Here is a 55,142-nt window from a genome sequence, read left to right on the forward strand (position 1 = left end):
CGCCGAACTCTGTGGATTCCCGCATGTCCCTCCGCATCACCGTCGTCGGCGCCGGCATCATGGGGCTGTGCACCGCCTGGGCGCTGGCCCGGCGCGGGCATGAGGTCGCGGTCTTCGACCAGGGCCACGTCCCCAACCCCTTCGGCAGCTCCGTGGACCAGCACCGGCTGTTCCGCCACGCCTACGGCGCCAGCCAGGGCTACGCCCGCATGGCTGACACCGCGCTGGAGGCGTGGGAGCGGCTGTGGACCGACCTGGGCGAGCGGCTGCTGATCCCCACCGGCACGCTCTGCACCGCCTCGGCGGAGGACGGGCGGCGCTGGCTGGCCGACAGCGCGGCGGTGCAGGAATCGCTGGGGCGCCCCGTGCGGCGCCTGACGCCCGCGCAGCTCGCCGCGGAGTTCCCGCTGGTCGACGCCTCGGCGGTGGCGGAGGCGATCCACCTCGAGTCGGGCGGCGTTCTGCTGGCCGGCCGAATCGTCGAGTTGCTGAGCCACCACCTGAACACGCTGGGCGTGACCGTCCACGCCCGCACGCCGGTCACCGGCATCGACGCGGAGCGCGCGACCGTGACGCTGGCCGACCGCCGCATCATCGGGGCGGACGCCCTGGTCGTCGCGGCCGGGGCCTGGGTGACGAAGCTGCTGCCGGAGACGGCGGCGCGCCTGACCCCCTCGCGGCAGGTCATCGCCTACCTGATGCCGCCGGAGGGCTTGCGCGGCGTCTGGGCCAACGCGCCGATGCTGATCGACGCCGACGGGGAGAGCGGCGTCTACGTCGTCCCGCCCGTCGCCGGCACAACGATGAAGGCGGGCGATCACCGATTCTCCCGGACCGGCGACCCGGACGCCGACCGCGACCCCGATCCGGAGGAGGCGCGCGACGTGCTGGACCGCGCCCGCCGGGTGCTGGCGGACGGGCACCGCTACAGCATCGCCAACGCCGCGACCTGCTTCTACACCGTCACCGCGGACGAACGCTTCGTCGTGGAGCCGCTGGTGACGTCGATGTCCGGCCGCGCCTGGCTGATGAGTCCCTGTTCCGGCCACGGCTTCAAATTCGCCCCCGCGCTGGGGGAGGCGCTGGCCGCCGCCGTGGAGGCCCCCGAACGGGCAGGTGCCCTCTCCCTTTGGGCAGGGGGACGCTGAACCGCCGCACGGAACGGTCCCGTCGCGCTCCTGTTGGAAAGGACAACCCAGCCTCACCAACAGGGAGTAAACCATCCATGGCCGACGATCCTCGGAAAGTGGGCGTGTACGACACGGACGGTTCCCGAACGACCACGGGTGCCGCGGCCGGTCATGCGAATTGGTGGATCATCGCCCTCGTGGTGCTGCTGATCCTCGTCGCCCTGTACTTCATTCTGTAAGCCCCCGGGCGGCGGCCATGACCACGGAACGGCCCCACGCCGACGAGCAGATCATCCCCTTGCACGAAGAGGTTCTGTCCGTCGGGAAGCGCGCGGTCGAGCGTGGCCGCGTCCGCATCACAACCGAAGTCCGCGAGCGCGAGGAAAGCGTCGAGCAGGACCTCGACAGCGAAACGGTCGAGGTCGTCCGCGTGCCGGTCGGCCGCCCGGTCGATTCGCCGCCCGAGCCGCGCCAGGAAGGCGACGTCCTGATCGTCCCCGTCCTGGAGGAGGAGCTGGTCGTCACCAAGCGCCTCGTGCTGCGGGAAGAACTGCACATCCGCAAACAGACCACCCGGCGCACCGAACGCATCACGGAAACGCTGCGTTCCGAAGACGTCGCGGTCACGCGCGCCACCACGAACGACGACGCGCCCACACCACCAACAACGCCTCGACAGGAGTAGGTTCATGAACAGGAAGACCATCGTCGCGCTGTATGATGACCTGTCCAGCGCCGAACGCGTGCTTGGCGAACTGGACTCGGCCGGCCTGCGCCATGATTTCACGATGATGGGCGCCGACACCGCGAAGCTGAGCGCCATGAACAGCACCAGCGCCGTGAGCAGCACGGAAGCCCACAGCGGGACGTGGCGCCACGCCTCCGAATTCGGCTACGACACCGACACCGACTTCCACCACCGCGACAACCGCCTGTCCGTGCTGACCCGCATGGGCGTGCCGCGCGGCGACGCCGAGGTCTTCGCCGAGGGCATCCGGCGCGGCGGCGTGCTGCTCATCGGGCGGGTCGACGACACCCGCTGCGACGAGGCACTGGACATCATCGAACGGCACGGGCCGGTCGACATCGAGCATCGCGGCGCGGCCTATCGCGAGGCCGGCTGGACCGGCTACGACACCGCCGCCACCGATTACGACGCCACCCAGGCGACCGAGGAGCGGACCCGCTACGGCACCGGCTTGGGCGCCGCCGCGGCCTCGCTGCGCGACGTGAACACCACGGGCGTCGACCGCAAGGTCGAAACCGACACGACGCGCTCTGATGTTGGCCGCACCGACGTCGGCCGCACGGGCGTCGTCGGCACCGGCCAGGAAGAGCGCATCCCGGTCGTCGAAGAGCAGATTCACGTCGGCAAGCGCACCGTCGAGCGCGGCGCGGTCCGCGTCCGCAGCTATGTGGTCGAAACCCCGGTCGAGGAGCAGGTGCGCCTGCGCGACGAGAGCGTGGTCGTGGAGCGGCGTCCGGTCGACCGCGAACTCGGTGAAGTTCCGGCCGACGCCTTCCGCGAGCGCACCATTGAGGTGACCGAGACCGACGAGGAAGCGGTCGTCGAGAAGGCCGCCCGCGTCCGTGAGGAAGTGGTCATCCGCAAGGAAGCCGAGGAGCGCGCCCAGACCGTGTCCGACACCGTCCGCCGCACCGAGGTGGAAATCGACGACACCCGCACCGGCGCCGACCGCCCGCTGGACCGTGACCGTCCCCTGACGGATCGGCCGACCACCGACCTGTCGGGCGACCGTCCGCTCGATCGCGACCTCGACCGCGACCCGGCCCGCAAGCCGTAACGACGGCCTGCCCGCATCCCCTCTCCCCATCAGGGGAGAGGGGATGCGTTTTTCCGACGCCGCCGGAAGTCTGGTGATCCCGGCCGTCCCTTGTTAGGCTGCGCCTCCACGACCATCTGCCAGGGTTTGGAGAGACGCCCACCATGACCACGCCGGCCTCGCGCATCTTCTGCGCCGTCGATACGACCGACCTCGACACCGCACGCGACCTCAGCCGGCGGATCGGCGGAGTCGTCGGCGGCATCAAGCTGGGGCTGGAGTTCTTCATCGCGCACGGCCCGTCGGGCATCCGCGCGGTCATCGGTGAGGACGGCCCGCCGCTGTTCCTGGACCTGAAGCTGCACGACATCCCCAACACGGTGGCCGGCGGCGTGCGCGCGGCGCTGCCGCTGAAGCCGGCCTTCCTGACCATCCACACCTCCGGCGGCCCGGCCATGATGCGCGCGGCGGCCGAGGCCGCGGCGACTGCCGGTGCCGACCGTCCCAAAATCCTTGCCGTCACCGTGCTGACCAGCCTGGACGCCGCCGACCTGGAGTCGGTGGGCCAGCGCACCCCCGTGGCCGATCAGGTGAAGCGGCTGGCGCTGCTCGCCAAGCAGTCGGGCGTGGACGGGGTGGTGTGCTCCCCCGCCGAGGTGGCGCTGATCCGCGAGTCCTGCGGCCCCGACTTCATCCTGATGGTGCCGGGCATCCGTCCGGCCTGGGCCGCCGCCAACGACCAGAAGCGCGTCATGACCCCGGCCGAGGCGCTGGCCGCCGGGGCCGACCATCTGGTCATCGGCCGCCCGATCACCGGCGACGCCGACCCGGCGTCCGCCGCCCGCCGCATCCTTTCCGAAATCAAGGACGCGGAGATTCAGGGAGGAGCCGGCGCATGACCGTGCAGGTGAAGATCTGCGGCCTGAGCGAGCCCGAGTCGCTGCACGCCGCCGTGTCCGGCGGGGCGCGCTACGTCGGGTTCGTCTTCTACCCGGCCAGCCCCCGCTACGTCACCCCGTCCATGGCGGCGGAGCTGGCGCGGCTGGTGCCGACCGGCGTGCGGACGGTCGGGCTGTTCGTCGATCCCGACGACGATTTCCTGGAGCATGTGGTCAGCCAGGTCCCCTTCGATCTGATCCAGCTGCACGGAAAGGAAACCCCGCGCCGCATCGCCGAGGTGAAGGCCGCCTTCAGCATCCCCGTGATGAAGGCGATCAAGGTCGGCGGCCCGGAGGATTTGGCCACGGCGCTGGACTATGCGGAGGTTGCCGACCGCCTGCTGTTCGACGCCAAGCCGCCGGCCAAGGTGGCGAGCCTGCCGGGCGGCAACGGCATCGCCTTCGACTGGACCTTGCTGGCCGGGCGAAGCTGGCCGCGCCCCTGGATGCTGTCCGGCGGCCTGAAGGCCGAGAACGCGGCGGAGGCGGTGCGGGTCACCGGCGCCACGGCGCTGGACGTCTCCTCCGGCGTGGAAAGCCGTCCCGGCCACAAGGACCCGGCGCTGATCCGCGATTTCCTGGGCACCGTCGCCGCGCTGTAGGGCTGGAGTCACGGACCTCCGCACCGTTGCCCGCGCGGCGGTGCGGCAATTTTTCATCGCGCGGGTTGCAGAAAATTACCATGCATTTTTGACGGCCCGCCGGTTCTCGCATATCGTGTGCGGAGACGATCTCTCTTCAACGTGTGCGGGGCGGGCATGGCGATCGACGCGACGAAGCTGTTTGCGGCAACGAGCGGGCAAGTCGCCCCCAAGTCCGGATCGCCGTGGAAGACCGCGTCCGCCGATTCGTCGGAACACTTCAAGGCCGTCGCCAAGCCCAAGGCCGCCGCGAAGACCGACCAAGTTGAGGTCAGCGAACTGGGCAAGGCTTTGACCGGCAAGGCCGCCGACCTGTTCGGTCATCTCGACAAGAAGGTCCGGGGGAAGCTGGAGGATCTGGTCAAGACCAAGATGATCTCGGCGGAGGAGGTCAACCTTGGCCTACGGGCCGAAGCGACCTTCGCCTTGTTCGGGCGCTTCATGAGCGAGGCGGCCCCGAACGACGAGCAGAAGGCCTTGAGCGCCCGGGGCCAGGAAGTTCGAAAGGCGGAGGACGCGAAGGACGCGGAGCTTTACGGCGTCTTCGGCGAATACGCCCAGAACCGGAACCGCGGGATCGATACTCCCGAGGCGATGGACGCCCTCATGAAAACGATGGACGGCATCCGGGAAAAGGAGGCGGCGATCCGCGCCAAATACGATCCGGACGACGGAAAAAGCAATTCCGATGAACTCGGCGAACTGGCGCAGGCTCATTTCCGGATCAATTTCGAGCGCTTCAAACAGCTCGATCTTGGGGAGGACGATTACCGTGGCGACAAGCTCGTCTCGGACAAGGAAATGGCCGCGAAGGACAAGCTGAGCAATCTCCTCGACAAGACCGGCGTCGACTGGCCGAAATACATGTACGACTCGCGCCGCTACGCCGCGAGTGTCAACATCCCCGGCCTCGGAAAGGGGGCGGAACTGCCGCCTTGGGAATCCCGCGAGAAGGGACCCGGCACCCGCTGACGGCGGCGCAATCGCCTTTCAATTCCCTCTCCCCTCCGGGGAGAGGGTTAGGGTGAGGGGGGTGCGCTTTTGCCGGACGTACCAACATGGCGGGACCCCCTCACCGGCTCTCGGCGAAGCTCCTCTTCGCCTGACGCCGACAGCGCAAACTTCGTTCGCGCGAGAGGCCCTCCGGGCCACCCTCTCCCCGGAGGGGAGAGGGCTTTACGGCCAAATGCGATCACACCAGCGGTCGTCCCTCACGTTCTTGATTCGTTTTGGCGGCTCCGATACTCTCGTCCCATCATCGACCGAATTCCGCCTTGTGACCGCCGCGCCTGACGATGGTTGGCGCGGTGCGCGTGCCTCCACCCCGATGGTCTTGAGCGCCGTTGTGCAGAAGGCGCACATAGGACGTGTACGCACAAATGGCGCCATGCCATTGAACGGGAACGCAAAAGGGCCGATCCTGTCCATTGTGCAGCGGGTGCTCACTGCACAATCCGCCCAACGATGCACAACGATGCACAACAGTCCCTCCGCCGGGGCGGGAGGGGAGCTTGCGATGGGGGGAACTGTGCGACCGGAAAACTTGCCGGACACCTCATCTTTGCGTCAAATGGTCGGCCTTATCTTCGTCGCATGATATGCTCGCGTGCGTGCGTCTAAGATAGCGGCTGTTCGCCGTGCGCGGCGGCGGCTCACTTTTCCGGGAAGGCCACGGAACGCTTATGACCGACTCGACCGACTCGCTTTCCCCGGCCGAGAGCCTTGGCATCGTGCTCGACGAGCATGTGTGCTGGATCGGCCAGTGGCACCGCGCGGCCTTCTTCCGCGGCGGCGAGGGGGGGATGCGCGTGTCGGCGCCGGCGTCCTTCGCGGCGTGGTGCGTGGCGGCCCGCAAGGACGATCTCGTTCACCAGCCGGCGGTGCGCAAGCTGGTCACCCTGCACGAGCAGATGCACCGCCACGCCAAGCTGGTGCTGCTGAAGGCCGCCGACGGCGACGCGCCGACCGAGTCGGAGTATGAGGCGGTGATGGGCCGCTTCGAGGAGTTCATCCTGCAAATCCGCCGGGTGGAGCGCGCCTTCGGGGCCGCCGCCAGCGGGCTGGACCCGCTGACCGGCCTGCGCACGCGCCGCGGCATGCAGGAGGCGCTGGAGAGCGAGATGAACCGCTTCCGCCGCGCCGGGCAGGCCTTCTGCATCGCGATCTGCGACATCGACAAGTTCAAGGGCATCAACGACACCTACGGGCACGACATCGGCGACCGCGTGCTGGCGGCCACCGCCGCCGCGATCAGCCGGGGCGTCCGCAGCTTCGACGAGGCCTTCCGCATGGGCGGGGAGGAATTCCTGATCTGCCTGAAGGAAGCCAACATCGACGAGGGCTTCCGCGTTATCGACCGGCTGCGCATGGACCTGATGGCGTCGCCGGTCATCCTGCCGGACGGCCGCTCCATCTCGGTCACCGCGTCCTTCGGGCTGGTGGAGGCGGAACTGGACGTGCCGGTGGACGAGATGGTGGTGTGCGCCGACCGCGCGCTCTACCAAGCCAAGAATTCCGGCCGCAACCGCGTGATCCGCTATGGCCTGGACCAGCCGGTGACTGCCCCGGTCAGCCATCGCTGAGTCCACCGCCGAGTTCCCCGATAAGCTGACCCCGCTTATGGGCGGCTTGGCCGGAGGCGGGCCGGCGGGGTAGGATCACCGTGACGTCCAGGTCCGGCACGGAATCCATGCACACCATTCCTGAATTTCCCAATCTGTTCATCCTCGACCACCCGCTGATCCAGCACAAGCTGACGCTGATGCGGGCGAAGGAGCGGTCCACCGGCGGCTTCCGCACGCTGCTGCGCGAGATCTCCCTGCTGATGGGCTACGAGATCACCCGCGACCTGCCGCTGACGACCGAGCGGATCGAGACGCCGCTCCAGCCCATGGACGCGCCGGTGATCGCCGGCAAGAAGCTGGCCATCGTGCCGGTGCTGCGCGCCGGCCTCGGCATGGCGCAGGGCCTGCACGAGCTGGTGCCGTCGGCGCGCGAGGGGCACATCGGCCTCTACCGCGACCACGACACCAAGATGCCGCACGAATATCTGGTGAAGCTGCCGGAGGCGGAAGGGCGCCTGTTCATCGTGGTGGACCCGATGCTGGCGACCGGCAATTCCGCCGTGCACGCCTGCGACGTGCTGAACCGCCACGGCGTGGACGACGAGAACATCCGCTTCATGGCGCTGGTCGCCGCACCCGAGGGCATGCGCGTCTTCGCCGCCGCGCACCCGCGCGTGAAGGTCTTCACCGCCTCGCTCGACAGCCATCTGAACGAGGATGCCTACATCGTCCCCGGCCTCGGCGACGCCGGCGACCGCATGTTCGGCACCAAGTAGGCGTTCCGAAAGCCGCGTTCCCGCCCGGTCCTCACGAGGAGGGCGGGGACCGGCCTATCGCCATTGCGACTTATTCTCATTGTGTGAGACGATGGGGCACCTCCACTCCCACGGACGTGCCTCACCGTGACCACCGACAGCCTCGACCAGATCCGCGCCCCGCGCGCCTTGGCCTTCCGCCTCCGCGTCAGCGGCTGGACGGTCGCGACGCTGCTGATCGCCGCGCTGGTGGCGTTGCCGGTGCTGGCGGTCCTCAGCCGCGTCTTCATCCCCACCGACGGCGTGTGGGAGCACCTCGTGGACACGGTTCTGGCGGAGTATCTGCTGAACACCGTGCGCCTCGTGGTCGGGGTGGGCGTGGGAACGCTGGTGATCGGGGTGGGGACCGCGTGGCTGGTCACCATGTGCCGCTTTCCCGGCAGCCGGGTGCTGGAATGGGCGCTGCTGCTGCCGATGGCGGTGCCGGCGTACGTCATGGCGTACGTCTACACCGACCTGCTCCAGTTCGTCGGCCCGGTGCAGACCGCCCTGCGCGCGGCGTTCCACTGGACGCGGCGGGATTACTGGTTTCCGGACATCCGTACGCTGGAAGGAGCCGCGTCGATGATGACGCTGGTGCTCTACCCGTACGTCTATCTGCTGTCCCGCGCCGCCTTCCTGGAACAGTCCGTGTGCGTGCTGGAGGTCAGCCGTACGCTTGGCCGGGGGCCGTGGCGCAGCTTCTTCACGGTGGCGCTGCCGCTGGCCCGGCCCAGCATCGTCGCCGGGCTGGCGCTGGTGCTGATGGAGGTGCTGGCCGACTTCGGGACGGTCCAGTATTTCGCCGTGAACACCTTCGTCACGGGCATCTACCGCACATGGTTCGCCATGGGCCAGCCGGTGGCGGCCGCGCAGCTCGCCGCCGTGCTGATGGGGTTCGTGCTGGTGCTGCTGCTGATGGAGCGCTGGTCGCGCCGGCAGGCCCGCTACCACCACACCACCACGCGCTACCGCCGCCTGCCGAAGCACCGGCTGACCGGCTGGCGGGCCGCCGCCGCGCTGGTCGCCTGCGGGCTGCCGCTGCTGCTGGGGTTCGTGCTGCCGGCGGGGCTGCTGGTGCGCATGGCGCTGACGGCGGGAGACGCGGCCTTCGGGGCGATGTTCCTGACGCTGGCGCGCAACAGCTTTACGCTGGCCGCGCTGGCGGCGGTGCTAGCCGTGGCGCTGGCCTTGGTGCTCGCCTACGGGCAGAGACTGCGCCCGACGCCGCTGCTGAAGGGGGCGGTGCGCGTGGCGGCCATGGGCTACGCCATTCCGGGCTCGGTCATCGCGGTCGGCGTGCTGATCCCCTTCGCGCGGGTGGACAACGCCATCGACGGCTTCCTGCGGCAGAGTTTCGGCGTCTCGTCGGGGCTGTTGCTCAGCGGCACCATCGCGGCGGTGCTGTTCGCCTATCTGGTGCGTTTCCTGGCCGTGTCCTTCAACACCATCGAGGCGAGCCTGGGGAAAATCCGCCCGACCATGGACTTCGCCGCCCGCGTGCTGGGCCAGACCGCCGGACGGACGCTGATCCGGGTGCACGCGCCGATCATGTGGGGCAGCCTGCTGACCGCCGGCCTGCTGGTCTTCGTGGACGTGATGAAGGAGCTGCCGGCGACGATGATCGTGCGGCCCTTCAACTTCGACACGCTGGCCGTGCGCGTCTACACGCTGGCCTCCGACGAGCGGCTGACCGAGGCGGCGACCGGGGCGCTCGCCATCGTCGCGGTCGGCATCCTGCCGGTGATCCTGCTGAGCCTGTCCATCGGCCGTTCCCGCCCCGGCCAAGCCGACGAGTGATACTGTTGCGCCGCGGACAACGGTGTTGCGCGTCGGCAATCCTTTATCCAAGAGCCCGGGACGATTACCTCTTCCTCAGTCCGAACGCCTGAGGAGGAGTCCATGAGCGCCGCAACCATCCGCCCCGTCCTGGCCGCCGTCGAGGGCGTGGAGGCGTCCGACGGGGCCGGCGTGCGCATGACGCGCATGGTCGGCACGCAGCGCCTGCGCATGCTCGACCCGTTCCTGATGCTGGACTTCTTCGGGTCGGACGAGCCGCAGGACTATCTCGCCGGCTTCCCCGACCACCCGCACCGTGGCTTTGAGACGGTGACCTACATGCTGGCCGGCCGCATGCGCCATTGGGACAACCACGGCCATGAGGGCGTGATCGAGACCGGCGGCGTGCAGTGGATGACCGCCGGGCGCGGCGTGATCCATTCCGAGATGCCGGAGCAGACCGAAGGCCTGATGAAGGGCTTCCAGCTGTGGATCAACCTGCCGGCCCGCCTGAAGATGTCGGAGCCACGCTACCAGGAATTTCCGGCGGCCCACATCCCGGTGGAGACGCGCGCGGACGGCGCGACCGTCACGGTGATCGCCGGCACGACGGGGCAGGGCACCGCCGGCCCGATCCAGGCCGGCCCGACCGAGGCCCGCTATTTCGACGTGCGGCTGCCGGCCGGCGCCACCTTCGCCGAATCGGTCCCCGCCGACCACACCGCCGCGCTGGTGGTGTTCGAGGGCTCCATCGCCGTGCCCGGCTCGCCCGGCCGCCTGGGCGGTCCGCGCGTGGTGGTGCTGGGCGAGGGCGACCGGGTGGAAGCCACCGCCGGCCCGTCCGGCGCGCGCTTCCTGCTGCTGTCCGGCAAGCCCATCGGCGAACCGGTCGCCTGGGGCGGTCCCTTCGTCATGAACAGCCGCGAGGAGGTCATGCAGGCCTACCGCGACTTCGAGGAAGGACGGTTCTGAACCGCCCAAAAGAAAAGGGGCGCATCCCCACCGCTGGGATGCGCCCCTCTTGCAACGCCGGTTGGTGGCTTACTTCCAGCCGGCGCGGTCCATGATCTTCAGGGCCTCGGCGTTGTTCTTGCCGTAGACCGCCGCGTTCAGCGGGTCTTCCTTGAAGCTGCCCCAGCCCGTCAGGACCGGCACGGTCGGCGCGCCGGCGACGATGGGGTATTCGAAGTTCTGCTCGGTGAACATGCGCTGGGCGTCCGGGCTGATCAGATACTCCAGGAACTGCACCGCGGCGGCCTTGTTCGGCGCGTTCCTGGCGACGCCGGCGCCGGAGATGTTGACGTGCGTGCCGCGGTCGCCCTGGTTGGGGAACACCACGCCCAGCTTGTCGGCGATGGCCTTGTCCTCCGGCTTGGTGGAGGCCGCGAAGCGCGCGAAGTAGTAGGTGTTCGACACGGCCACGTCACCCTCGCCCGCGGCGACGGCCTTGATCTGGTCGCTGTCGCCGCCCTGCGGCTTGCGGGCCATGTTGGCGACGATGCCCTTGGCCCAGTCCTCCGTCGCCTTCTCGCCATGGGCGGCGAGCAGCGAGCCGACCAGCGACTGGTTGTAGACGCTGCTGGAGGAGCGGACGAGCAGGCGGCCCTTCCACTTCGGGTCGGCCAGCGATTCGTAGCTTGCCAGTTCCTCCGGCTTCACGGTGGCCTTGTTGTAGACCAGCACGCGGGCGCGCTTGGAGATGCCGAACCAATAGCCTTCCGGCTCGCGCAGGTGGGCGGGGACGGCGGCTTCCAGAGCCTTGGAGCGGGTCGGCTGGAGCAGCCCGGCCTCCTGCGCGCGCCACAGGCGGCCGGCGTCCACGGTGATCAGCACGTCGGCCGGGCTGTTGGCGCCTTCGGTCTTGATGCGCTCGATCAGCTCGTCTTCCTTGCCCTCGATCAGGTTGACCTTGATGCCGGTCTGCTTGGTGAAGGTGTCGTAGAGGGCCTTGTCCACGTCGTAGTGGCGCGAGGAATAGATGTTCACCTCAGCCGCGCCGGCCGTCGCGGTGGCGCCGAAGGCGGCGAGCAGCGTGGCTGCGAAGGTGGCGGCCAGCGCGCCGCGCGATCCGATGTGCATCCTCAGTGACTCCCGATGTCCCGCGTCTCGGCTCCGCAAATGCGAAGCGTTCTCATGCGCACCTTGGCGGCAGGGCGTTGGTGCTGTCAAGCGCGAATGAGAAACGTTCGCAAATTACCCGCGCCGAACCGCCGCGCCCGGCGGGAAACGACGACGCTGCGCGATCCGACGCGGCGGCCTATGATCCCGCTCCGGACCAACGGGAGCATGGGGAGCGGGGCACGGTATGCACAAGGATGGTTGGCGCGGCCGGGGCCGCGGGGTGATCAGGGCCGCTTTGTCCGCAACCCTGCTGGTGGTGGCGCTATGGCCGGCCACGGCGCCCGCGCGGACCCTCAACGAGCGCCTTCAGGGCATGCTCGACCGCTTCCTGCAAGCGGAGGAGCTGGACGGCGGCATCCTCCTCGTCTCCGGGCCGAACGGGCGGCAGGTCGTCGTGTCCGGGATCGCCGACCGGCGGGGGCGCGTGCCGGTGGAGGAGGGCACACGCTTCTACGTCGCCTCGGCCGGCAAGATGGCGACGGCGGTCGCCGTGTTGCAGCAGGTCGAGGAGGGGCGTCTGGCGCTGGACCGGCCGATTCGCGATTCGGTGGGGGCGTTGCCGCTCGGCGGGCTTGCCAACGCCAAGCGGGCTCGGCTGGTCAACCTGCTCGACCACAGTTCGGGCATTCCCGACTACATCACCGACGCCTACGCGGAGGAGGAGCAGGCCCGTCCTGACCAAAGGCGCGACGCGGCGACCCTGCTGGCCTTCGCCAATGGCGAGCCGGCGACCGGACCCGTGGGCGGTCTTTACGACTATTCGAACAGCAACTACGTCCTGCTGGGCCACATCGCGTCGGTGGCGGACAGTGCCCCTTTCGCTCAAGTGCTGGAGCGGCGTGTGCTGGGTCGTGCGGGCATGAGCGCCACGACCGTCGGCGCCGACCCGCGCGATCGCCGGCTCGCCCACGGCTACACCGAGGATGGCGACGTCAGCCGGGCCTGCTGGGCCGCGACGACCGGCGATGGGCCGTTGGTCACCACGGCGGGCGACCTGGAACGCTTCCTCTTCGCCCTGTTCCGCGATGGGAGCCTGCTCGGCCCGGCGATGCTGAAACGCATGCTGGTCCCGTCGGAAAACGAGGAAGGGCAGGGGCTCGGGCTGGCGCTCTCGACGGACCGGTGGGGCCGCTCCGCCGGGCACACGGGCCGCTACGACGGATTCGAAGCGGACGTCCGCTACTACATCGACCGGCAGACGGCGCTGATCTTCCTGACGAACGGCAACCAGCAGTCCGACGACGATTTTCTCGAATCGGTCGCGGCGGCCGTCTTTTCCCGGTAGCCGCCTCTGGTAACTGCCGGCGGGTTCCCCGAAAGGCTTGTTCCACTTTGGGGTATGCCTATAATCCCGGCGGGCGAGTTGCCGCCCGACCGCAACATTCCGCGATGGCAAGGGGCCGAGACGATGCGTTGGACAGTTCTCTTCGCTTTTGGTGCGGCTCTGCTGTCCGCGATCGCCGCCGCGCCGGCCTCCGCCGTCGATTTCTCCAAGTCCGCCGCCGAGTTCGGGCCGGAAGGGGCGTGGTCGAACCATTGCGACATCGACCGCATGACCGACACCAAGGTCTGCCGCCTGATGAACTACCGCCTGTTCGACGACGGGAAGGAGGTCGGCTTCGTCGGTCTCAGCGTCATCCCGACCGGCAACGACTACCACCTGTTCCTGACGACCAGCCAGGGCATGATCGAAAGCTGCGCCATCCGCGTGGACCGTCAGCCGCGCATCGAGACGCAGATCGCCACGCTGAACATGTGCATGTTCCCGAACTTCGTGTCGGGCCGCGTGGTGGACCAGTTCCGCAACGGCTCCACGGTGCTGGTGCGCGTGAACTTCCTGCGCGCCGGCAAGCGCGACATCGACTTCCCGCTGAACGGCTTCTCCCGCAACTTCGAAGAGATGCAGCGGAGTTTGCAGTAAGCGGGCCTTGCTCGGCTTCAAACGAAAATGGCGCGGGGGGTTCCCGCGCCGTTTTCGTTTCGGCTCACCGCCAGGGACCGCGGCCCCCGCCGCGGCGGTCGTCCTCGTCGAACAGTTCGGCCAGCTTGTTCATCATGGTGCCGCCCAGCTGCTCCGCGTCCACGATGGTGACCGCGCGGCGGTAGTAGCGGGTGACGTCGTGGCCGATGCCGATGGCGACCAGTTCGACCGGTGAGCGCGTCTCGATGTACTCGATCACCTGCCGCAGGTGGCGCTCCAGATAGTTGCCGGCGTTGACCGACAGGGTCGAATCGTCCACCGGCGCGCCGTCGGAGATGACCATCAGGATGCGGCGCTGCTCCGACCGGCCGATCAGGCGGTTGTGCGCCCACATCAGCGCTTCGCCGTCGATGTTCTCCTTCAGGATGCCTTCGCGCAGCATCAGGCCCAGGTTCTTGCGCGCGCGCCGCCAGGGCTGGTCGGCCGCCTTGTAGACGATGTGGCGCAGGTCGTTCAGGCGGCCGGGGTTGGCCGGCTTGCCGGACGCGATCCAGCTTTCGCGGGCCTGCCCGCCCTTCCAGGCGCGGGTGGTGAAGCCCAGCACCTCCACCTTCACCGCGCAGCGTTCCAGCGTGCGGGCCAGGATGTCGGCGCTCATGGCGGCGATGGAGATCGGCCGGCCGCGCATGGAGCCGGAATTGTCGATCAGCAGCGACACCACCGTGTCGCGGAAGTCCGTCTCCTTCTCCTTCTTGAAGGAGAGGGGCAGGACTGGGTTGACGACGATGCGGGCGAGGCGTGCCGCGTCCAGGATGCCCTCGTCCAGGTCGAACTCCCAGCTGCGCTGCTGCTTGGCGAGCAGGCGGCGCTGCAGGCGGTTGGCGAGCTTGGAGATCACGCCCTGGAGGTGCTGCAGCTGCTGGTCCAGCATGTGGCGCAGCCGCGCCAGCTCGTCCGGATCGCAGAGGTCGGCGGCGTCCACCACCTCGTCGAACTGGGTGGTGAAGGGCTTGTAGGCGTTGGGATCGGGCTCGTTGCGGCGGTTGAACTCCGGGCGCCAGGGCTGGCCGGGGCCGGCCGGCTCCTCGGCACCTTCGCCCTCGCCCATCTCGGTGTCGCCGTCCTCGCCGGTGCCTTCCTCGGCCTGCTCGCCCTGGTCGGACTCCTGCATGTCCGGAGAGGTCATCGATTCGGACTGGGTCTGGACGTCCTCGGAGCCCTGGGACTGGCCGCTGTTGGGCTCGTTCTCGTCCTCGTCGGACTGGCGCTCGTCCTCCTCGGGCTCCTGCTCGTCCTCCGGTTCGTTGCCGACCTCCATGTCCAGTTCGGCCAGCAGCTTGCGGACGGCGCGGGCGTAGGAGTCCTGGTCGCCCATGTGCTGGGCCAGGCCGTGCAGATCCTTACCCAGCTTCTCCTCGATCCAGTTGCGCCAGAGATCCACGGCGTGGCTGGCCGCCGGGGGCGGGGTGGCGCCGGTCATGGCCTCGCGCGCGACGAGGCGCAGCACCTCGGCCAGCGGAACCTGCTCGCGCTCCTCCAACCGGTCGAAGCCCTGCTTGTGGTAGCGCTCGTCCAGCGCGGCTTCCAGGTTGGCGGCGATGCCCGGCATGTGGCGGGCGCCCAGCGCCTCGCAACGGGCCTGCTCCATGGCATCGAAGGCGGCGCGGGCCGAATCGCCCAGCGGCATCCGCTGGAGATGGATGGCGTTGTCGTGGAAGCGCAGCCGCAGCGACACCGCGTCGGCGGCCCCGCGCAGCGTGGCGACGTCCTGCGGGTTCAGGTCGCGCGCGGGGGTGGGGATGCGCACGCGCAGCCCGGCCACGCCCGGCGGCTCCGTGGAAAAGCCCACCTGCACATCGGCCCGCCGCGATAGGGCGCGCACCGTGGCGGCGGTGGAGCGCTTGAAGGCTTCGACGGGGTTTTCGCGTTCGGTCATGGCGGGCTGTCGGCAGGGGTGGAAACTACAGGGGCTTTACGGATTTCACGGATTTGAGCACGGATTACACGGATTTTTTCCTCAAGGGAGCACACGCCGGACGGTCAGGCTCGGTGTTCCGAAGTTGAGCAAAAGCCCGACCGGCATTTTGCTCGCCCGCAGATAATTCACCACCTGCTTGATGTGCGGTTGGGCAATAGCCTCCGCGACCTTCAATTCGACGATGACCTGATGTTCGACCACGATGTCGGCGAAATAGGTTCCGACGCTCATTCCCTTGTAGGAAACGCCGAACGGCACCTCCATGCCGACATCGAGATTGCGGCTGCGGAGTTCATGGACGAGGGCGTTCTGGTAAACCAGCTCGACGAAGCCTTGCCCAAGCGCGTTGAAAACCTCGAAAGCGGCTCCAATGATGCACTCGGTCAATGCCTCCGTCTGTTGATCCAGCCTAACCCTCATCCGTGAAATCCGTGTCCAAATCCGTGAAATCCGTGAAGATTGAGTGCTTCCGGACCAACGGACCGGCCACTTACACCAGGTTCGCCTGCACCCCCGTCTCCGGAAGCTCCACGCCGAAGCAGCGCTGGTAGTATTCGGCCACCGTCGGGCGTTCCACCTCGTCGCACTTGTTCAGGAAGGTGATCCGGAAGGCGAAGGCGACGTCGTTGAAGATCTTGGCGTTCTCGGCCCAGGTGATGACCGTGCGCGGGCTCATCACGGTGGAGATGTCGCCGTTGATGAAGCCGGCGCGGGTCAGGTCGGCCAGCCGGACCATGGAGGCCACGGTCTTGCGCCCCGCCTCGTCGCCGTATTCCGGCACCTTGGCGGCGATGATCTTCACCTCGGCGTCCAGCGGCAGGTAGTTCAGGGTCGCCACGATGTTCCAGCGGTCCATCTGACCCTGGTTGATCTGCTGCGTGCCGTGATACAGGCCGGTGGTGTCGCCCAGGCCCACGGTGTTCGCGGTGGCGAACAGGCGGAAGGCCGGGTGGGGGCGGATGACGCGGTTCTGGTCCAGCAGGGTCAGCTTGCCCTCGACCTCCAGCACGCGCTGGATGACGAACATCACGTCCGGGCGGCCGGCGTCATACTCGTCGAAGACCAGCGCGCAGGCGTGCTGAAGCGCCCAGGGCAGGATGCCTTCGCGGTATTCCGTCACCTGAACGCCGTCGCGCAGCACGATGGCGTCCTTGCCCATCAGGTCGATTCGGCTGATGTGGCTGTCCAGGTTGATGCGGATGCACGGCCAGTTCAGGCGGGCGGCCACCTGCTCGATGTGGGTGGACTTGCCGGTGCCGTGATAGCCCTGGACCATGACGCGCCGGTTGTGCGCGAAGCCCGCCAGGATGGCGAGCGTCGTGTCCCGGTCGAAGCGGTAGGCTTCGTCGATGTCCGGCACGTGTTCCGTGCGCTGGCTGAAGGCCGGCACCTGCATGTCGCTGTCGATGCCGAAGACTTGACGCACCGACAGGGTGATGTCGGGAACGTGGTCGAACAGGGCCGAGCTGGCCTGCGTGGCTCCTTGAGAAGGCATGGGAGGTTCTTGTCGTTCCAGCGAGTGTCTGTGGTCGGGTGCGGCCCGGCCGAACGGATCCGGCCCAACCGTCAGGGTTCATACACCATAGCAGGCTTTTAGAGTGTTGTAGGCCTGATTGATCTCTTTCAACTTTTCCTCGGCGGACTTGTCGCCGCCGTTGGCGTCGGGATGGTGGATTTTCACCAGCTCGCGGTAGCGGGCCTTGATGCGCGGGAAGTCCACCGGCGGGGCAAGATCCAGCACCACCAGCGCCTCCTCCTCCGCGGTGCGGGCGGCCTGGCGGCGCTGCTTCTGCTCCTCCGACGCGCCCTGGCCGGCCTCGCGCCCGAATTCGAAGCTGAAGCCGTGCATGGCGCGGTCGCGCAGGAACTTCTCCTGCACGCCCCAGAAGCCCAGCGGCCAGCTCGGCCGTTGCCAGGTGGTGTCGCGGCGGACCTCCTCCTCGATCTGTTCGGGCTTCATGCCGGCGTAATAGTCCCAGGCGCGGTTGTACTCGCGCACATGGTCCAGGCAGAACCAGTAGTAGTCGTTGAGCTGGCGCCGGCTCTTCGGAGCCCGGTATTCGCCCTCGCCCGCGCAGCCCGGATGGTCGCACGCGCGCGTCGCGGCGCGGGACCGGTCGAAGCTGCTGAAGTCGTATCGGGGACGCTGCTTGCTCATTGTCGAAGTATGGGAAGAGGCACCCACTCTGGCAAGCGCACGCAAGGGGGCGGGTCCCATGACATCGCCCGCCTTGACACAGCCTTGACACAGCCTTGACAGGGGCCGATTCGCGGCCCCACCTCAACGGCGCACACCGACAGGAGAAACCCCCATGGAATACGCCACCCGCATCCGCCAGAAGCTGACCGAGGCGCTGGCGCCGGAGCGCCTGGACGTCGTCGATGAGTCCGGCCGCCACGCCGGCCATGCCGGCTCCCGCCCGGAAGGCGAAACGCATTTCCACGTCACCGTCGTCTCGTCCGCCTTCGCCGGCCGGTCGCGGGTGGAGCGCCAGCGCATGGTCTACGGCCTGCTCGCCCAAGAAATGGCGGAGCGCATCCACGCGCTCGGGCTGACCACGCTGACCCCGGACGAGGCGCGTCAATAAGAAAGGCCGACTAGAAAGCCGGGCCGCCGCCCGCTCGACTGCGAAAAGGGCCAACGGAAAATGCATACATAGGCATGCAACTACTGGGCGTCCTTTTCTGCCAAAGAGCATAGTTCGGATGCGGGCATGGTTGCAATTCTCGCGGTATTTAGTACAGTGCGACACATGCAACCATTTATCGCGCCGTGGCCGACGCACCCCTCGCGCGTCGTCCGGCGGCTTCGTGGAGAGGGCGGCGGATGGCGAAGCGTGGGCCTAAGAAGCGTGTGAACTCCGTGCCCAACATGGGTGTGGAACCGCTGAAGAGCATGAACATCATGGTGGCCGGCCACCGCACCAGCATGCGGCTGGAACCGTCCATGTGGGACGCGCTGGAGGACATCGCGCGGCGCGAGGGGCTCACCGTCAACAAGCTCTGCACCCAGATCAAGGAGCGCATCGACGAGCAGGCGCGCCGCAAGGGCGTGCCCGCCGACGGTGTGGAGGTGACCCTCACCTCCGCCGTGCGGGTGTTCATCGCCGCCTACTTCCGGCGGGCCTGCACGGAGGACGGCCACTCCCGCGCCGGCCACGGCGGTGGCGATCCGTTCGTCGGCACGCCGTTCGAGCTGCCGCAGGACGAACTGGACCAGGGTGCGGGCGAAAGCACCGCTGCCGCAGGCACCCCTCCGGGCTTCCCGACAGGCAAGGTCACGGGGTTCGACGCCGCGCCCCGCGCCGTTTACGAGTCGTAAGACCCATTTCTTCGCCCCTCCCGAACGTCCCGTCCGCTGCGCGGGGGAGTTGGGGAGGGGTCGCGGCCCTCAGTCGGCCGCGTCCGCCGTCTTGTCGGCGTCGCCGGTGTAATGGTCCGGCCAGTGCTTGCGCACCACCTCGCCGTTGCTGTCGAAGATGTGGCAGGTGTTCAGCAGCACCGGGCGCTTGGTGCGCAGCATGTCTTCCTTGCCGCCGATCTTGGCCTTTTCCGCCTGCTCGCGGGCCAGGATCGGGTAGATGGTCTGGAAGGCCGTCGTGGCGATCGGCCCCAGCAGTTCCACCAGATGCGTGCAGCCCTGCACGCCGCCCAGCCGTTCCTTCACCGCGCGGGTCCAGCCGGGGCCGATCTTCAGCCCGATCAGCCGCTGGAAGTTGGGAATGACCGCGCCGCAGGTGCGGTAGGGGCTCTTCTCCGTGACCGCTTCCACGGCGTGAACGGTCAGGTCGTTGTCCACCGTCAGACGCAGCCACATGCCGTGCACGGGGTCGCCGGGCAGGATCTGGCCGCGCTGCTCCGTGTGGAACTCATAGGCCTTCACATCGGTCAGGTGGCCCTCGACGTCCCACAGTCCGTCGGTTCGCCGATAGCCCCGGCAGGTGATTTCCCGGGTGTGGATCGGCTCGCGCTCGGCAGGCTTGGACAGGGGCATGGGGCTCTCTGACGTTTGACGTAACTCGAATGGCTGTGTTGCCACGGCCTACAGGAATATGGGCAGAGGGAATATCGGTGGGGCCAGCGTTCAGGTCAAGCCGGCCCCACCGCATTGCAGCATTACGGAGCCGCGCTGGCGGAGTAGTTCGATCCGAAGATGAAGGCTTCGCGGTCGCGAATCTCGTCCTCCAGATGCGCGCGCACCACGGCGAACAGGTCGCGAATCGAGACGATGCCCAGCACCTCGCCGCCGGCCTCACCGCCCGCGGTGACCGGCAGGTGGCGGTAGTGGTGGCGCTCCATCAGCTCCAGCGCGTCGATGGCGCGGGCGTCCGGCCCCAGCGTGTCGGGGTTGGGGGTCATCACGTCGGAGAGGCGCGTCGTGGCCGCGTCGCGCCCCGCCGCCACGACGCGGGACGCAAGATCGCGTTCGGTGAAGATGCCCTTCAGCGCCCGGCCCTCGGTGACCAGAACGGCGGCGACCCGGCGCTCCGCCATCATCACGGCGGCGTCGCAGGCGTTGGCGTCCGGCGGCAGGGTGACCAGCCGCTGGTCCTTGATGACATCCGGCATCAGCTTGCGGTTCGGCATGTCCTTCCTCCCTCTTTCGGTCGGCGACCCGGGGTCGATTATGCCCGAATCGAGACGATGTGGAATTCTGACAGTTTGCCTCCCGAACGGTCAAGGCCGGAGGTTGTGGATCTTTAGCAGGATACAGCGTCCTCCAGCAGGGCGCGCACCTCCGCCGGATCGACGTCGCGCAGCGTGAAGGCGTTGCCCAGCCCGCGCACCAGGACGAAGGTGATTCGACCGTCCTTCACCTTCTTGTCCTTGGCCATGGACAGGATCAGCTCGTCCACGTCCCACTCCATGCCCGCCACGTCGGTCGGTCGGACCGGCAGGCCGACCCCGGCCAGATGCCGGCGCGCCCGCTCCGCGTCCGCCGCCGGGCAGAGCCCCAGCCGCACCGACAGGTCGAAGGCCAGCACCATGCCGATGGACACCGCCTCGCCATGCAGAAGGCGCGACCCGAAGCCGGTCGCCGCCTCCAGCGCGTGGCCGAAGGTGTGGCCCAGGTTCAGCAGCGCGCGGTCGCCGCTCTCCCGCTCGTCCACGCCGACGATGTCGGCCTTGGCGCGGCAGCTGGTGGTGACCGCGTGGCGGCGGGCGTCGCTGTCACCCTCGACCACGCGTGCGCCGTTCTGCTCCAGCCATGTGAAGAAGTCGGGCAGGCGAATCAGGCCGTACTTCACCACCTCGGCGTAGCCGGCCAGCACCTCGCGCTTGGGCAGGGTGTCGAGCGTGGCGGTGTCGGCGACGACCAGCCGGGGCTGGTGGAAGGCGCCGATCAGATTCTTTCCATGGCGGCTGTTGATGCCGGTCTTGCCGCCGACGGAGCTGTCCACCTGGGACAGCAGCGTGGTCGGCACCTGGATGAAGTCGATGCCGCGCAGCGCCGACGCCGCGGCGAAGCCGGTGATGTCGCCGATCACCCCGCCGCCCAGCGCCAGCAGCACGGCCGACCGCTCGATCCCGCGTTCCAGGACGGCGTCCATCAGCCGCTCGAAATGGGCGAAGTCCTTGGTCTTCTCGCCGGCGGGCAGGACGATGGCCTGGGTCGGCTCGATCCCGGCGCCGCGCAGGGCCGCTTCCAGCGTGGACAGGTGCAGCGGGGCGACGTTCTCGTCGGTGACGACGATGGGCGCCTTGCCCTTGGTGACGGCGGCGATCCGCGCGCCCGAGTCGGCCAGCACGCCGTCGCCGACCAGGATGTCGTAGCTGCGGGGACCGAGGTCGAGGCGGACGGTGTCGGTGACGGTGGCGGTCATGGCGGACTCTCGATCAGGCGTAAAGGGCGGGGCGTGGATGGACGAAAGCGCGGGTCAGCGGTGGTGGGCGGCGTGGGGCAGGGCGATGCCGAAATGCGCCTCCAGCGCCTCGATCACCAGCTCCACGGTCGTTTCCGGCGGGCGCTCGTCGCTGATGACGGTCAGGTCGGCCTCGGCGTAGACGGGGTAGCGGGCGGTCATCAGCCGCTGCAGGATTTCCTTCGGGTCGCCCGAGTTCAACAGCGGGCGGTGGGTGCGCCGCGCCGTGCGGGCCAGCAGCACGTCCAACTCCGCGCGCAGCCACACCGACAGGCCGTGCGCGCGGATCATCGCGCGCGTCTCCGGGTCCATGAAGGCGCCGCCGCCCGTCGCCAGGATGTGCACCGGCTGTTCCGTCAACAGGCGGGCGATGATCCTGCGCTCCACCGACCGGAACACCGCCTCGCCGTCGCGGGCGAAGATTTCCGCGATGGTGCAGCCGGCGGCGGCTTCGATCTCCGTGTCGGCATCGACGAAGGGCAGGTGCAGCCGCGAGGCCAGCCGCCGCCCGATGGCGCTCTTGCCGGCGCCCATCAGCCCGACCAGCACGACGGTCTTCGGCAGGGTGTGCTGGGGCGGCTGGGTGGAAGGGCGGGCGGTCATGACGGTGCTAAATCCCCTGGTGACAAATGCGATGACGAATGCGATTCGAGCGACGCCCGAGGCCGGCCGGCGTCCGAATCCGGATGTTCCGCAAGACCGCGTGTTGCGCGGCACGCTGCCCTGCGGCTAAAGTGGTACACCCTGCGGTCATCGGCCATCGGGCCGGCGGCGCGGACGCGTGTGCGATGCTTTAGCATGAAGCGCATCCTTGTCCCAAGCCGCACGGACGCAGACCGTGATACAGCGCCGCCGTTCCTTCCACAGAAACACGTCTCCGATCACCATGAGCCGGGTCATTTCCGTTCTTGTCGTCCTGCTTCTGCTCGTCATCGGCGGTGGCATGGCGTTCCTCGCGTCCTGGGACATGCCGGCACCGTCGAAGACGGTGGAAAAGGTCATACCGGATGAGCGGTTCCCCCGCTGACGCCGGGATAGCTTCCGTGCGCCTGCGCCGGCTCGCCGCCCGAACCTTCGTCGCGGCCGCCGGCGCATTCGCCGTTTCCACTGTCTTCTCCGCCGTGGCGCAGGATTACCGCGTCGGCCCGCCGATCCGGCTGGTGCCGTCCCCTGCGCCTGCGCCCGCTCCTCCCGCCCCCGCTCCTCCCACCTCCGCTCTGGGCGGCAAGGCGCCGGAGCCGGTGCCCGCGCCGCCCGTCGCTCCGCCGCCCTCCTTCGAGGTGGTGCCGCGGGTGGCGCCACCGTCCCCCGTGCAAGTGGAGACGCTGGGGCCGCTCGACCCCGATGGGGCCGGCCCGCTGACGGGGACCGCCGGGCTGGGCGCCGACCCTTGGAAAGGGTTGCCGCGCGCGGCCCTGCTGCGCCTGCTGCCGGAACTGCCGGTCGCCACCCCGTCGCCCGCCGCCAAGGCGTTGCAGCGCCGCCTGCTGCTCAGCCGGGGCTCGCCCCAGGCCGCCCCCGACGAGCCGCCTCCGCCGCGCCGCTTCGGCGCCCTGCGGGTGGAGAAGCTGGCCGCCATGGGCGACTCGCGCGGGGCCGCCGAGCTGGCCTCTCTTCTGCCCGACGGCTTGACCGACGAGGCCGCCGCCCGCGCCCTGACCGACGCGCAGCTCCTCGCCGGCCCGCCCGATTGCGCGGCCCTGATGGACCGTTCCAAGCGATTCGGCGGCGCCTACTGGCAGCGGGTGGAGCTGTTCTGCCGCCTGCGCGCCCGCGACGGCGGCGCCGTGGACCTCGCGCTTGACATGCTGCGGGAGCAGCCGGGCGAAGACCGCGCCTTTCCGGCCCTGGCCGAGGCGATGGCCGGCGGCCCGGCGCCTCGCTTGCTCAGCCTGAAGGACCCCGGCGCCCTGACGCTGGCCGCGTTGCGCGCGCTCCAGACCGGCGCGCCGCCCGATTCGCTGAGCCTCACCGACCCGGCGCGGCTGGCCGCCATCGCCGCCAACCCGGCGACCGACCCCGCGACCCGCGTGACCGCCGCCGAGCGCGCGGCGGCCGCCCTGTTCCTCGACGCCCGCCAGCTGGCCGAGGCTTACCGCGCCGTGCCCGCCAAGGGGGACGAGCTGCTGCGGCTGAAGGACGTGGCCGGGCGCGATCGCTCCGCCCGCAGCCGCGCCCTGGTGCAGCAGGCCTTCCTCGCCACCATGGCCGGCGACCGGCGGGTGGAGCTGGCCCGTCTCGCCGTCGATCTGGTCGATGCGCCGCTTCTGGCCGGCCCGGTGGGGGCAGCCGCCGCCGGTCTGCTCGACACCGTGTCGCCGACCCCGGACGCCGCCGCGCTGGCCCCCGCCGCCGCGCGCCTCTGTTTCGCGCTGGGCCGCATCGACGCGGCGAGGCGCTGGCACGACCTCGCCCTGCGCGGCCGTCCGACCGCCGAGGTGGCGCGGCTGTGGCCGCTGTCGGTGATCGCCGGGGGCTCGCCGCCGGGCGGTGGCGCGCTCGCCCTCACCGGCTGGCTGGACGAGGCGCTGCGCGGGGCCGACTCGACGGCCAAGGCGCGTGTGGCCGGGCAGCTCGCCCTGCTCCAGGCGGTCGGAGTCGCCGTGCCGGAGGAGGCGTGGCTGCGTGCCGCCGATGGTGCCGAATCGTCCTCCGGCCCCATGCCCCCGAATATGCCCGCCAACCCCGCGCTTTGGGAGCGGCTGGGCGCGGCCTCCGCCGCCGGCCGGGTGGGCGAGACGGTTCTGACCGCGCTGCTGCTGATGGGGGAAGGCGGTCCGGCCGCCACCTCGCCCGTCGTGGTCGCCCGTGTCGTGGCGAGCCTGCGCGCCGTCGGGCTGGACGACGATGCCCGCGCCATCGCCCGCGAAGCCGCCGCGGCCCTGGCAGGATGACCCGAATGCCCAAAAATAAGACGGCCAACACGCCGGTCAGGAGCGGGCCGGCCAAGGCCCAGACGAAGCGGCGCGGGCGCCCCTGCAAGCCGCGCCCGGTCAACGCCTCCCCGCACCTGGACGCCTTCCTCGACATGCTGACGGCGGAGCGCGGGGCCGCGCTGAACACCCGCATGGCCTACGAGCGCGACCTCACCGACCTTGGCCTCTGGCTAGCCCAGCGCGGCGTGTCGCTGGAAACGGCCAACACCGAGGATCTGCGCGGCTATCTGGAATACCAGCATGTCGCGGGCGGGAATGGCGACGGCCAGAAGCCGGCCCCCCGCACGCTGGCGCGCCGCCTGTCGGCCATGCGCCAGTTCTACCGCTTCCTGGTGTCGGAGGGGCGGCGCAAGGACGACCCGGCCTCCGCCCTCGACAGTCCCAAGCAGGGGCGCCCGCTGCCCAAGATCCTGACCGAGACCGAAGTCTCCGCGATGATCACCACCGCCCAGACACGCGGCGGGCCGGAGGGGCTACGGCTGGTGGCGCTGCTGGAGGTGCTCTACGCCACCGGCCTGCGCGTGTCGGAGCTGGTCGGCCTGCCCATGGGCGCCATGCTGCGCGACGGGCGCGGCCTGATCGTGCGCGGCAAAGGCGGGAAGGAGCGCATGGTCCCCCTGTCGGAACCGGCCTCCGCCGCGCTGGCCGCCTATCTGCCCTGGCGCACCCACTTCATCCTGGCCGGGCGCGAGAACGGGCCGGTCGCCTTCATGTTCCCCTCGCGCAGCTCCACCAACGGGCACCTGACCCGCCAGCGCTTCGCCCAGCTGTTGAAGGAGCTGGCCATCGAATCGGGCATCGACCCGGAGAAGGTCAGCCCCCACGTCCTGCGCCACGCCTTCGCCACGCATCTGCTGGACCACGGCGCCGACCTGCGCAGCGTCCAGAAGATGCTGGGCCACGCCGACATTGCCACCACGCAGATCTACACGCATGTGGTGACGGAACGGCTGAAACAGGTCGTCCACGAGCATCACCCTCTGGCCCGGCGGAAAACCGTTCGTTCACAATAGATTTGCGGTCCCCCCTGCGGCGACCCGTCCCGCCGATGCGGCTTTGGCCCCAACCCGGCCTGTGATATAGCCGTGATCCAAGGAGAGTTGCGCACGCAGCGCGCGAAAGCAGGGGAAACCGCATGGGCACGACCATTTCCGGGCTTGAGATCCTGGGTCCGATCAAGCCGGGCTTCGACGAGATCCTGACGCCGGACGCTCTGGCCTTCGTGGCGGAGCTGGAAGGCCGCTTCGGGTCGGAGCGCCTGCGGCTGCTGGACGTGCGCGCCAAGCGCCAGGCCCTGCTGGACGGCGGGCACAAGCCCGACTTCCTGCCGGAGACCAAGGCGGTCCGCGCGGCCGACTGGACCATCGCGCCCCTGCCGCACGACCTGCTCGACCGCCGGGTGGAGATCACCGGGCCGGTCGACCGCAAGATGATCATCAACGCGCTGAACTCCGGCGCGAAGCTGTTCATGGCGGATTTCGAGGATTCCAACTGCCCGACCTGGGCCAATGTGATCGACGGGCAGATCAACCTGCGCGACGCCGTGCGCCGCACGATCTCCTTCGACGACCCGGCGTCGGGGAAGAAGTACCGGCTGAACGACAAGACCGCCGTGCTGAAGGTGCGCCCGCGCGGCTGGCACCTGGAGGAAAAGCACGTCCTGCTGGACGGGGAGCCGATCTCCGGCGCGCTGTTCGACTTCGCCCTCTACGCCTTCCACAACGCGAAGGAGCTGCTGGCGCGCGGCTCCGGCCCCTATTTCTACCTGCCGAAGCTGGAAAGCCATTTCGAGGCGCGGCTGTGGAACGAGGTGTTCACGCTGGCCGAGGACTATCTGAAGATCCCGCACGGCTCCATCAAGGCGACCGTGCTGATCGAGACGATTCTCGCCGCCTTCGAGATGGACGAGATCCTCTACGAGCTGCGGGACCATTCCGCCGGCCTGAACTGCGGGCGCTGGGACTACATCTTCAGCTTCATCAAGAAGTTCCGCAACGACCCCGCCGCCGTCCTGCCGGACCGGGCGGAGGTCACCATGGCGACCCATTTCCTCCAGTCCTACAGCCTGCTCGCCATCAAGACCTGCCACCGGCGCGGCGCCCCGGCCATCGGCGGCATGGCGGCCTACATCCCCGTGAAGGACGACCCGTCGGCCAACGAGACCGCCTTTTCCAAGGTCCGCGCCGACAAGGAGCGGGAGGTGTCCAACGGCCATGACGGCACCTGGGTGGCCCATCCCGGCCTCGTCCCCGTGGCGCAGGAGGTGTTCGACACCTACATGCCCACCCCCAACCAGATCGACCGCAAGCGCGCCGACGTGACCGTCGCCGCCGCCGACCTGCTCCAGGTGCCCGAAGGGCCGAAGACGGAGAAAGGGCTGCGCAACAACGTCGCGGTGGGCATCGGCTACATCGAGGCGTGGCTGCGCGGCATCGGCTGCGTGCCGCTGTTCAACCTGATGGAGGACGCCGCCACGGCGGAGATCAGCCGCACCCAGGTCTGGCAGTGGGTCCACCACGGTGCCGCGCTCGACGACGGCCGCGCCGTCACCATGGAACTGGTGGACGACATCATCGCGGAGGAGCTGGCCGCCTGGAAGACCCGCGTGGGGGCGGCCAAGTTCGAGGTGGGCCTCTACGAGGAAGCCGCCGTGATGTTCCGCGACCTCGTGGAGCGCAAGGACTTCGTCGATTTCCTGACCCTGCCGGCCTACGACCACATCGTGGCCCAGGGGGTGTGACCGGGGCTTCCTTGGGCGGCCGTTACGCCGTAACCATATCCTGCTGAGACCAGGAGGCTGGACATGGGACGCAACGCCGCCGCCTACGAGGAAGACTTCTTCGGCTGGACGCAGGAGCAGGCCGGGCTTCTGCGCGCCGGCAAGCTGTCGGAAGTCGACGTGGAAAACCTCGCCGAGGAGATCGAGAGCATGGGCCGCAGCGAGGCGGACCGGCTGCGGAGCTGCCTGCGCCTGATCCTGCTGCATCTGCTGAAATGGCGGGAGCAGCCGGAGCGCCGGTCCAAGAGCTGGCGCAACACCATCCAGCGCGAACGCGACAACGCGGCCCTTGTTCTGGAGGACAACCCCAGCCTGGCGCCGAAGCTGCCGGCCCTGTTCGACAAGGCCTACCAGCTTGCCCGCCGCGAGGCCGCCCGCGAAACTGACCTGCCGCTGGACCGGTTTCCCGAAGAATGCCCCTTTCCCCTCGACCAGACCCTCGATCCAGACTTCCCGGACGGGTTGGAGGACGGCTGGCGTCGCGACCGGCGGCCGGGCTGAGGCGGTCGCTCACGACCGTCTCGGGATTTTGTTCGCGATAACCTGTGGCGTTGCCGCGCCGGGCCGTGCTACCAAGGCCGGTCCGCGGCCTCCGCGCCCTTTCTTTTCCGGTCCCGTGATCCTTCCGGCATGCAAACCTTCCTGGAATTCGAAAAGCCGATCGCCGAGCTTGAAGGCAAGATCGAGGAACTGCGCCACCTGACCAACGCCGGCGATATCAACATCGCCGACGAGGTCTCGAAACTGCAGACCAAGGTCGACAAGCTCCTGCGGCAGACCTACGCCAAGCTCACCCCCGCGCAGAAGGTGCAGGTGGCGCGCCATCCGAACCGGCCGCACTGCCTGGACTATGTGAACGGGCTGATCGAGGACTTCACGCCGCTGGCCGGCGACCGCGCCTTCGCCGAGGACCGTGCGGTCATCGGCGGCCTGGGCCGGTTCCGCGGCCGGTCGGTCGTGGTCATCGGCCAGGAGAAGGGGCACGACACCGAAACGCGCGTGCGCCACAACTTCGGCATGGCCAAGCCCGAGGGCTACCGCAAGGCGCAACGCCTGATGGACCTCGCCGACCGCTTCAAGCTGCCGGTCGTCTCGCTGGTCGACACCGCCGGCGCCTTCCCCGGCGTCCAGGCGGAAGAGCGTGGGCAGGCCGAGGCCATCGCCAAGAGCATCGAGCGCTGCCTGCGCCTGACCGTGCCCATGGTGGCCGCGGTGATCGGCGAGGGCGGCTCGGGCGGCGCCATCGCCATCGCGACCGCCGACCGGGTGCTGATGCTGGAGCACGCCATCTACTCCGTCATCTCGCCGGAAGGCTGCGCCTCGATCCTGTGGCGCAACCCCGACATGGCGGGGGAGGCGGCCATCGCGCTGCGCCTCATCAGCCAGGACCTCAAGGAACTCGGCGTCATCGACCGGGTGGTGAGCGAGCCCATCGGCGGCGCCCACCGCGATCCGGCCGAGATCGTCAAGGCGCTGGGCGACGCCATCGAGGAGTCGCTGGGCGAGCTGGACGGGCTGGACGGCGCCGCGCTGCGCGCCCAGCGCCGCCAGAAGTTCCTCGACATGGGCCAGAAGGGCCTGGGCTAAGACGCCATGGCCGCCGCCGGAACGAAGCCCCGTCTTCTGCGTCTGGCGGCAGCCATCAACCTGTCGGCGGCGGTGGTCACGCTGCTTCTGCTGTGGCTGCTGTCGTCCCTGGTCGCGCCGCCGGAGGGCATCTCCAACCCCGGCGCGCGCATGGCCTTCTGGGCGCGTCTGGCGGTGTGGCCGGCGCTCCTGCTGTTCGCGACGGTGGGCGGGGTGCTGGTCGCCCGTGCCCGGTCCGCCGCCCTTAACCCCATCGACGATCCCGAGTCGCGCCTCTACCGCATCAGCCAGCGCGTGCTGAGCAACACGGTGGAACAGACGCTGGTCTTCCTGCCGGCGCTCGCCGCCCTCGTGGCCCAGATCCCGCTGCCCAACCTCGGCGTTCCGGTGCTGGCGACGGTGCTGTTCGTCGCGGGGCGCCTGCTGTTCTGGGCCGGCTATCTCGTCCATCCCTATGCCCGCTCGCCGGGCATGGCGATGACCCTCACGGTCAATCTGGTGGTGCTGGGCTGGGCGGTCCTGCTCGCCCTGCTGTGAACGAGGCGGTTGTCACAGCGGGCCGGTTGTGGAACATTACCGAAAAGCGTACGATTGCGCGTCGTATTTGACACGCATTCGATTCTTCGGTGTCCGGAGCTCCCGCGATGTTCCTGTCCAACTGGCCCTCCCTCGCCCAAATCGCGATTTCCGCCTTCCTGCTGCTGACGGCGGTGTTGGAACTGTTCGACACCATGCTGGAGGACATGATCGGGATGGAGATCACGACCGCCCACGGCCTGTTCGTCTTCGCGATCGCCAAGATCCTGAAGGAATGGCTGGAGGTGCGGGAAAAGCTCTCCCAAACGCGGGAGAAGCTGCACATCGTCCGCGAGCGCGCCGAGACGGCGGCCGAGTCCCACGCCGGCTGAGCCCCCCTCCCCGTCGCTACCCTGTTCGGAGCGCCGTGACGGGCTACAGCCAGCGGCGGGTCCGGAAGTAGAGCATCGGCACCACCGCCGACAGCACCATCAGCAGAATCGCCATCGGGTAGCCCCACTCCCAGGCCTTTTCCGGCATGTCGGTGAAATTCATGCCGTAGACGGTGGCGACCAGCGTCGGCGGGAATAGCGCGACCGTCAGCATCGAGACGATCTTCACGATTTCGTTCTGCTCGACGTTGATCTGGCCCAGCGTGGTGTCCAGCAGCAGCCCGACCTTGCCCGACAGGAAGCGGGAATATTCGTCCAGCCCGGTGACGTCCTGCAGGGCGGCGCGCGCCCAGCGCCGCGTAGGCTTGGCCGGCGTCCAGCCCTCGCCCCGCGCCAGGAAGGTCAGCATGCGGTCCAGGCTCGACAGGCTGACATGGGCTTTGGCGACCAGATGGCCGGTGTGGCCGATGCGCTTCAGCGTGCGCGTGTCGTCCCGGTTCTCGCCGCGTGACCGCAGGGTGCGGCCGCGGAAGGCGCGGCTGCTCATGGTGTCCAGCTCCAGTCCGACGCGGCGCAGAACGCCGGCCGTGCGCTCCACCATCGCGTCCACCAGCGCCGACAGCACCGCCTCGCCCGTCGCGGCGGTGTGACCGCTGTGCGTCACGCGGCGGCGGAAGGCCAGGAAGGGCTGAGGGTCGGCGGGATGGATGGTGGCGAGGCGCCCGCGGGCCAGCACGAAGCTGACCGGAACGATCTTGGGCTGGTCGGTGTCCGCCCACACCAGCGCCATGACGGTCATGTGCACAGCGCCGGGGGTGATGCGCAGGCGGCTCGATTCCTCGATCTCCGCCATCTGCTCGCGCGTCGGCAGGGGCACGCCCATCAGCGCCTCGGCGCGGGCCAGCTCCTCCGGCGTGGGGTTCAGCAGGTCGAGCCAGACGGTCTCCACCGGCAGGGGCGTGCGGCCGCCCTCCGCGTCCTTGACCCAGTGCAGGGTTCCGCCGTCGACGGCGAAGGCGTGCAGCATGATGGGGTCAGACGATGCGGCCGATGCGGCGCGGCTTCGGAGGGGGCGCCGGTTCCGCCTGCGCCTTGGCATCCTCACCCAGGTCGAGGGCGGCGCCTTCCTTGCGCAGCTCGTCTTCGAGCTTGCGGCGGAAGGCGCCGCCGTCCTTCTTCGCGTCCAGGAAATGGCCGACGGCCTCCTTGGCGGAGTCGCGGTCGTAGGGGACCTTGCCGAAGACCGACAGCTTGGCGCGCTCCAGCAGCTTCGGGTCCATCCGTTCGCGGATGGCCTGCATCTGGCGGAGGATGTCCTTGCGGACGTCGGACATGGGCCGGTCCCCTTTCTGAACGTTACTCGCGGCCGATCAGCGTGCCGGCCCCGCCTTCGGTGAAGATCTCCAGCAGCAGCGCGTGGGGCACCCGGCCGTCCAGGATGACGGCGGCGTCCACGCCCTGCTCGACGGCGTCGATGCAGGTCTCGATCTTCGGGATCATGCCGCCGGTCGCGGTTCCGTCGGCGATGGCCTCGCGCGCCTGGTCCAGCGACATGCGCGGCACCAGCTGCTTGTTCTTGTCCAGCACGCCGGCCACGTCGGTCAGCAGGAAGAAGCGCGTGGCGCCCAGCGCGGAGGCGACGGCGCCGGCCGCGGTGTCGGCGTTGATGTTGTAGGTGTCGCCCTGGCGGTCGAAGCCGATGGGGGCGATGACCGGGATGATGTCCGACTGGGTCAGCGAATTGATGATCGCCGGGTTCACCTGATACGGCTCGCCCACGAAGCCCAGGTCCAGCACCTTCTCGATGTTGCTGTCCGGGTCGCGCTGGGTGCGGCGCAGCTTGCGCGCGGTGATCAGGCTGCCGTCCTTGCCCGACAGGCCGACGGCGCGGCCGCCGGCGTTGTTGATGGCGGCGACGATCTGCTTGTTGATGGAGCCGGCCAGCACCATCTCCACCACCTCGACCGTCTCCTTGTCGGTGACGCGCAGGCCGTCGATGAAGCTGGACTTGATCGCCAGCCGCTGCAGCATCTGCCCGATCTGCGGGCCGCCGCCGTGCACCACCACGGGGTTGATGCCGACCTGCTTCAGCAGGACGATGTCGCGCGCGAACATCTCCGCCAGGCTGTCGTCACCCATGGCGTGGCCGCCGTACTTGATGACGAAGGTGCGCCCGGCGTAGCGGCGCATGTAGGGCAGGGCTTCGGACAGGGTGCGGGCCTTGGCGAGCCACTCGTCGCGGGTCGTGTTCTGCACGGGAATGCCGTTCGTCGGGGTGGACAGTTCAGCGGACTCTTTAACGGAAAGCACAGGGGGTGCCTAGTGGGCTTTTTCAGGCCGGGAACCCTCCGTGCGCCGCTCGGTTCCCAGGATTTTGCAGGAAGATTTTGCGGGAACAGGACAAAGCCATGAACGATCGCATCATGCCGACGCCGCGCAGCCCCTTCACCGAGGCCCACAAGGCCGAGCTGGAAGAGAATGCGCGGAAGATCGAGGAAGGGAAGGGAACGGTCAATCCGCGCCGGGACAAGGGCGGGGATGAGGCGGAGGAGGGAGGCGGGACGAAGTAAAGGGCCGCTCCCTCAGGCTACTCCCTCAGGCAACCCGCAGCTGCGCGACCCGCCCAACCAGCAGCGTCATCGGCTGGGTCAGCGCCGTGGCGGTCACCGCCATCAGCACCATCGCGGAGAAGCAGGCGCCCGACAGCACGCCGGCTTCCAGCAGGATGGTCAGCACGATGACCTCCATCAGCCCCTTGCAGGGCATCAGCGTGCCGAGCCGCCACGCGTCGGCCCAGCTTTCGCCGGACATCCGGGCGGGCAGGGCGGTGCCCAGCATCTTGCCCGCCAGCGTCGTGGCCGTCGCCAGCGCGAAGACCCACCATTGCGCGGCGGCCGTCAGGTCCAGGGTCACCTTCAGCCCGGTCAGGGTGAAGAAGAAGGGCAGCAGGATCAGCGTGGCGAAATGCTCCAGCCGGTCCAGGATGGCCGCGGCCAGCCGCCGGGGCATGACCGTGCCGGCGACGAAGGCGCCCAGGATGTAGTGCAGCCCGATCAGCTCCGTCACCGCGGCGGAGCCCAGCAGCGCCGCGCAGGTGACCACCACGGCGGTGTCGCCGATGCGGCCATCCGGGGCGATGCGCTCCAGCAGGCGGGTCAGCAGGGGGCGGGCGAACAGCTCCGTGGCGCCGAGATAGGCGAAGCCCAGGATGGCGACCTGCGCCACGCCGTCGAGGCTGCCGTCGTTGCCCCCCGCCGCCCAGGCCAGCACGCCGGTGATCAGCACCCACAGCAGCGCGTCGTTCACAGCCGCGTAGCCCAGCGCCAGTCGGCCCACCCGCTGCTCCAGCAGGCCCATCTCGCGCAGGATGGCGCCCAGCACGGGCAGGGCGGTCACGCCGACGCAGATGCCGAAGCCGGCGGCGAACAGCGCGGGGTCGGCCTTCGGTCCGGCCATGGCCGGGAAGGCCCCGACGATCCACAGGCCGAGCGCGCCGCCCATCAGGGTCGGCACGATCATGCTCGACAGGCTGACGCCGACGAAGGCCGCCCCGCGCCCGCGCAGCTCCGCCACGTCGAGGTGCAGCCCGGTCAGGAAAGCGAAGAACACCACCGCCAGCAGCGCCAGCCCCGACAGGGGCGCCAGCGAGGCCGGGGCGAACAGCGCCCCCCACAGCTCCGGCGCCACGCGCCCCAGCAGCGAGGGGCCGAGCGCGATCCCGAACAGGATCTGGATGACCACCATCGGGGCGACGTGCTTCAGCCCGGTCAGCCGCCACAGCAGGAACGGCCCGGCGATCAGCAGGATCGCCTGGATCAGGAAAAGAAGGACCGGGCTCACCTCACCGCCCTACTCGGCGGCGAGCGCGGCGAGGCTGGCGCGCAGCTCCGCGATGCCCAGGCCCTTTTCGGAGCTGGTGACGTGCACCTCCGGGAAGGCGGCGGGGTGCTTCTTCAGGCCGAGCGCGGTGCGCTTCAGCACGTCGTCCAACTCCTTGGCCTTGATTTTGTCGGCCTTGGTGAGCACGACGACGTAGGGCACCGCCGCCTTGTCGAGCATGGTCATGATCTCGTCGTCGTTCGGCTTGAGGCCGTGGCGCGAATCGATCAGCACCAGCGCCCGGCGCAGCGTGACGCGGCCCTTCAGGAAGCGCCGGACCATGTCGTTCCAGGCCTCGACCTTCTCCTTCGATTCCTTGGCGTAGCCGTAGCCCGGCATGTCCACCAGCTTCAGCCGGTTGCCCAGGTTGAAGAAGTTGAGCTGCTGCGTGCGCCCCGGCGTGTTGGAGGTGCGGGCCAGCGTCTTGCGCCCGGTCAGCGCGTTGACGAGGCTGGACTTGCCGACGTTGGAGCGCCCGGCAAAAGCGACCTCCGGCAGGTCGGCCTCCGGCAGCTGGTTCAGCTCCTGGGCGCCCCAGACGAAGTCGCATTCCTTGGCGAACAGAAGCCGCCCCGCTTCCAGGGCCTCCTCGTTGAAGCCGGACGTCACGCTGGGGGTGTTGGAAGAGGTCATGGGGGAGCTTTCACTGGCGCTGCATTTTGTTTCCGTCATCCCCGCGAAGGCGGGGATCCAGAAAACGGTGCACAAAGGTGCTCGTACGGCCTGGATCCCCGCCTTCGCGGGGATGACGCAGAAAAGTGGTCGCCGGTTCGCATTTGCATTTCATGTGGAACGCGGACGATTCGACCGGCCCAAAACATAACCGCCGGCCAGCGCCCGTCAAGGGAGGCTCTGGCCGGCGGTCGATGCCACTCAACTCACGGATTTAAGGGTCAGGTCGCCTTGACCCCGTCCTGCCGCATGATGATCGTCTGCTGGATGATCGACAGCGTGTTGTTCCAGGCCCAGTAGATCACCAAGCCGGCCGGGAAGCTGGCGAGCATGAAGGTGAAGACGATGGGCAGGAACTGGAACACCTTCTGCTGGACCGGGTCCGGCGGTGCCGGGTTCAGCTTCTGCTGGAAGTACATGGTGATGCCCATGATGATCGGCCACAGGCCCAGCATCAGCATCTGCGGCGGGTTCCAGGGGATCAGACCGAACAGGTTGAAGATGGTGGTCGGGTCGGGCGCGGACAGGTCGTGGATCCAGCCGAAGAAGGGCGCGTGCCGCATCTCGATGGTCACGAACAGCACCTTGTAGAGCGAGAAGAACACCGGGATCTGGATCAGGATCGGCAGGCAGCCCGACACGGGGGAGACTTTCTCGCGCTTGTACAGCGCCATCATCTCCTGGTTCAGGCGGACCTTGTCGTCGCCGAAGCGCTCCCGCATCTCCTGCATCTTGGGCTGCAGCTTCTTCATCTTGGCCATCGCGTGATACGACTTGTTGGCCAGCGGGAAGAAGGCCGCCTTCACGATCACCGTGAAGACCAGGATGGCGATGCCGAAGTTGCCGAACAGGCGGCCCAGCAGGTCCAGCGCGTAGAAGAACGGCTTGGTCAGGAAGTAGAACCAGCCGAAGTCGATCGCGAGGTCGAAGTTGGTGATGCCCAGCTTGTCGGAATACTCGTCCAGCAGGCGGACCTGCTTGGCGCCGGCGAACAGGCGGTTGGTCTGCTCGACGGTGGCGCCGGGGGCGACCTCGACGGCCTGGCCCAGCGTGTCGACCTGATAGCGGTCGGTGGCGCCGGCCGCGGTGTAGAGGAAGCGGGCGGTCAGCTCCTCCTTCTGGTCCGGAACCAGCGAGACCAGCCAGTACTTGTCGGTGATGCCGATCCAGCCGCCCGTGGTCGGGGCGGAAATGGGGGCGCTCGCCTTCTTCAGCTCGTCGTACTTGTGCTCGTTCAGCTTGCCGTTGAAGACGCCGAGCGGGCCTTCATGCAGGATGTAGTAGCCCGACGTGTGCGGCGTGCCGGCGCGGCTGACGAGGCTGTAGGGCAGCAGGCGGACCGGGGCGGAACCGGTGTTGCGCACCTTCTGCGTGACCGTGAACATGAAGTTCTTGTCCACGGCGATGGTGCGTTCGAACACCAGGCCCTTGCCGTTGTCCCAGGTCAGGGTCAGCGGCTTGTCCGGCGACAGGGTCTGGCCGGCGGCGGTCCACTTGGTGTCGGCGCCCGGCACCGGCTGGGACTTGTCCTCCGGCACCCAGCCGAACTCCGCATAGTAGGCGTCGTGCGTGCCGGCCGGGGCCAGCAGCACGATCTCCGGGCTCTTCGGGTCGGTGGTCTCGTGGTAGTCGGCCAGCGTCAGGTCGTCGATCCGCGCGCCGATCAGGTTGACCGAGCCGTGCAGGGCCGGCGTGTCGATCTTGACGCGGGTCCCGGCGGCCAGCTGTTCGGCCAGCACGGCGGCGCGGTCCTTGACCGTCTCGGCCGGTGCGGCGCCGGGAGCCGTCGCCGGCGCGGTTCCGGGCGCCGAGGGCACGACCGGCTGTTCCGTCTGGGCGGCCTGCTGCGCAGCCTGCTTCTGCTGCTGCACCCGTGGCCCCTCGTAAAAATACTGGAAGCCCAGGAGGATGGCGATCGACAAGGCGATCGCGAGGATGAGGTTGCGTTGGTCGGTCATGGCATCCCGGTTGCCGTTGGCCTTGCTTTCATAAGGGCGGCCGAACGCCGGCCTCAGGGCCGGCTTGAAAACGTGTGTCGATGCGCCGCTTCGGCCGGCCCGTGCGAACAGCAGCGGTCAGCCTTTCCCGGTTCGGGGACGGGGTCGTACCCCCACCCGCCCCAGGGATGGCAACGCAGGAGCCTCCGGATGGTCAGCCAGCTGCCCCGGATCGCCCCGTGCTTAGATAGCGCCTCTAGGGCGTAGTTGGAACAGGTCGGTTGAAATCGGCAGTGCCACCCGACGAAGGGCGACAGAGTCCATTGGTAGCCGACGACGAGCGCACGCAGAAAAAGAGCAAGCGGGCTCATGCGCCGGCCCCCCTCTCGGTGGTTCCGCCGTCTGGCCCGCCTGAAGGCGCGTCGCGCCAAAGGCCGAGGCGTTTCAGCGCCGCGGCCAGATCGCCCAACAACTCCGTCCACGGCCTCTCGGCCGTGTCGGCGCGCGCCACCAGCACGAAATCGTGACCGGGGGCCGCGTGGGCGGGAAGGATCTGGCGGGCCGCCTCGCGCAGGCGGCGGCGGGCGCGATTGCGCACCACCGCATTGCCCACCTTGCGGCTCGCCGTCAGGCCAAGACGAATCGGCGGCTCGCCAGGGGCGGGCCGCTGCCGTTCGTCATGTCGGCGCACCTGCAGGATCAGGCCGGGAGCAACGTGCTTTCGCCGTGTACCGGCCACGGCCAGGAACTCCGGCCGCCGCTTCAGGCGCCCGACCCCGCGGTCCGGCGCCGCCATCGTGTCTTAGGCGCTCAGGACCTTGCGGCCCTTGGAACGGCGGCGGGCAATCACCTTGCGGCCACCGACAGTCGCCATACGGGCGCGGAAGCCATGCCGGCGCTTGCGCACGATCTTGCTGGGCTGGTACGTGCGTTTCACGGCACCTTACTCCTCGATCTCAGGGCAAAAAATGAGCCCCGCTGTATAGAGAGGTCGCCCCCCGGAGTCAATCACGCGCTGACCCCCGGCCCAATTATTCCCGACGGGCAAGCAACCCAAGAGGCGTAGGTTGGGTTGAGCGCCCGCGAAACCCAACACCCGTCACCTTGCGAGCGATGTTGGGTTGCGCTGGCGCTTAACCCAACCTACGGGGGTTTCCTCCGTCGCCCGCCCAGGCGCGGCCGTTTCGGCCAGGCGCTGCCAGCGGCGGTAGGCGTCGGCGCTCACCGGGGCGCGGTGCTTGAGGCCGATCCGCAGGATCTCCGGCAGGGCCAGCAGCACCTTCGCGTCGGTCAGGCGCGGGCCGTGGCGCAGGTTCTTCCAGCTGTTGCCGATCCAGCTCCGCAGGAAACGCCAGGGCAGCATCCCGGCCGGGCAGCGGGCGACCTCGCGGATCAGGTCGTTGCGGTGGTTGTAGAAGCGCTCCAGCCCCGGCTTGCGGCCCTTCTCGCTCTTGTCGTGGAAAACCATCACGTCCGGCAGCGCCACCACCCGGTAGCCGGCGCCGAGCAGCCGCAGGCAGCGGTCCTTCTCCTCCCCCTGGCGGTACAGCTCCGGCATGTAGAGGCCGACCTGCGCCACGGCGCTGCGCCGCAGCAGGTGGCCGCAGCCGACGTACCAGGGCGCGTCGAAGGGGGCGGCGTTCCGGGGGAAATAGACCAGCCCGTCGCGCGTCTCGATGTTGCAGGCGACCGCCGCCACGTCCGGGAGCGCCTCCAGGAAAGCGACGGCGCGGGCGAGCCCGTCCGGCTCGGTGAACCAGGAATCGTCGTCCACCGACAGGACATAGTCGCCGGACGTGTTCACGAAGCCGAAGTTGCGGGCGTAGATCAGCCCGGCGTTGTGCGGCAGGCGGACGTAGCGGACGGTCGGGAACTCCCCCCGGACCATCGCGTCCGTCCCATCGGTGGAGCCGTCGTCCACCACCAGGATTTCCGCGACCGCATGGCTCTGCGCCAGCAGCCGGGCCAGCGCGGTGCGCAGCTCCGGCGCGCGGTTGAAGGTGGCGATGACGGCGCTGACGGCCGCCTTTTCGCTTGGCGCCATCACGCGACCTCGCTGGAGGAGGATGCGCGCGGCCGCTCCGGCAGGGGCAGGGGGGTGGGGGGGCGCTTCAGTTCCTCCGGGTACTCGTCGCGCAGGCCGGCCAGATAGCTTTCCAGGAAGACGGACAGCCCCTTGAAGTCGCGGTTCAGCAGATAGAAGGCGGTGTATTTGGCGATCATGCGCGGGATCACCGCCGCCTTCTCGTAATTGGCGTGGATGTAGCCCATGTTGCGGAAGAAATGCGGCGCCCGGTCGGCGCGCATCGTCTCAACGGTGCCGAGTCGCCCGCCCAGCAGCGTGTGCTGCGTCCGCGTCATGGCCGGATGGACGTGCAGGGCGCGCACGGCGGTGCCGCAGGTCAGCCCGGCGCGGCGGGCGCGCAGCATGAACTCGTACTCGTCGCCCCAGATGAACATCTCGCGCTTCACGTTGCCGATCCGCTCGAACACGGTGCGGCCGATCAGCGTGCCGTTGAACAGGGCGATGTAGTCCGGTACCACGCCGTCCCCATTTCCGGCCCTCGCCTTGGCGATCAGGGCGTCGGGGCTGCGCACGCCGCCCATGGGAAAGGCCAGGGTGGAGCGGTCCTCCGCCGCCAGCACCATGGGTCCGACCATGTCCAGCCGGTGCCGCTCCGCCTGGGCCAGCAGCTCGGCCAGCGCGCCCGGCTGCGGGATGCCGTCGTCGTCGGTGCTCCAGATCCAGCGGTGGCCGAGCGCCAGCGCCGTTTCGAAGGCCGTGTGATAGGCGCCGGCCGAACCGCAGTTGACCTGCCGCACCACGACCAGCAGGTCGCCCAGCTCCTCCTTCTGCGCGGCCAGCCACTCCGGCGTGCCGTCGCTGGAGCCGCTGTCCACCACCACGATCCGGTCCGGCCGCGGCTCCTGCGCGCGGATGGCCGCCAGGCAGGTGGGCAGCAGCGGCAGCCGGTTGTGGGTGACGACGATCGCCGCGACGTCGGATGCGACCTTCGCCGCCGGACCCGCCGTGGGGGTGTTTTGAGCCATGGCCGAGCGGTCCTCGCTTTCAATGCTGCCCTCAAATGGGGTGAGCCTGAGGGGGTGAGTCAGTGGGTGGTCAGTCCGTCTGGACTTGAAAAGGGACGCAGTCGTGGTAGGCCCCCTTGCACGGAAGTGTGGCGACGCTCGGCGACTCGGTGGAGGGGGACAGGACGCCCATCCGCGCCAGCGTGGCGGTGACGGCGCGCGCGGCGTAGAGGTGCCCCTCCGCCCCCCAGCGGCTGTCGTTCGGCTTGTAGAGGTCGGCCACGCCGCCCGCCGCCAGCGCCTTCAGCCCGGAGGCGAGGGGGGCGACGTGCAGCGCCGGGTCGCCGGCCAGCACCTCCTCCACCGCGGAACGCACGGTCGGCGCGTTCAGCAGGAAGTCGGCGTAGACCGTGCCCTTGTCGGGCGCCACCATCAGCAGGAAACGCGTCGTCCCGTTGGCCTCCACCGTCGCCTGGAGCTTGCGCAGGGTCCGGAGCCGGTCCTCCAGCAGCTTGCGGTCGGCGCGCCAGGGCAGGAAGTCGTCGGCCCGGAACAGCGAGGTCGTGGCGGCGGCGGAGCTGAACAGGCCCGCATAGACCAGCGTCCGTTCCTGGACCGGCGTGTCGCGCAGGTTCAGCAGCGTGCGCGGCACCGCCTTCACCAGAAGCTCCAGGGCGTGGCCGACCGGGGGCGCGGTCCAGGCCCGCGCGCGGGTGCGCGTCCAGGGCTGTGGCCGGACGCCCAGCGGTCGCACCGCCAGCGGAGCGGCCGCCGGGGTGGCGACGGCCGGCCGCAGCAGGCTTTCCACCAGCGGCCGGTCGGTGGTGCGGGCCGGCAGGTCGCGCTCCGCCGTCTCGAAGATCAGCACGCGCGGCGGCCGTTCCCGGAAGTCGGCGGAGGTCAGGTAGCGGGCCACCGGCGTCTCGTCGAGGTGCAGCACGCCGACCGTCAGGCCGGTCATGTTGCGCAGGTGGTCGGTCCAGTAATGGCCGTAGGGCGTGCGGTGGTCCCCCGGGTCGGGGCGGGAGAAGCCGTCGCCGATCACCACCACGTCGTAGGCCGTGCCCGGCTTTGCCGCCTCGGCCAGCGCCGGGACGAAGATCGCCTGCGGCGCCGACGGGCCGAACCGGTTCTCCGGATAGCCGCCCAGGCGGGTCAGGTCCCCGTCGGGCGGATCCAGCGCCAGGGCGAGCGGCAGCACCACCGCCGCGACGAGCGCGCAGGCCCGCAGGACGAGGCCGTCGAGCCTCCGGAACCCTGTCCTCATCCCAGCCTCACCAGATCTCCGCCTCACTCACGGGCGCCCGGCCGGCAGGCGGAAAATCGACCGCTCGGCGTCCTCGCCGATGCGGATCCAGACGCGCAGGGCCTTGGTCAGCGCGATCCACAGCAGGATCGGCAGCAAGGAGAAGAAGCCGAACTTGACGATCGTGATGTTCCCGTCGCGGAACCACTGCAGCGACAGCGGGACGAAGGCGCAGTAGAACAGGACGGCGTAGCGGTTCAGGCAGCCCTTCTCCCAAAACCAGCGGTGCAGCCGGCCCAGGATCAGCCCGACGACCACCATCGTGACGATCATCGCGATCCACCCGCCGCTCATCCAGCCGTCGCCGGCCAGCGAGGTGGTCAGGTTCGAGAAATTGCCGAAGTCGTGCAGCGACACCCACTTGACCGGCGCGCCGATGGGCTTGTCCGGCCACAGCACGCGCGGGATCGGCTCGGTGAAGAGCTGCAGGTACTGGGTGAACCAGGTGTAGGTCCCCGACTGCCCCGGCACCGCCCACAGGATGAAGGCCAGAAAGTCGAAGTTCGCGATGTCCTGGTTCGACACGCTGTCGACGAAGCTGTTGTTGCCGCCCTGGAACATGCGGAAGATGTGGAAGGAGCTCTCGTCGCCGGACAGCACCGCGCGCAGGAAGTCGCGGTTGTTGCCCAGCGTGTGGAACAGCAGCAGCACCGGCAGACCGGCGGCGACCTGCCACCAGCGGAACCACTTGGCCCGCGTGTGGTAGAGCACCAGCAGCACCATGCCCAGCACGCCCATGATGATCGCCCAGCGCCCCCAGCCGAGATAGGCGCGGTAGCTGACGAAGGCGATGAAGGGAATGAAGGACAGCGGGTGGAAGCGGCTGACCCAGATGATGCCCAGCGTCAGCGGCAGGCCCATGGAGTGGGCCTCGGCGATGTAGCCCGTGGTGTTGACGTAGACCGGCTGGCCGGTCAGGGGGTCGCGCTCCATCTGCACATCGCCGACGCCGCCGAAGTCCGCGCCCTCCTGCCGCAGGATGGCCGAATAGACCGCCAGCGGCGCCAGCGCGATGAAGCTCAGCGCGAAGGCGACGATGTCCAGCCGGTCGAAGGTGAAGTCCGGCCGGTTCGTCAGGTCCGGCTTCGCCCGGCCGGCGTATCCGCAGGCGATGGCGAAGGCGATCAGCGCCACCGAACTGACGGTCAGCGCCTTCACGAACTCCTGCGCGCTCGGCCAGTAGCCCATGAACAGCCAGGCGTTGTCGATGCCGAAGCCATGCACCAGCAGCGGGCGGATGACGAAGACCAGCGTGTGGAAGATCAGGTAGTAGGTCAGCGGGTGGAACATCGACGCGGTGCCGCTGATCAGGAAAACCACGGCAACCAGGGCCAACACCAGCACCTGTGCGATCAACGCCGTTTCGATCATGCCGGGCTCCGCCTCGCTCGTGACAGCACACCCCTCCCGCCGGACGGCGGGACGGGGTGGTCCGGTCGAAGCAACGCGGCGCACACAGGTCGGGGTCCGATTCCCCGATGGGCGCAGACGGCGAGCGCATCCCGAAACCGGACTATCACCACCGCGCCGTCAAGCGCTCACTTGTCGCTAGACCGGGGGATGGGGGTGGCGGGAAAGGGACAGGGGAGCACCGCGAAAAGGTGGCACCTCCTCCGCGCTTTTGCCTCGGACGGCTGCGGCGGCCAGTTTCGCTCCTGTGCGAAACGGAGGTGATATGACGCGCCTGTTCGGTGGGCTTCTCGCGCTGCTCCTCATTCTGGGTGTGACCGGCGGGACATGGGCGGCGGAGCCCGCGATCCATGTCTCCCCCCAGGGCAACGACCACTGGTCGGGCCGTCCCGCCGATCCCGCCCCGGACGGGAAGGACGGTCCCGTCGCCACGCTGGCCCACGCCGTGGCGCTGGCGCGGCAGGCGAAGACGCACCTGATCCTGCTGCGCGGCGGCACCTACCCGCTGACCGAAACCGTCACGCTGGGGCCGGAGGACTCCCGCCTGCGCATCGCCGCCTTCCCCGGCGAGACGCCCGTTTTGTCGGGCGGGGAGCGCGTCACCGGCTTCACGGTGGAGGCGAACGGCATCGTCTCCGCCCCCCTGGCGCGGGAGCCGGGGCTGGACGTGACCGCCGGCGGCGTGCGGCTGCGCGCGGCGCAGAGCGGCGCCTTCGACCCGGACGACCCAATCCGCTCCGGCTGGTTCGTCGCGCAACAGACCAAGGGCGGCGGCGACAAGCGCCAGTTCCGCTTTCCCCCCGGCACGGTGCAGCCGGCCTGGGCGATGCCCGGCGTGCGCGTCCAGGCGCTCGACCGCGAGCGGATGGCCGACGACATCCGGGGGATCGAGCGGATCGACCGGAACGGCACGCTGGTGATGGACCGGGACGGCTGGTACCCGTTCCGCGACGGGACGACCTTCCGCCTGCTCGGCCATCCCGACTTCCTGAAGTTTCCCGGCCAGTTCGCTTGGCGCGCCAAGGACAAACGCCTGCTGATCCGCCCCCACGACCCGGAGAGCTTCGCCCGCAACGGCGAGGCGGCGGTGGCCCGCCTGTCGCCGCTGATCCAGGCGGAGAAGGCCGACGGCATCATCCTCGAAGGGCTGGGCTTCGCCGACGTGCCGTACGACGGCGCTGCGGTCCGCCTGTCGGGCGGGTCGGGGCACCGCGTGGCCGGCAACCGCTTTTCCGCCGTCGGCACGGCGGTGGTCCTGGCCGGCGTGACGGACAGCGAGGTGCGCGGCAACCGCATGGAGCATCTGGGCCGCAGCGGCGTGGACATAAGCCCCGGCAGCAGCGGCAACCGCATCATCGCCAACCGGATCCGCCATGTCGGCGAGGTGAATTTCTACAGCGCCGGGGTCTTCGCGGCGGGGGTGACGCACACGACCATCGCCCACAACGAGGTGGCGCACGCGGCGCGCTACGGCATCTCGCTGAAGAACTGGAACGCCGAGACAAAGAACAGCGACAACGTCGTGGAGTACAACCGCATCTACGACGTCGGCCGGGACACCGCCGACGGCGGCGCCATCGAGATGCTGGGGCGCAGCGACATCGACACGCGCACGGTGATCCGCTTCAACGACATTCGGGGCACCGGCGGCATCGCCACCGACCCGGCCGGTAACTGGCTGGTGCGCTACAAGGGATTCGGCATCTATCTGGACGACCTGACCAACGGGGTGACCGTCCAGGGCAATTTCCTGGAGGACACGGGCTGGGCGGCGGTCTTCATCCACGGCGGCGACAACAACCGGGTGGAGAACAACATCGCCGTGCTGACCGACAGCCGCGACAAGTTCGTGCGCTTCGAATGGGTGCCGAACGCCGGGACGGCGGGCTTCCTGCACAACAACGCCGCGCTGCGCAACATAGTCCACGCCCGTGCGCCGGTGGAGCAGATCATCGCCAGCCTGACCGGCGGGGATTTCCGGCTGGAGAACAACATCCTCGACCGGCCGGGACGCAACGGCCGGCTCCAGGCGGCGCCTTCGGAGAAGGGTGCGCCCCGCTCCTACCAGGGAAGCGGCCTGCCGGACCCCTATTTCGTCGACCCCAACAAGGACGATTTCCGCCTGCGCCCCAACTCGCCGGCCCGCAAAATCGGTTTCGAGGATCTGCCCTGGTCGCGCATCGGACCGGAAGGGGCGAGCTAGACCCCGTGGACGCCTTATCCCCAATCGCCCCGCTCGACGCTCCGCCGTCGGCCACCGCCGGTCTGTCGCCGCCCGGCCTCGACCTCGCCGCCCTGCCGCCCCGGATGCTGCGCGAACTGCGCGCCAGCCATGTGGGCGAGACGGTGGCGGTCCACCTCTACAACGGCGTGGCCGGGGCGGGCGGCGACCGCGCGCTGCGGCGCTTCGCCGCCTCCCACCGCAGCGTCGAGGGGCGGCACCTGCGGCTCTTCGAAGCGATCCTTCCGCCCGGACGCCGAAGCCGGCTGATGGGATTCTGGCGCCTGTCGGGCCGGCTGCTGGGCGGGGTGCCGGCCCGGCTCGGCCCGGCCTACGTCTACGCGGTCGTGGCGGGGGTGGAGGGCTGGGTGGACGGGCATTACGCCCGGCAGATCGCCGTGGCCCGCCGCCTTGCCCCCGATCCGGAGCTGTTGCGGATGCTCGACGCCTGCCGCCTGGACGAGGTGATGCACAGCCGCGACGCCGCCCGCCTGGACCCGGCCCCGCCCTGGACGGCGCGCGCGCTCGCCCGGCTGGCGGTGGGCCTGTCGCGGGTTGGGGTGACGATCGCGCGCTGGGTGTGAGAAATTTCGTTGAACACCGCCAATTGCCAAGGCACGGTTTGCCCCTTTTCGACAAACAGGTTGGGTGTGCGCATGCGCGGCGGTGTGATCCTGGTGCTCTCCCTGGCGGTTTTCCCGTCCCTTTCGCCGGCCAGTGCCCAGGCGGCGAGCTTTCCCTGCGCCAAGGCCTCCACCCCGACCGAGACGGCGGTCTGCGCCAACGCGGGCCTGTCCACGCTCGACGAGCGGCTGTCCGCCGCCTACCGCGACGCCCTCAAGCAGCTGTCGGGCTCTGGCCCGGAAGAGGGTAAGGCCCAGTCTGCCGTCAAGGCCGACCAGAAGGCGTGGCTGGCCGAGCGCAACGCCTGCGGCGCCGACCCCGCCTGCCTGCGGACCGCTTACGAGCGGCGGCTGAAGGTGCTGACCTTCAACCCCGACCCCGGCGCCGCTTCGCCGGCCGACCGCTATGTCGGCGTGTTCGATCACGGGGGCTTCATGGGCATCACGGCCATGGCCCTGCGCAACGGGCAGGTCGCCGTCAGCGTCAGCGGCGCGGAGCCGACAGCCGGGCGGTGGGTGTGCGACTTCTCCGGCCTCGGCCGGCTGGACGATGCCGGCCGGCTGGTCGTCGGCACGCCCAACGCCAACGGCGACGGGCTCATTCTGGAAGCCAAGGGTAAGTCCGGTATCGACATCCCGGACAACGAACCCAACCAAGCGGCCGGGATGAACTGGTGTGGCGCCAACGGCAGCTTCGTGTTCTTCTACCGACGCAAATCGTGACCCGACGCAAATCGTGACGGGGCCTGTCGTCAAAGCGGGAGAATCGGGATGAGCGGTCTGGCTGAACCGTCGATGCGCGGGCGACTGGCGTGTTGGATCAAGACGGCGTCATCGTCCGTCGCCGCCGGGTCCGCCGCCCCCGAGGAGGTGCTCGACGCCCTGCTGGACGTGATGCTGTCCGCCCCGGTCGATTCGCTGATCGTCGAGGCCGGCCGCGGCGAGCTTCCCTCGCGCAGCGGCGAGGAGGCGAAAGCCGTCTTCACCGCGATGATCGAGGCCATCAAGGCTGGCGCCTGAGCCGCCCTGGCTACTTGTTCCGGATTTCCTGGAGCAGAACGCCGAGCATCTGCTTCAGCTCCAGGTGATTGTCGTTGTGGAGCTTGTTGGACGCAGCAAGCTCCGCCTTCAGTTCGAGATAGTGGTCGGTGTGCAGCTTGTCCGAAGCCGCTTGGGCCTTTTCCATGCGTTCGAACCGCTGATCCATGCCTTCGAATCGCTGATCCATGCTTTCGAACCGCTGATCCATGCGTTCGAACCGCTCGTCGATTTTCTCGAACCGCCGATCAATAGCTTCGAACCGTTGATCCACCTTCTCAAAGCCCTGCACCATGTCGGTGCGCAGCCCTTTGACCTCGGTCTCAAGCGAGGTGAGGCGGCGGTCGATGTGACGGCCGAGGTGGTCGATGGCCTCGTTGAACTTGTCCTGGGTCACGTATGCCATGCGAACGGTCCGCTGCTGGGCTGGAACGGGATCGGGCGCCGCGCCCACCTCGCCAGGATGCACCCGATTCCCGTTCGCGTCGATCAACTCTTCATGAATAGCCGCAACAGCCGGACGTGGCGGGTTGCGGTTCGTGGCGTGGGTGGTCTTCATGGAGCGGTCGGGCGGGGAACGCGGCAAGGAAAGCGGCAAGGAACGCGAGTGTATGCGCGCATCATGGCCCAAACGCTGAGGCGCGTCCAGGGCGTGCATCGCGATGCGCGATCAGGCCATGATGTTTTTCACCCTTTCGGAGTCCCTCACCCCACCGCGCGCTTCGGGCGGACGCCCGCCGTCGCGGGTTCGGGCAGGGGGCCGGCGATGCGCTCCAGCACGGCGTCGAAGCCCGCGTGGCTGGCCTCGAACGCCGCGCGTGCCCGCGCGTGGGCCTGTTCGGAGGCCAGCGCCAATGCGTCGCGGTCCTCCGCCCAGCGGCGCAGCGTGGGCAGCACCGCCCGGACGAAGTCCTTGTCCTGCGGGACGAGCCCGGGGCGGGGAATGTCGCTGCCGATGCAGCCGCGCTCATAGGCCAGCACGGGCACCCCGGCGGCCATCGCCTCGAACAGGACCAGCGGCTGGGCTTCGTTGCGGTAGCGGGTGGGGAAGACGAACACGTCGATGTCGCGGTAGAAGTCGGCCTTGGCCTCGCCGTCTACCGGGCCGCGATACTCCACCTCGCCGTCGAAGGCGATCAGCCCCGCCGCCACCAGCGCGTTGTCCATCCGCCCCAGCCCCGGCCCGGCCAGCACCAGCTTGACGTCCACATCCTCCGCCCGCAGCGCGCGCAGCAGCGTGAACAGCGTGTCCAACCCCTTGTCGGCGCACAGGTTCGACAGGTGGCCGATGCGCAAGGGGCCGGGCCGGCGCGCGCGGGGGCGGGGCACTGGCGGGGTGAAGATGGCGTTGGACATGCTCATCGCCGTCCGCGCGGCCGGGTAGAGCGATTGGAAGCGCACCTGCATCGCCGGGCACAGCAGCACATGCATGCAGTCGGGACCGGCCACGCGCGTCAGCAGGCCCATGCGCCAGGTCGGCTTCGTGATGGTGGCGAAGGAATGGTGGTGCAGCGTGCGCTCGTACCCGAACAGCCGCGCCATGCCCGCCAGCGCCGCCGTGTAGAAGATGCCGAGCCCCGAATCGACGGGCATGTAGAAACGGCGGTCGTCGTGCGTCACGCCCGCCGCCAGCCGCAGCCCTGCCAGCAGCACGCGCGCCGCCTTGGTGGCGTGATAGCGCAATCCCCCGCCGTTCCAGCCCGGTGAGAGGTCCGCGACCTCCACGCTGCCGCGCGCGCGCAGCCGGTCGAGCACCAGGGCGGTGACCCGGCTCATCCCGTCGATAGGCGGCGGCAGGCGGCCCGAGACGACGATGTGGGGGGGCGTGCTGCGGTCGGTCATCAACCCTCGCTTTCACGAGCGGACGGCAAGGCGGTCGGCACGGCGTCCTGGGCAATGGGGGCATCCTGCACCGGCCGGGCGCCCAGGCTCCGCAGGGTCTTCTCCACGGCCTCCGCGAAGAAGCCGGCGTCGGCCAGCGCCTGGAAGGGCCGGCCGTTGAGGCTGAGGCGCCGCCACTCCGCCTCGTCGGACGCGACGGAGAGCATGTGGCGGGCCAGCCCCTCCGGGTTGTCGGGTTCGACGATGTGGCCGTTCAGGCCGCTGCGGATCAGCACGTCGCGGGCGCCGCACTGCTCGGACAGGATGGTCGGCACGCCCATCGCCAGCGCCTCGTTCACCACCAGCCCGAACTGCTCCTCCAGCGAGGGCAGCAGCAGGCAGAGGGTGGAGCCCAGCGTCTCCGCGATGCCCTTCTCCTGAAGGAAGCCGCGGAAGACGATGTCGTCCTCCAGTCCGCGCTTCGCCACCTCCGCCCGCAATTCGGCCTCCAGCGGGCCGGAGCCGCAGAGGTGCAGGGGCCGAGCCGCCGGGCCGGCCAGACGCTTGTAGAGGTCGTAGGCCTCCACCGCGCGGAACAGGTTCTTCTTCGGCACGAAGCGGGCGATGATCGTGAAGTGCCGCTGCGCGAAGGGCACGCCGTCCGGCGCCGGAACCATGCCCGACAGCCGCCGGATGCGGTCCAGCGACAGCGTGTCGTAGCCGATGAACAGCCGGTCCTTGGGCAGCCCCAGGAAGCGGTAGTAGTCGACCGTGCGGTGGCTGCCGCCGATGGCCGCCTGATACGGCTTGTAGAGCAGGGCCTTCAGCGCCTCCCGCCACAGCACGCGCGGCTTGTCGTCGAACTTGGAGGCGTTCATGTTGACGACGCGCCGGCCGAGCAGCCGCATCGTCACCGCCAGCGCGAAGACGTCCGGGTCCTCGTAATGGCATAGGAAGACGTGGCTGGCCCTGGCCTTGCGGCATTCGCGCAGCAGCGCGCGGTAGACCTGGAAGGCCGGGATGTCCGCCTTCGACCGGCCGGGGAACAGTGTGATCTTGCGGAAGTTCTGGCCGTTGCCTGTCGAATCCCAGGCGTAGGTGTGCGACTTGGAGCCGACCTCCAGCCCGACCACGTCGTAGAGATGGCCGAGCCTGCGCCCCACCGCCTCCAGCCGGTCCATGTGGTAGGGGCCGAACATCTCCCACGAGAAGATCAAGGCGGGTTTGCTCATGCGGACTCACCGTTCAGAAGCAGCCCGGCGTAGCGCGCCAGCACGGCGCTGCGGCTGGCGTTGGCCTCCACCCAGGCGCGGCCGCGGCGGCCCATGGCGGCGCGGCGGTCGGGAGCGTTCAGCAGGTCGGCCACAGCCCGCGCCATGGCGTCGGGCGCGTCGGGCGGGGTGCTGAGGAAGGCGCCGATCTCCGCCTCCAGCCGGGCGAGCGCGGAGCCGGGAAGGCAGGTGCAGACGAAGGGGCGCCCGGCAGCCAGGATGGTCACGGCCTTGCCGGGCATGGCGAAGGCCGCCCCTTCCGGCCGCTGCGGGACGAGATGCACGTCGCCCTCGGCCAGCCCCTCGGCCAGTTGCTCCTTGGGCATCAGCGGGGCGAATTCCACGTTGGTCAGGCCCATCGCCGTGGCCTGGGCCTTCAGCTCCTCCTCCAGCCCGCCCTGGCCGCGCAGCAGGACGCGGGCGTCGGGACACAGCCCCTTCAGGTGGCCGGCCATCTCCAGCACCTGTTCCAAGCCCTGCTTGCGGGCGAAGGCGCCGCTGTAGAGCACGGTCGGCGGCTGGCCGGCGAGGCGGGGCAGGGGGCGCACGGCGTCGGCGTCCACATGCGGCGGGATCACCGCGACGGGCCGGCGGACGCCGAGGTCGCGCAGCACGTCGCGCATCGGCTCCGACAGCACGACGATGGTGTCGGCGCGGTTCAGCGCGGTGCGCTCCAGCGTCCGGATCGCCTTCAGGGCCGCCCCGCCGCCCATGCCCAGCGCCCCCGCCAGCCCCGACTGGATGTCGTGGACGATGGCGACGTGCCGCCCGCCCGGCGCGCGGAAGCGGTCGGCGACCGCGACGCTGAAGATGGAGGGGCAGAGCGACAGCACGGCCGCGTGCCGGGCCACCCGTCCCCGCGCCCGCGCGGCCAGGAAGCCGCCGTGCAGCACGCCCTCGTGGATCAGGCGGGCCTTCATGCCGCCGCCCTTCGGCGGGATGGTGAACATCCGCTCCACCCGGACGCCCTCCACGGTCAGGCGGTCGCGGCTGCCGTCGGCGTAGCCGTCGTAGACGCGCTGGCCGGGGTAGTTGGGCCGCGCGGTCAGCACCGTCATGTCCGTCCCCGCCGCCGCGAAGGCGGTGGCGAGGTCGGTCATCATCGGCGCGCTGCCGGCGGGTTCGGGCCAGTAGCTCATCGCCACCATCAGCGCGCGCGGCGGCATGGCGAGGGAAGCACCGGGTAAGGCGTTGGGGCGAAGGGCGGCGTCGTCGGGCATCGGGCTACTCCGCCGCACGGGCCGGGGCGGCTGCCGCGGCCGGGGCCGCGTGCTCCAGGAACCACGCGTAGGTGCGGCGCAGGCCTTCCTCCAGCCCGACCTTGGGCCGCCAGCCGGTGGCGGACAGGCGGGACACGTCCATCAGCTTGCGCGGATGCCCGTCGGGCTTGCTCAAGTCTTGCGTCAGCGTCCCGGTGTAGCCGACCACGTCGCGGATCAGCGCGGCCAGATCGGCGATGGCGATGTCCTCGCCGGGGCCGACGTTGACGATCTCCTCGCCGTCGTAATGCCGCATCAGGTGCAGGCAGGCGTCGGCCATGTCGTCCACATAGAGGAACTCGCGCCGCGGCGTGCCGGTGCCCCACAGGGTGACGGTGGGCGCGCCCTCGACCTTGGCGTCGTGCAGGCGGCGGATCAGGCCTGGAATGGCGTGTGAGCCTTCCGGGTCGAAATGGTCGCCGGGGCCGTAGAGGTTCGACGGCATGGCGCAGATGGCGTTGAAGCCGTACTGGCGCCGGTAGGCCTGACACATGGTGATGCCGGCGATCTTGGCGACGGCGTAGGGCTTGTTGGTCGGCTCCAGCGGGCCGGTCAGCAGCGCCTCCTCCCGAAGCGGCTGCTCCGCGAACTTCGGGTAGAGGCAGGAGGAGCCCAGGAACAGCAGCTTCTTCACCCCCGCCCGCCAGGCCGCGTCGATGACGTTGGTCTGGATCAGCAGGTTGTCGCGGATGAAGTCCCCGCCGAAGCGGTCGTTGGCGAGGATGCCCCCGACCTTCGCGGCGGCGAGGAAGACGTGGTCGATCTTCTCCCGGTCGAAGAAGGCGCGCACGGCGGCCTGATCGGTCAGGTCCAGCTCGTCCCGGCCGCGCAGGACCAGATCGTTGTATCCTTCCTCCGCCAGCCGGCGCAGGACGGCCGAGCCGACGAGCCCGCGATGACCCGCCACGAAGATGCGGCTGCTGCGTTCCATGGTGCTTGCTCCCTTCTTCGGCGGCTATTCGGCGGCGCTGGGGATGGCTTGCTCGCGGCTGCGGGCGGCGTACCAGTCCACGACCCCCGGCAGGCCCTCGGCCAGCGGAATGCGCGGTGCGAAGCCGAGCGCCGACAGCCGCGCGATGTCCGGGCTGCGGCGCTGCGTGCCGCCCGGCGCCGGCGGGCCGGCCTGGATCTCCGCCTCGCGGCCGAGCACCGCGACGACCTGCCGGGCGAGGTCGGCGATGGCGACCTCCTCCGGGTTGCCGACGTGATAGATGCCGAGATGCGCCCCACGCTCGATCACCGCGACGATGCCGTCCACCGCGTCGTCGATGTGGACGAAGGCGCGGGTCTGCGTGCCGTCGCCCTGGATCAGGAAGGGCACGGGGCCGCGCGGCGCCAGCTGGATGGCAGCCACGGCGCGGCGCACGAACTCCGGCACCACATGCTCCCACCCCATGTCGGGGCCGTAGACGTTGTGCGGACGGAAGATCGCCACCCGGTCGAAGCCGGTGCGGCCCCAGTTGACGGCCAGCAGCTCCGAAATCAGCTTGGAGCCGCCGTAGCTGTAGCGCGGGTTCAGCACGTCCGGCACGACCAGCGGAATGTCCTCCGGCGTCGGCACCAGCGGCGGGGTCTGGTAGGCTTCCGACGAGGAGGCGAGCACGAGGTCGCCGACCCCTTCCGACCGGCAGGCGTCCAGCACGTTCAGCATGCCGCGCACGCCCACGTCCAGCACCACCTCCGGCTTCTCGTAGAAGTGCTTGGTGCCGTTGACGGCGGCCAGATGCAGCACGCCGTCCACGCCCCGCACGGCCTTGGTCACCGCCGCCGGGTCGCGGATGTCTCCGTTGACGAACTCCACCGCGTCCAGCACGTCGCCCAGCCGGCGCGGGTTGCCGCGGGAGTTGTCGTCCAGAACGCGGACGCGGTGCCCGTCGCGCACCAGCCGGCGGACGAGCGCCGCGCCGATGAATCCGCTGCCACCGGTCACGAGGTAATGTTTCGGCATGAGCCTCCCCTTGGCCAAAAAAAGGACTGCGGCGCCTCTCAAAGCCCTTCTCCCCTTGGCCTTTCGCGCAAACGAAGTTTGCGCTGTCGGCGACAGGCGGCCTGTGGCCGCCGAGAGCGGGGAGAAGGGTTGGGATGAGGGGTCGTTACCGCTCGAAGAGCGGGAAGAAACCGGCCGGCTGCGCCGGCGCCACCCTCACCCCAACCCCTCTCCCCTCAAGGGAGAGGGGCCGACAAAATCTTTCGCTGCGGATCGGCGCACAGCGACGGTCGAAACTTATTTTCAGGCGACGTGCGCGAAGCGGGCGGCGCCGTGGCTGCCCAGCGCCACGTAGGCCGTGCCTTCGGGCAGGTCCACCTCGCGGCTGTTGAAGTTGTTCCAGAAATCGTAGATGACCCCCGGCCGGTCCATGCGGTTCGCCAAGTCCGGCAGCGGCATCGAGGTGAAGACCGGGTGGTTGTTCAGGATGACGGCGAGGTTGGCGCCCTCCACCGCCTCGGCCATGTTGCGGGCCGGCTCCAGGCCGAAGCTGCGGATGTCGTCCGGCGCCACCACGGCGTCGAAGCCCTTCCAGCGGGCCTGCGGGAAGCGGGTCCGCAGTTCCTCGAACACCGGCTTCGCCATGGTGCCGCGCAGGTCGTCGGTGGCCGGACGGCCTTTGAAGGCTAAGCCCATCAGGCTGATCGTCGGCGCCTGCGGGAAGCCCTGCATGGAGTGGGTGAGCTGCTGGAGGAAGCGCGACACCTCCTGCGGCTGGCTTTCGTTGACGCGGCGGCCGGCGGCGGTGATGTCCATGTCCACCCCGACCTCCCGCGCGGATTCGATCAGGATGTGCGGGTCCTTCTCCAGGCAGGGGCCGCCGACGGGGCCCGGCAGCGGCAGGTGCGTGCGCGGGTAGCCCAGCTTGCCCGCCCGCGCGACCTCCAGCGCGGAGACCTCCATGGCGTTGCACAGCCGGGCGATCTCGTTGGCGAAGGCGAAGGTCACGTCGCGGTAGGTGTTGTCCACCAGCTTGATCAGCTCCGCCGTTTCCAGCGTGGACACCTTCACGGTGGTCGGCGTCAGGAAGCCGAAGATCTGCGCGGCGCGCGTCGCCACCTCGATCCGCTCCGCCCCGATGATCTGGGGAAGCTGGTTCAGCTCGATCAGCGCCTGCCCTTCCAGCGTCCGTTCCGGGCAGAAGGCGATGTCGAAGCGCTTGCCGGTCGCGCGCAGGATCGGCGCCACCACGTTGCGGGTCGTCCCCAGCTTGACGGTGGAGCGCAGGATCACGAGGTCGCCGTCGTGCAGGCGCTCGGCCACCTGGCGGGTCGCCGCCTCGATCATGTCGGTGCGCACCCGGCCGTCGGCCTTCAGCGGCGTGCCGACCGTGATGATGAAGACGCTGCAATGGTCGCACTCGTCCGGCGTCCGGCCGAAGGTGAAGCGCCCGCGGGAGACGACGTGCTGCAGCTTCTCGGTCAGGCCGGGCTCATGGAAATGCGGGATGCCGCGCGCCAGCTTGTCGAGCACGTCGCCGCGCACCTCGACGCCATGCACCTGGAAACCCGCGTCGGCCATGGCGACGGCCAACGTCAATCCGACGTAGCCCAGGCCCAGGACGCAGACATTTCGGTCCGGAAAGGACTTAGGGAGCATATTCGTTCGATCCTGCCAGTGTTTTGCGCATGCATCCAAAGGCGCAGTCACCCTCAGCCGCCCGCGCCTGCGCCAATCCGAACGTCATTCGATGTGTCAATGTTCCGGCCTAATCCGTTGCAGGAAGGTGCTATGCCATTGATCGCGTGTGGCTTTTTTTGGGATTACTCCGGAACGGCGAAGGCGCTTCGCCCGCTTGTCCCGCCCAACACTTCAAAAGATCACTTCGGAAGAGCGCTTCGAAAGAGTGGTTGCGCTCAGGCTGCGGCCGCGATCAGGCGGCGCAGGCGCGACGGGCGCACCAGCCCGGTCGCCAGCGCGGCCAGCCCGTAGGCGGCCACCAGCACCGCCCCGCCGGTCAGCAGCGACGGCAGCGGTCGCTGCGGGCTCAGCAGGTCGGGCAGGGCGTGGTCCAGCGCCAGCGTGGCCGCGATCGCCAGCACCCCGCACAGCGCCGCCCGCGCGACGATGCCCAGGTAGAGCTGCCCCACCGCGCGCCGGTGCTGCCAAGCCAGCCCGGTCATGGCCGTCAGCTCGGCCAGGATCGTGGCAGCGGCGCAGCCCTCCATCCCGAAGCGCGGGATCAGGACGAGGTTCAGCGCCGCGTTGGTCACCCCGCCGACCAGGATGGCGCCCATGTAGGCCGTCTGCCGGTTCCAGACCAGAAGCGGGTTGCCCAGCGTCAGGTTGACGTGAACCACCGCCACCGAGACCATCAGCAGGCGCAGCGCGTCGGCGGCCGGCGCGTAGGCCGGGCCGTAGATCAGGCCGAGGATGGCCGGCGCCAGCGTGATCCCCCCGGCGGAGACCAGCGCGCCCAGCGACAGCATGGTCGTGGCGTAGTCGCGCATGCGTTCCCGCAGCCGTTCCGTGTCGCCGTACGCGGCGGCGAGCTGCGGCAGGAAGGCGCTCATCACGATGTTCGCGGCGGTCAGGGAGAGGACCAGCAGCTTGGTCACCGCCGTGTACCAGCCGACCTCCGTCTGCGGCGCCATGAAGCCCAGCATGACGAGGTCGAGGTGCGAGAACAGCGCCCAGGCAAAGACGCTGACCGCCATGGGGGCGGAGGTCTTCAGGATCGCCCGCCACACGGCGAGGTTCACGCGCGGGCGCGGCGGGCGGAAGTCGCGGCTGAAGCGGACCAGCATCAGCGCGGCGTTGACCAGGAAGGACCCGCCGGTGATGGCGGCGGCGATGGCCACGTCCTCCGGCCCGCGCACCAGCGCCAGCATCAGGGCCATGATGCCCAGCGACGTGCCGATTTCCCGCGTCGCGATCACCGCCATCCGCTCCGTCGCCTGATAGACGAAGTCGAGCAGCAGCGCGTTGCCGAGCAGCTGGACCGCCTGCACCAGCAGCACGGTC

Annotated in this window: 58 protein-coding genes (1 of these 58 cut by a window edge); 28 read left to right on the top strand and 30 right to left on the bottom strand. The window is 69.3% G+C overall.

Annotation, left to right across the window (positions count from 1 at the left end):
* The first annotated feature begins 23 nt into the window (after positions 1-23).
* The 11 genes from ACSVC7_RS02375 to ACSVC7_RS02425 all read left to right on the top strand — a co-directional run bounded on the left by ACSVC7_RS02375 (position 24) and on the right by ACSVC7_RS02425 (position 10,602).
* Positions 24-1,148, top strand: coding sequence for an NAD(P)/FAD-dependent oxidoreductase (locus ACSVC7_RS02375; protein ID WP_448202776.1), 1,125 nt, complete (start codon positions 24-26; stop codon positions 1,146-1,148).
* Positions 1,149-1,225: 77 nt separating this feature from the next.
* Positions 1,226-1,369, top strand: a complete 144-nt coding sequence (locus ACSVC7_RS02380; protein WP_448202775.1) for a hypothetical protein — start codon at positions 1,226-1,228, stop codon at positions 1,367-1,369.
* A gap of 17 nt (positions 1,370-1,386) precedes the next feature.
* Positions 1,387-1,815 (top strand): YsnF/AvaK domain-containing protein, encoded by a 429-nt coding sequence (locus tag ACSVC7_RS02385; RefSeq protein ID WP_448202774.1) that lies wholly within the window; start codon positions 1,387-1,389, stop codon positions 1,813-1,815.
* Between the two features lie 4 nt (positions 1,816-1,819).
* Entirely contained in the window at positions 1,820-2,935 is a 1,116-nt protein-coding gene (locus ACSVC7_RS02390; RefSeq protein WP_448202773.1) for a YsnF/AvaK domain-containing protein, read from the top strand.
* A 143-nt stretch (positions 2,936-3,078) separates the two neighbouring features.
* Positions 3,079-3,813 (top strand): orotidine-5'-phosphate decarboxylase, encoded by a 735-nt coding sequence (pyrF, locus tag ACSVC7_RS02395; RefSeq protein WP_448202772.1) that lies wholly within the window; start codon positions 3,079-3,081, stop codon positions 3,811-3,813.
* Complete coding sequence (locus ACSVC7_RS02400) at positions 3,810-4,454, top strand: phosphoribosylanthranilate isomerase (protein ID WP_448202771.1); 645 nt, start codon at positions 3,810-3,812, stop codon at positions 4,452-4,454. Before pyrF ends, ACSVC7_RS02400 begins: the two co-directional genes overlap by 4 nt.
* A 156-nt stretch (positions 4,455-4,610) precedes the next feature.
* On the top strand, positions 4,611-5,465 hold the full coding sequence (locus tag ACSVC7_RS02405) for a hypothetical protein (RefSeq protein WP_448202770.1): 855 nt from the start codon (positions 4,611-4,613) through the stop codon (positions 5,463-5,465).
* Between the two features lie 710 nt (positions 5,466-6,175).
* Entirely contained in the window at positions 6,176-7,075 is a 900-nt protein-coding gene (locus ACSVC7_RS02410) for a diguanylate cyclase (protein ID WP_448202769.1), read from the top strand.
* 107 nt (positions 7,076-7,182) lie between these two features.
* Complete coding sequence (upp, locus tag ACSVC7_RS02415; RefSeq protein WP_448202768.1) at positions 7,183-7,833, top strand: uracil phosphoribosyltransferase; 651 nt, start codon at positions 7,183-7,185, stop codon at positions 7,831-7,833.
* Positions 7,834-7,959: 126 nt separating this feature from the next.
* Complete coding sequence (locus ACSVC7_RS02420) at positions 7,960-9,651, top strand: ABC transporter permease (RefSeq protein ID WP_448202767.1); 1,692 nt, start codon at positions 7,960-7,962, stop codon at positions 9,649-9,651.
* A gap of 102 nt (positions 9,652-9,753) precedes the next feature.
* Complete coding sequence (locus ACSVC7_RS02425) at positions 9,754-10,602, top strand: pirin family protein (protein WP_448202766.1); 849 nt, start codon at positions 9,754-9,756, stop codon at positions 10,600-10,602.
* Positions 10,603-10,671: 69 nt separating this feature from the next.
* Here the strand turns inward: ACSVC7_RS02425 and ACSVC7_RS02430 are convergent, their stop codons facing one another.
* Positions 10,672-11,709: a Fe(3+) ABC transporter substrate-binding protein gene (locus ACSVC7_RS02430; RefSeq protein ID WP_448202765.1), complete on the bottom strand. Its 1,038-nt coding sequence runs from the start codon at positions 11,707-11,709 to the stop codon at positions 10,672-10,674.
* A gap of 226 nt (positions 11,710-11,935) precedes the next feature.
* On the opposite strand from ACSVC7_RS02430, the gene ACSVC7_RS02435 reads away from it, so the two are divergent.
* Together ACSVC7_RS02435 and ACSVC7_RS02440 are read left to right on the top strand one after the other, a co-directional pair.
* Positions 11,936-13,036: a serine hydrolase domain-containing protein gene (locus tag ACSVC7_RS02435; protein WP_448202764.1), complete on the top strand. Its 1,101-nt coding sequence runs from the start codon at positions 11,936-11,938 to the stop codon at positions 13,034-13,036.
* 123 nt (positions 13,037-13,159) lie between these two features.
* Positions 13,160-13,672 (top strand): invasion associated locus B family protein, encoded by a 513-nt coding sequence (locus tag ACSVC7_RS02440; protein ID WP_448202763.1) that lies wholly within the window; start codon positions 13,160-13,162, stop codon positions 13,670-13,672.
* Positions 13,673-13,736: 64 nt separating this feature from the next.
* On the opposite strand, the gene cobT is transcribed toward ACSVC7_RS02440, so the two are convergent.
* From cobT to ACSVC7_RS02460, 4 genes are all read right to left on the bottom strand, one after another.
* Entirely contained in the window at positions 13,737-15,608 is a 1,872-nt protein-coding gene (gene cobT, locus ACSVC7_RS02445; protein WP_448202762.1) for a cobaltochelatase subunit CobT, read from the bottom strand.
* Positions 15,609-15,689: 81 nt separating this feature from the next.
* The gene (locus tag ACSVC7_RS02450; protein ID WP_448202761.1) at positions 15,690-16,037 is read right to left on the bottom strand and encodes a GxxExxY protein; all 348 of its coding nucleotides are present in this window, start codon (positions 16,035-16,037) and stop codon (positions 15,690-15,692) included.
* Between the two features lie 103 nt (positions 16,038-16,140).
* Positions 16,141-17,145 (bottom strand): cobaltochelatase subunit CobS, encoded by a 1,005-nt coding sequence (gene cobS, locus ACSVC7_RS02455; RefSeq protein WP_448202760.1) that lies wholly within the window; start codon positions 17,143-17,145, stop codon positions 16,141-16,143.
* A 78-nt stretch (positions 17,146-17,223) separates the two neighbouring features.
* Entirely contained in the window at positions 17,224-17,808 is a 585-nt protein-coding gene (locus ACSVC7_RS02460) for a J domain-containing protein (protein WP_448202759.1), read from the bottom strand.
* A 154-nt stretch (positions 17,809-17,962) separates the two neighbouring features.
* Here ACSVC7_RS02460 and ACSVC7_RS02465 point away from each other — a divergent pair, with 154 nt between their 5' ends.
* Both ACSVC7_RS02465 and ACSVC7_RS02470 read left to right on the top strand, forming a co-directional pair.
* The gene (locus ACSVC7_RS02465; RefSeq protein ID WP_448202758.1) at positions 17,963-18,238 is read left to right on the top strand and encodes a BolA family protein; all 276 of its coding nucleotides are present in this window, start codon (positions 17,963-17,965) and stop codon (positions 18,236-18,238) included.
* Between the two features lie 239 nt (positions 18,239-18,477).
* Positions 18,478-18,972, top strand: coding sequence for a ribbon-helix-helix domain-containing protein (locus tag ACSVC7_RS02470; RefSeq protein WP_448202757.1), 495 nt, complete (start codon positions 18,478-18,480; stop codon positions 18,970-18,972).
* A 69-nt stretch (positions 18,973-19,041) separates the two neighbouring features.
* Here the strand turns inward: ACSVC7_RS02470 and ACSVC7_RS02475 are convergent, their stop codons facing one another.
* The 4 genes from ACSVC7_RS02475 to ACSVC7_RS02490 all read right to left on the bottom strand — a co-directional run bounded on the left by ACSVC7_RS02475 (position 19,042) and on the right by ACSVC7_RS02490 (position 22,117).
* Complete coding sequence (locus ACSVC7_RS02475) at positions 19,042-19,644, bottom strand: DUF2889 domain-containing protein (RefSeq protein ID WP_448202756.1); 603 nt, start codon at positions 19,642-19,644, stop codon at positions 19,042-19,044.
* A 122-nt stretch (positions 19,645-19,766) separates the two neighbouring features.
* Positions 19,767-20,237: a CBS domain-containing protein gene (locus ACSVC7_RS02480; protein ID WP_448202755.1), complete on the bottom strand. Its 471-nt coding sequence runs from the start codon at positions 20,235-20,237 to the stop codon at positions 19,767-19,769.
* Positions 20,238-20,350: 113 nt separating this feature from the next.
* Complete coding sequence (aroB, locus tag ACSVC7_RS02485) at positions 20,351-21,475, bottom strand: 3-dehydroquinate synthase (protein ID WP_448202754.1); 1,125 nt, start codon at positions 21,473-21,475, stop codon at positions 20,351-20,353.
* Positions 21,476-21,529: 54 nt separating this feature from the next.
* The gene (locus ACSVC7_RS02490) at positions 21,530-22,117 is read right to left on the bottom strand and encodes a shikimate kinase (RefSeq protein ID WP_448202753.1); all 588 of its coding nucleotides are present in this window, start codon (positions 22,115-22,117) and stop codon (positions 21,530-21,532) included.
* 235 nt (positions 22,118-22,352) lie between these two features.
* On the opposite strand from ACSVC7_RS02490, the gene ACSVC7_RS02495 reads away from it, so the two are divergent.
* From ACSVC7_RS02495 to ACSVC7_RS02530, 8 genes are all read left to right on the top strand, one after another.
* Positions 22,353-22,541, top strand: coding sequence for a hypothetical protein (locus ACSVC7_RS02495; RefSeq protein ID WP_448202752.1), 189 nt, complete (start codon positions 22,353-22,355; stop codon positions 22,539-22,541).
* A 16-nt stretch (positions 22,542-22,557) separates the two neighbouring features.
* The gene (locus ACSVC7_RS02500; protein WP_483507928.1) at positions 22,558-24,408 is read left to right on the top strand and encodes a hypothetical protein; all 1,851 of its coding nucleotides are present in this window, start codon (positions 22,558-22,560) and stop codon (positions 24,406-24,408) included.
* Positions 24,405-25,463: a site-specific tyrosine recombinase XerD gene (gene xerD / locus ACSVC7_RS02505; RefSeq protein WP_448202750.1), complete on the top strand. Its 1,059-nt coding sequence runs from the start codon at positions 24,405-24,407 to the stop codon at positions 25,461-25,463. The genes ACSVC7_RS02500 and xerD overlap by 4 nt, the downstream gene beginning before the upstream one ends.
* Positions 25,464-25,585: 122 nt before the next feature.
* Positions 25,586-27,190 carry a malate synthase A gene (aceB, locus tag ACSVC7_RS02510; protein WP_448202749.1) on the top strand — a complete coding sequence of 535 codons (1,605 nt, stop codon included), beginning with the start codon at positions 25,586-25,588 and terminating at the stop codon, positions 27,188-27,190.
* A gap of 63 nt (positions 27,191-27,253) precedes the next feature.
* Complete coding sequence (locus ACSVC7_RS02515) at positions 27,254-27,730, top strand: DUF29 domain-containing protein (RefSeq protein ID WP_448202748.1); 477 nt, start codon at positions 27,254-27,256, stop codon at positions 27,728-27,730.
* A gap of 129 nt (positions 27,731-27,859) precedes the next feature.
* Positions 27,860-28,816 (top strand): acetyl-CoA carboxylase carboxyltransferase subunit alpha, encoded by a 957-nt coding sequence (locus ACSVC7_RS02520; protein ID WP_448202747.1) that lies wholly within the window; start codon positions 27,860-27,862, stop codon positions 28,814-28,816.
* Between the two features lie 6 nt (positions 28,817-28,822).
* Positions 28,823-29,353, top strand: coding sequence for an MAPEG family protein (locus ACSVC7_RS02525; RefSeq protein ID WP_448202746.1), 531 nt, complete (start codon positions 28,823-28,825; stop codon positions 29,351-29,353).
* Between the two features lie 107 nt (positions 29,354-29,460).
* On the top strand, positions 29,461-29,724 hold the full coding sequence (locus ACSVC7_RS02530) for a hypothetical protein (RefSeq protein WP_448202745.1): 264 nt from the start codon (positions 29,461-29,463) through the stop codon (positions 29,722-29,724).
* A gap of 43 nt (positions 29,725-29,767) precedes the next feature.
* On the opposite strand, the gene ACSVC7_RS02535 is transcribed toward ACSVC7_RS02530, so the two are convergent.
* From ACSVC7_RS02535 to argB, 3 genes are read right to left on the bottom strand one after another with little or no spacing between them, the layout of a single operon-like run.
* A complete protein-coding gene (locus ACSVC7_RS02535) occupies positions 29,768-30,751 on the bottom strand; it encodes a magnesium transporter CorA family protein (protein ID WP_448202744.1) in 984 nt (327 codons plus the stop codon).
* A gap of 7 nt (positions 30,752-30,758) precedes the next feature.
* Positions 30,759-31,058, bottom strand: a complete 300-nt coding sequence (locus tag ACSVC7_RS02540) for a hypothetical protein (protein ID WP_448202743.1) — start codon at positions 31,056-31,058, stop codon at positions 30,759-30,761.
* A 22-nt stretch (positions 31,059-31,080) separates the two neighbouring features.
* Entirely contained in the window at positions 31,081-31,980 is a 900-nt protein-coding gene (argB, locus tag ACSVC7_RS02545) for an acetylglutamate kinase (protein WP_448202832.1), read from the bottom strand.
* 152 nt (positions 31,981-32,132) lie between these two features.
* Here argB and ACSVC7_RS02550 point away from each other — a divergent pair, with 152 nt between their 5' ends.
* Positions 32,133-32,294, top strand: coding sequence for a hypothetical protein (locus ACSVC7_RS02550; RefSeq protein WP_448202742.1), 162 nt, complete (start codon positions 32,133-32,135; stop codon positions 32,292-32,294).
* A 25-nt stretch (positions 32,295-32,319) separates the two neighbouring features.
* On the opposite strand, the gene ACSVC7_RS02555 is transcribed toward ACSVC7_RS02550, so the two are convergent.
* The 10 genes from ACSVC7_RS02555 to ACSVC7_RS02600 form a co-directional block, all read right to left on the bottom strand.
* Positions 32,320-33,564 carry a cation:proton antiporter domain-containing protein gene (locus ACSVC7_RS02555; protein ID WP_448202741.1) on the bottom strand — a complete coding sequence of 415 codons (1,245 nt, stop codon included), beginning with the start codon at positions 33,562-33,564 and terminating at the stop codon, positions 32,320-32,322.
* 9 nt (positions 33,565-33,573) lie between these two features.
* Positions 33,574-34,236: a ribosome biogenesis GTP-binding protein YihA/YsxC gene (gene yihA / locus ACSVC7_RS02560; RefSeq protein WP_448202740.1), complete on the bottom strand. Its 663-nt coding sequence runs from the start codon at positions 34,234-34,236 to the stop codon at positions 33,574-33,576.
* Between the two features lie 260 nt (positions 34,237-34,496).
* On the bottom strand, positions 34,497-36,233 hold the full coding sequence (gene yidC / locus ACSVC7_RS02565; protein ID WP_448202738.1) for a membrane protein insertase YidC: 1,737 nt from the start codon (positions 36,231-36,233) through the stop codon (positions 34,497-34,499).
* Positions 36,234-36,286: 53 nt separating this feature from the next.
* Complete coding sequence (gene yidD / locus ACSVC7_RS02570; protein WP_448202737.1) at positions 36,287-36,583, bottom strand: membrane protein insertion efficiency factor YidD; 297 nt, start codon at positions 36,581-36,583, stop codon at positions 36,287-36,289.
* Positions 36,580-37,008 carry a ribonuclease P protein component gene (gene rnpA / locus ACSVC7_RS02575; protein WP_448202736.1) on the bottom strand — a complete coding sequence of 143 codons (429 nt, stop codon included), beginning with the start codon at positions 37,006-37,008 and terminating at the stop codon, positions 36,580-36,582. Before rnpA ends, yidD begins: the two co-directional genes overlap by 4 nt.
* 6 nt (positions 37,009-37,014) lie before the next feature.
* Positions 37,015-37,149, bottom strand: coding sequence for a 50S ribosomal protein L34 (rpmH, locus tag ACSVC7_RS02580; RefSeq protein WP_448202735.1), 135 nt, complete (start codon positions 37,147-37,149; stop codon positions 37,015-37,017).
* Between the two features lie 162 nt (positions 37,150-37,311).
* Positions 37,312-38,256, bottom strand: coding sequence for a glycosyltransferase family 2 protein (locus ACSVC7_RS02585; RefSeq protein ID WP_448202734.1), 945 nt, complete (start codon positions 38,254-38,256; stop codon positions 37,312-37,314).
* Positions 38,256-39,263, bottom strand: coding sequence for a glycosyltransferase (locus ACSVC7_RS02590; RefSeq protein ID WP_448202733.1), 1,008 nt, complete (start codon positions 39,261-39,263; stop codon positions 38,256-38,258). Before ACSVC7_RS02590 ends, ACSVC7_RS02585 begins: the two co-directional genes overlap by 1 nt.
* A 70-nt stretch (positions 39,264-39,333) precedes the next feature.
* Positions 39,334-40,509 (bottom strand): alginate O-acetyltransferase AlgX-related protein, encoded by a 1,176-nt coding sequence (locus tag ACSVC7_RS02595; protein ID WP_448202732.1) that lies wholly within the window; start codon positions 40,507-40,509, stop codon positions 39,334-39,336.
* Positions 40,510-40,536: 27 nt separating this feature from the next.
* Entirely contained in the window at positions 40,537-41,919 is a 1,383-nt protein-coding gene (locus ACSVC7_RS02600; RefSeq protein WP_448202731.1) for a hypothetical protein, read from the bottom strand.
* A 304-nt stretch (positions 41,920-42,223) separates the two neighbouring features.
* Between ACSVC7_RS02600 and ACSVC7_RS02605 the strand changes: the two genes are divergently transcribed.
* From ACSVC7_RS02605 to ACSVC7_RS02620, 4 genes are all read left to right on the top strand, one after another.
* Positions 42,224-44,161, top strand: a complete 1,938-nt coding sequence (locus ACSVC7_RS02605) for a right-handed parallel beta-helix repeat-containing protein (RefSeq protein WP_448202730.1) — start codon at positions 42,224-42,226, stop codon at positions 44,159-44,161.
* A gap of 5 nt (positions 44,162-44,166) precedes the next feature.
* Positions 44,167-44,763: a demethoxyubiquinone hydroxylase family protein gene (locus tag ACSVC7_RS02610; protein ID WP_448202729.1), complete on the top strand. Its 597-nt coding sequence runs from the start codon at positions 44,167-44,169 to the stop codon at positions 44,761-44,763.
* 72 nt (positions 44,764-44,835) lie between these two features.
* Positions 44,836-45,525: a lysozyme inhibitor LprI family protein gene (locus ACSVC7_RS02615; protein ID WP_448202728.1), complete on the top strand. Its 690-nt coding sequence runs from the start codon at positions 44,836-44,838 to the stop codon at positions 45,523-45,525.
* A gap of 48 nt (positions 45,526-45,573) precedes the next feature.
* Positions 45,574-45,822, top strand: a complete 249-nt coding sequence (locus ACSVC7_RS02620; RefSeq protein ID WP_448202727.1) for a hypothetical protein — start codon at positions 45,574-45,576, stop codon at positions 45,820-45,822.
* A gap of 10 nt (positions 45,823-45,832) precedes the next feature.
* Here ACSVC7_RS02620 and ACSVC7_RS02625 read toward each other — a convergent pair whose 3' ends face one another.
* From ACSVC7_RS02625 to ACSVC7_RS02660, 8 genes are all read right to left on the bottom strand, one after another.
* A complete protein-coding gene (locus ACSVC7_RS02625) occupies positions 45,833-46,399 on the bottom strand; it encodes a hypothetical protein (RefSeq protein ID WP_448202726.1) in 567 nt (188 codons plus the stop codon).
* A gap of 146 nt (positions 46,400-46,545) precedes the next feature.
* Positions 46,546-47,682, bottom strand: a complete 1,137-nt coding sequence (locus ACSVC7_RS02630; protein ID WP_448202725.1) for a glycosyltransferase family 4 protein — start codon at positions 47,680-47,682, stop codon at positions 46,546-46,548.
* Entirely contained in the window at positions 47,682-48,893 is a 1,212-nt protein-coding gene (locus ACSVC7_RS02635; protein ID WP_448202724.1) for a glycosyltransferase family 4 protein, read from the bottom strand. The genes ACSVC7_RS02630 and ACSVC7_RS02635 overlap by 1 nt, the downstream gene beginning before the upstream one ends.
* Positions 48,890-50,152: a glycosyltransferase family 4 protein gene (locus ACSVC7_RS02640; protein ID WP_448202723.1), complete on the bottom strand. Its 1,263-nt coding sequence runs from the start codon at positions 50,150-50,152 to the stop codon at positions 48,890-48,892. The genes ACSVC7_RS02635 and ACSVC7_RS02640 overlap by 4 nt, the downstream gene beginning before the upstream one ends.
* Positions 50,153-50,156: 4 nt before the next feature.
* On the bottom strand, positions 50,157-51,122 hold the full coding sequence (locus ACSVC7_RS02645) for a GDP-L-fucose synthase family protein (RefSeq protein ID WP_448202722.1): 966 nt from the start codon (positions 51,120-51,122) through the stop codon (positions 50,157-50,159).
* 24 nt (positions 51,123-51,146) lie between these two features.
* Entirely contained in the window at positions 51,147-52,139 is a 993-nt protein-coding gene (locus tag ACSVC7_RS02650) for an NAD-dependent epimerase/dehydratase family protein (protein WP_448202721.1), read from the bottom strand.
* Between the two features lie 282 nt (positions 52,140-52,421).
* On the bottom strand, positions 52,422-53,777 hold the full coding sequence (locus ACSVC7_RS02655) for a nucleotide sugar dehydrogenase (RefSeq protein ID WP_448202720.1): 1,356 nt from the start codon (positions 53,775-53,777) through the stop codon (positions 52,422-52,424).
* 257 nt (positions 53,778-54,034) lie between these two features.
* On the bottom strand, positions 54,035-55,142 hold the 3' portion of the coding sequence (locus ACSVC7_RS02660; protein WP_448202719.1) for a flippase. It continues 338 nt past the right edge of the window; only the last 1,108 of its 1,446 coding nucleotides appear in the window; its start codon lies beyond the right edge, outside the window — the gene reads right to left on this strand; its stop codon occupies positions 54,035-54,037.

The sequence above is a fragment of the Azospirillum mesophilum genome (assembly GCF_053470405.2).

Coding starts and splice junctions, on each gene's coding strand:
- yidD (WP_448202737.1), bottom strand. CDS start 36,583: ATGAGCCCGCTTGCTCTTTTTCTGCGTGCGCTCGTCGTCGGCTACCAA.
- ACSVC7_RS02535 (WP_448202744.1), bottom strand. CDS start 30,751: ATGCTGCACGCCTTCGCCGTCGACGGCGGAACCCTGCACTGGGTCAAG.
- ACSVC7_RS02490 (WP_448202753.1), bottom strand. CDS start 22,117: ATGACCGCCCGCCCTTCCACCCAGCCGCCCCAGCACACCCTGCCGAAG.
- ACSVC7_RS02405 (WP_448202770.1), top strand. CDS start 4,611: ATGGCGATCGACGCGACGAAGCTGTTTGCGGCAACGAGCGGGCAAGTC.
- ACSVC7_RS02640 (WP_448202723.1), bottom strand. CDS start 50,152: ATGCCCGACGACGCCGCCCTTCGCCCCAACGCCTTACCCGGTGCTTCC.
- ACSVC7_RS02390 (WP_448202773.1), top strand. CDS start 1,820: ATGAACAGGAAGACCATCGTCGCGCTGTATGATGACCTGTCCAGCGCC.
- ACSVC7_RS02515 (WP_448202748.1), top strand. CDS start 27,254: ATGGGACGCAACGCCGCCGCCTACGAGGAAGACTTCTTCGGCTGGACG.
- ACSVC7_RS02590 (WP_448202733.1), bottom strand. CDS start 39,263: ATGGCTCAAAACACCCCCACGGCGGGTCCGGCGGCGAAGGTCGCATCC.
- ACSVC7_RS02410 (WP_448202769.1), top strand. CDS start 6,176: ATGACCGACTCGACCGACTCGCTTTCCCCGGCCGAGAGCCTTGGCATC.
- ACSVC7_RS02645 (WP_448202722.1), bottom strand. CDS start 51,122: ATGGAACGCAGCAGCCGCATCTTCGTGGCGGGTCATCGCGGGCTCGTC.
- ACSVC7_RS02615 (WP_448202728.1), top strand. CDS start 44,836: ATGCGCGGCGGTGTGATCCTGGTGCTCTCCCTGGCGGTTTTCCCGTCC.
- ACSVC7_RS02600 (WP_448202731.1), bottom strand. CDS start 41,919: ATGATCGAAACGGCGTTGATCGCACAGGTGCTGGTGTTGGCCCTGGTT.
- ACSVC7_RS02520 (WP_448202747.1), top strand. CDS start 27,860: ATGCAAACCTTCCTGGAATTCGAAAAGCCGATCGCCGAGCTTGAAGGC.
- xerD (WP_448202750.1), top strand. CDS start 24,405: ATGACCCGAATGCCCAAAAATAAGACGGCCAACACGCCGGTCAGGAGC.
- cobS (WP_448202760.1), bottom strand. CDS start 17,145: ATGCCTTCTCAAGGAGCCACGCAGGCCAGCTCGGCCCTGTTCGACCAC.
- ACSVC7_RS02540 (WP_448202743.1), bottom strand. CDS start 31,058: ATGTCCGACGTCCGCAAGGACATCCTCCGCCAGATGCAGGCCATCCGC.
- ACSVC7_RS02530 (WP_448202745.1), top strand. CDS start 29,461: ATGTTCCTGTCCAACTGGCCCTCCCTCGCCCAAATCGCGATTTCCGCC.
- upp (WP_448202768.1), top strand. CDS start 7,183: ATGCACACCATTCCTGAATTTCCCAATCTGTTCATCCTCGACCACCCG.
- ACSVC7_RS02470 (WP_448202757.1), top strand. CDS start 18,478: ATGGCGAAGCGTGGGCCTAAGAAGCGTGTGAACTCCGTGCCCAACATG.
- ACSVC7_RS02480 (WP_448202755.1), bottom strand. CDS start 20,237: ATGCCGAACCGCAAGCTGATGCCGGATGTCATCAAGGACCAGCGGCTG.
- ACSVC7_RS02475 (WP_448202756.1), bottom strand. CDS start 19,644: ATGCCCCTGTCCAAGCCTGCCGAGCGCGAGCCGATCCACACCCGGGAA.
- ACSVC7_RS02605 (WP_448202730.1), top strand. CDS start 42,224: ATGACGCGCCTGTTCGGTGGGCTTCTCGCGCTGCTCCTCATTCTGGGT.
- ACSVC7_RS02435 (WP_448202764.1), top strand. CDS start 11,936: ATGCACAAGGATGGTTGGCGCGGCCGGGGCCGCGGGGTGATCAGGGCC.
- ACSVC7_RS02585 (WP_448202734.1), bottom strand. CDS start 38,256: ATGGCGCCAAGCGAAAAGGCGGCCGTCAGCGCCGTCATCGCCACCTTC.
- ACSVC7_RS02650 (WP_448202721.1), bottom strand. CDS start 52,139: ATGCCGAAACATTACCTCGTGACCGGTGGCAGCGGATTCATCGGCGCG.
- ACSVC7_RS02375 (WP_448202776.1), top strand. CDS start 24: ATGTCCCTCCGCATCACCGTCGTCGGCGCCGGCATCATGGGGCTGTGC.
- ACSVC7_RS02525 (WP_448202746.1), top strand. CDS start 28,823: ATGGCCGCCGCCGGAACGAAGCCCCGTCTTCTGCGTCTGGCGGCAGCC.
- cobT (WP_448202762.1), bottom strand. CDS start 15,608: ATGACCGAACGCGAAAACCCCGTCGAAGCCTTCAAGCGCTCCACCGCC.
- yidC (WP_448202738.1), bottom strand. CDS start 36,233: ATGACCGACCAACGCAACCTCATCCTCGCGATCGCCTTGTCGATCGCC.
- aceB (WP_448202749.1), top strand. CDS start 25,586: ATGGGCACGACCATTTCCGGGCTTGAGATCCTGGGTCCGATCAAGCCG.
- ACSVC7_RS02380 (WP_448202775.1), top strand. CDS start 1,226: ATGGCCGACGATCCTCGGAAAGTGGGCGTGTACGACACGGACGGTTCC.
- ACSVC7_RS02465 (WP_448202758.1), top strand. CDS start 17,963: ATGGAATACGCCACCCGCATCCGCCAGAAGCTGACCGAGGCGCTGGCG.
- ACSVC7_RS02655 (WP_448202720.1), bottom strand. CDS start 53,777: ATGCTCCCTAAGTCCTTTCCGGACCGAAATGTCTGCGTCCTGGGCCTG.
- aroB (WP_448202754.1), bottom strand. CDS start 21,475: ATGACCGCCACCGTCACCGACACCGTCCGCCTCGACCTCGGTCCCCGC.
- ACSVC7_RS02440 (WP_448202763.1), top strand. CDS start 13,160: ATGCGTTGGACAGTTCTCTTCGCTTTTGGTGCGGCTCTGCTGTCCGCG.
- ACSVC7_RS02400 (WP_448202771.1), top strand. CDS start 3,810: ATGACCGTGCAGGTGAAGATCTGCGGCCTGAGCGAGCCCGAGTCGCTG.
- ACSVC7_RS02550 (WP_448202742.1), top strand. CDS start 32,133: ATGAACGATCGCATCATGCCGACGCCGCGCAGCCCCTTCACCGAGGCC.
- yihA (WP_448202740.1), bottom strand. CDS start 34,236: ATGACCTCTTCCAACACCCCCAGCGTGACGTCCGGCTTCAACGAGGAG.
- ACSVC7_RS02385 (WP_448202774.1), top strand. CDS start 1,387: ATGACCACGGAACGGCCCCACGCCGACGAGCAGATCATCCCCTTGCAC.
- ACSVC7_RS02595 (WP_448202732.1), bottom strand. CDS start 40,509: ATGAGGACAGGGTTCCGGAGGCTCGACGGCCTCGTCCTGCGGGCCTGC.
- ACSVC7_RS02460 (WP_448202759.1), bottom strand. CDS start 17,808: ATGAGCAAGCAGCGTCCCCGATACGACTTCAGCAGCTTCGACCGGTCC.
- ACSVC7_RS02620 (WP_448202727.1), top strand. CDS start 45,574: ATGAGCGGTCTGGCTGAACCGTCGATGCGCGGGCGACTGGCGTGTTGG.
- ACSVC7_RS02630 (WP_448202725.1), bottom strand. CDS start 47,682: ATGACCGACCGCAGCACGCCCCCCCACATCGTCGTCTCGGGCCGCCTG.
- ACSVC7_RS02425 (WP_448202766.1), top strand. CDS start 9,754: ATGAGCGCCGCAACCATCCGCCCCGTCCTGGCCGCCGTCGAGGGCGTG.
- ACSVC7_RS02625 (WP_448202726.1), bottom strand. CDS start 46,399: ATGAAGACCACCCACGCCACGAACCGCAACCCGCCACGTCCGGCTGTT.
- ACSVC7_RS02430 (WP_448202765.1), bottom strand. CDS start 11,709: ATGCACATCGGATCGCGCGGCGCGCTGGCCGCCACCTTCGCAGCCACG.
- rnpA (WP_448202736.1), bottom strand. CDS start 37,008: ATGGCGGCGCCGGACCGCGGGGTCGGGCGCCTGAAGCGGCGGCCGGAG.
- pyrF (WP_448202772.1), top strand. CDS start 3,079: ATGACCACGCCGGCCTCGCGCATCTTCTGCGCCGTCGATACGACCGAC.
- ACSVC7_RS02635 (WP_448202724.1), bottom strand. CDS start 48,893: ATGAGCAAACCCGCCTTGATCTTCTCGTGGGAGATGTTCGGCCCCTAC.